Annotated in this window: 52 protein-coding genes and 1 tRNA gene (2 of these 53 cut by a window edge); 26 read left to right on the forward strand and 27 right to left on the reverse strand. The window is 64.0% G+C overall.

From position 1 onward, the window contains the following. Nucleotides 1-91, forward strand: partial view of a winged helix-turn-helix domain-containing protein gene (locus RFM98_RS21890; RefSeq protein WP_320310784.1) — the final stretch only. It extends 611 nt beyond the left edge of the window; only the last 91 of its 702 coding nucleotides appear in the window; the start codon falls outside the window, past its left edge; it ends in the stop codon at nt 89-91. Between the two features lie 71 nt (nt 92-162). On the opposite strand, the gene RFM98_RS21895 is transcribed toward RFM98_RS21890, so the two are convergent. Both RFM98_RS21895 and RFM98_RS21900 read right to left on the reverse strand, forming a co-directional pair. After that, a complete protein-coding gene (locus tag RFM98_RS21895) occupies nt 163-327 on the reverse strand; it encodes a hypothetical protein (RefSeq protein WP_320310785.1) in 165 nt (54 codons plus the stop codon). A gap of 136 nt (nt 328-463) precedes the next feature. Then, a complete protein-coding gene (locus tag RFM98_RS21900) occupies nt 464-796 on the reverse strand; it encodes a hypothetical protein (RefSeq protein WP_320310786.1) in 333 nt (110 codons plus the stop codon). A gap of 350 nt (nt 797-1,146) precedes the next feature. Here RFM98_RS21900 and RFM98_RS21905 point away from each other — a divergent pair, with 350 nt between their 5' ends. After that, a complete protein-coding gene (locus RFM98_RS21905) occupies nt 1,147-1,602 on the forward strand; it encodes a L,D-transpeptidase (RefSeq protein ID WP_320310787.1) in 456 nt (151 codons plus the stop codon). A 141-nt stretch (nt 1,603-1,743) separates the two neighbouring features. Here RFM98_RS21905 and RFM98_RS21910 read toward each other — a convergent pair whose 3' ends face one another. Together RFM98_RS21910 and RFM98_RS21915 are read right to left on the reverse strand one after the other, a co-directional pair. After that, nucleotides 1,744-4,827, reverse strand: a complete 3,084-nt coding sequence (locus tag RFM98_RS21910) for an efflux RND transporter permease subunit (protein WP_320310788.1) — start codon at nt 4,825-4,827, stop codon at nt 1,744-1,746. After that, nucleotides 4,824-6,128 carry an efflux RND transporter periplasmic adaptor subunit gene (locus tag RFM98_RS21915; RefSeq protein ID WP_320310789.1) on the reverse strand — a complete coding sequence of 435 codons (1,305 nt, stop codon included), beginning with the start codon at nt 6,126-6,128 and terminating at the stop codon, nt 4,824-4,826. Before RFM98_RS21915 ends, RFM98_RS21910 begins: the two co-directional genes overlap by 4 nt. Before the next feature lie 147 nt (nt 6,129-6,275). Between RFM98_RS21915 and RFM98_RS21920 the strand changes: the two genes are divergently transcribed. Next, nucleotides 6,276-6,809 carry a TetR/AcrR family transcriptional regulator gene (locus RFM98_RS21920; protein ID WP_320310790.1) on the forward strand — a complete coding sequence of 178 codons (534 nt, stop codon included), beginning with the start codon at nt 6,276-6,278 and terminating at the stop codon, nt 6,807-6,809. Nucleotides 6,810-6,899: 90 nt separating this feature from the next. After that, nucleotides 6,900-8,510: an inorganic phosphate transporter gene (locus tag RFM98_RS21925; protein WP_320310791.1), complete on the forward strand. Its 1,611-nt coding sequence runs from the start codon at nt 6,900-6,902 to the stop codon at nt 8,508-8,510. Nucleotides 8,511-8,522: 12 nt separating this feature from the next. Here the strand turns inward: RFM98_RS21925 and RFM98_RS21930 are convergent, their stop codons facing one another. The 3 genes from RFM98_RS21930 to RFM98_RS21940 form a co-directional block, all read right to left on the reverse strand. After that, nucleotides 8,523-9,404 carry a DUF8737 domain-containing protein gene (locus RFM98_RS21930; protein ID WP_320310792.1) on the reverse strand — a complete coding sequence of 294 codons (882 nt, stop codon included), beginning with the start codon at nt 9,402-9,404 and terminating at the stop codon, nt 8,523-8,525. Nucleotides 9,405-9,591: 187 nt separating this feature from the next. Beyond that, nucleotides 9,592-10,752, reverse strand: a complete 1,161-nt coding sequence (locus tag RFM98_RS21935) for a patatin-like phospholipase family protein (protein WP_320310793.1) — start codon at nt 10,750-10,752, stop codon at nt 9,592-9,594. Then, nucleotides 10,745-11,533 carry an acetoacetate decarboxylase gene (locus RFM98_RS21940; protein ID WP_320310794.1) on the reverse strand — a complete coding sequence of 263 codons (789 nt, stop codon included), beginning with the start codon at nt 11,531-11,533 and terminating at the stop codon, nt 10,745-10,747. Before RFM98_RS21940 ends, RFM98_RS21935 begins: the two co-directional genes overlap by 8 nt. 246 nt (nt 11,534-11,779) lie before the next feature. Here RFM98_RS21940 and RFM98_RS21945 point away from each other — a divergent pair, with 246 nt between their 5' ends. The 3 genes from RFM98_RS21945 (at nt 11,780) to chrA (ending at nt 15,053) form a co-directional block, all read left to right on the forward strand. Next, entirely contained in the window at nt 11,780-12,568 is a 789-nt protein-coding gene (locus RFM98_RS21945; protein ID WP_320310795.1) for a 3-hydroxybutyrate dehydrogenase, read from the forward strand. A gap of 281 nt (nt 12,569-12,849) precedes the next feature. After that, nucleotides 12,850-13,668 carry a chromate resistance protein ChrB domain-containing protein gene (locus RFM98_RS21950; RefSeq protein WP_320310796.1) on the forward strand — a complete coding sequence of 273 codons (819 nt, stop codon included), beginning with the start codon at nt 12,850-12,852 and terminating at the stop codon, nt 13,666-13,668. Then, nucleotides 13,665-15,053, forward strand: a complete 1,389-nt coding sequence (chrA, locus tag RFM98_RS21955; protein ID WP_320310797.1) for a chromate efflux transporter — start codon at nt 13,665-13,667, stop codon at nt 15,051-15,053. The genes RFM98_RS21950 and chrA overlap by 4 nt, the downstream gene beginning before the upstream one ends. An 18-nt stretch (nt 15,054-15,071) precedes the next feature. Here the strand turns inward: chrA and RFM98_RS21960 are convergent, their stop codons facing one another. Beyond that, nucleotides 15,072-15,488 (reverse strand): hypothetical protein, encoded by a 417-nt coding sequence (locus RFM98_RS21960; protein WP_320310798.1) that lies wholly within the window; start codon nt 15,486-15,488, stop codon nt 15,072-15,074. Nucleotides 15,489-15,564: 76 nt separating this feature from the next. On the opposite strand from RFM98_RS21960, the gene RFM98_RS21965 reads away from it, so the two are divergent. Together RFM98_RS21965 and RFM98_RS21970 are read left to right on the forward strand one after the other, a co-directional pair. Further along, nucleotides 15,565-16,104 (forward strand): sigma-70 family RNA polymerase sigma factor, encoded by a 540-nt coding sequence (locus tag RFM98_RS21965; protein ID WP_320214973.1) that lies wholly within the window; start codon nt 15,565-15,567, stop codon nt 16,102-16,104. Further along, on the forward strand, nt 16,091-17,011 hold the full coding sequence (locus RFM98_RS21970; RefSeq protein WP_320310799.1) for an anti-sigma factor: 921 nt from the start codon (nt 16,091-16,093) through the stop codon (nt 17,009-17,011). The genes RFM98_RS21965 and RFM98_RS21970 overlap by 14 nt, the downstream gene beginning before the upstream one ends. 14 nt (nt 17,012-17,025) lie before the next feature. On the opposite strand, the gene RFM98_RS21975 is transcribed toward RFM98_RS21970, so the two are convergent. The 6 genes from RFM98_RS21975 to RFM98_RS22000 all read right to left on the reverse strand — a co-directional run bounded on the left by RFM98_RS21975 (nt 17,026) and on the right by RFM98_RS22000 (nt 23,181). Continuing rightward, the gene (locus RFM98_RS21975; RefSeq protein ID WP_320310800.1) at nt 17,026-17,754 is read right to left on the reverse strand and encodes an SDR family oxidoreductase; all 729 of its coding nucleotides are present in this window, start codon (nt 17,752-17,754) and stop codon (nt 17,026-17,028) included. A gap of 33 nt (nt 17,755-17,787) precedes the next feature. Then, nucleotides 17,788-18,894, reverse strand: coding sequence for an ABC transporter ATP-binding protein (locus RFM98_RS21980; protein WP_320310801.1), 1,107 nt, complete (start codon nt 18,892-18,894; stop codon nt 17,788-17,790). 3 nt (nt 18,895-18,897) lie between these two features. Beyond that, nucleotides 18,898-19,734: a carbohydrate ABC transporter permease gene (locus RFM98_RS21985; RefSeq protein ID WP_320310802.1), complete on the reverse strand. Its 837-nt coding sequence runs from the start codon at nt 19,732-19,734 to the stop codon at nt 18,898-18,900. Next, a complete protein-coding gene (locus tag RFM98_RS21990) occupies nt 19,731-20,672 on the reverse strand; it encodes a carbohydrate ABC transporter permease (RefSeq protein WP_320310803.1) in 942 nt (313 codons plus the stop codon). Before RFM98_RS21990 ends, RFM98_RS21985 begins: the two co-directional genes overlap by 4 nt. Nucleotides 20,673-20,755: 83 nt before the next feature. After that, a complete protein-coding gene (locus RFM98_RS21995) occupies nt 20,756-22,042 on the reverse strand; it encodes an ABC transporter substrate-binding protein (RefSeq protein WP_320214980.1) in 1,287 nt (428 codons plus the stop codon). Nucleotides 22,043-22,164: 122 nt separating this feature from the next. After that, on the reverse strand, nt 22,165-23,181 hold the full coding sequence (locus RFM98_RS22000) for a hypothetical protein (RefSeq protein WP_320310804.1): 1,017 nt from the start codon (nt 23,179-23,181) through the stop codon (nt 22,165-22,167). A gap of 380 nt (nt 23,182-23,561) precedes the next feature. On the opposite strand from RFM98_RS22000, the gene RFM98_RS22005 reads away from it, so the two are divergent. The 3 genes from RFM98_RS22005 to RFM98_RS22015 are packed head-to-tail and all read left to right on the forward strand — an operon-like array spanning nt 23,562 to nt 26,511. Next, nucleotides 23,562-24,830, forward strand: coding sequence for an ADP-dependent glucokinase/phosphofructokinase (locus tag RFM98_RS22005; RefSeq protein ID WP_320310805.1), 1,269 nt, complete (start codon nt 23,562-23,564; stop codon nt 24,828-24,830). Between the two features lie 12 nt (nt 24,831-24,842). Beyond that, nucleotides 24,843-25,616 (forward strand): SDR family NAD(P)-dependent oxidoreductase, encoded by a 774-nt coding sequence (locus tag RFM98_RS22010; protein WP_320310806.1) that lies wholly within the window; start codon nt 24,843-24,845, stop codon nt 25,614-25,616. 49 nt (nt 25,617-25,665) lie between these two features. Further along, a complete protein-coding gene (locus RFM98_RS22015) occupies nt 25,666-26,511 on the forward strand; it encodes a DeoR/GlpR family DNA-binding transcription regulator (protein ID WP_320310807.1) in 846 nt (281 codons plus the stop codon). 3 nt (nt 26,512-26,514) lie between these two features. Here RFM98_RS22015 and RFM98_RS22020 read toward each other — a convergent pair whose 3' ends face one another. Together RFM98_RS22020 and RFM98_RS22025 are read right to left on the reverse strand one after the other, a co-directional pair. Then, nucleotides 26,515-27,618 carry an ROK family transcriptional regulator gene (locus RFM98_RS22020; protein WP_320310808.1) on the reverse strand — a complete coding sequence of 368 codons (1,104 nt, stop codon included), beginning with the start codon at nt 27,616-27,618 and terminating at the stop codon, nt 26,515-26,517. A gap of 41 nt (nt 27,619-27,659) precedes the next feature. Beyond that, complete coding sequence (locus tag RFM98_RS22025) at nt 27,660-28,310, reverse strand: SGNH/GDSL hydrolase family protein (protein WP_320310809.1); 651 nt, start codon at nt 28,308-28,310, stop codon at nt 27,660-27,662. Nucleotides 28,311-28,752: 442 nt separating this feature from the next. Here RFM98_RS22025 and RFM98_RS22030 point away from each other — a divergent pair, with 442 nt between their 5' ends. The 5 genes from RFM98_RS22030 (at nt 28,753) to RFM98_RS22050 (ending at nt 34,020) form a co-directional block, all read left to right on the forward strand. Next, nucleotides 28,753-29,778, forward strand: a complete 1,026-nt coding sequence (locus RFM98_RS22030; protein WP_430681776.1) for an ABC transporter substrate-binding protein — start codon at nt 28,753-28,755, stop codon at nt 29,776-29,778. Nucleotides 29,779-29,851: 73 nt separating this feature from the next. Next, nucleotides 29,852-31,378: a sugar ABC transporter ATP-binding protein gene (locus tag RFM98_RS22035; RefSeq protein ID WP_320310810.1), complete on the forward strand. Its 1,527-nt coding sequence runs from the start codon at nt 29,852-29,854 to the stop codon at nt 31,376-31,378. Next, a complete protein-coding gene (locus tag RFM98_RS22040) occupies nt 31,365-32,327 on the forward strand; it encodes an ABC transporter permease (protein WP_320310811.1) in 963 nt (320 codons plus the stop codon). The genes RFM98_RS22035 and RFM98_RS22040 overlap by 14 nt, the downstream gene beginning before the upstream one ends. Before the next feature lie 27 nt (nt 32,328-32,354). Then, the gene (locus tag RFM98_RS22045) at nt 32,355-33,281 is read left to right on the forward strand and encodes an ABC transporter permease (protein WP_320310898.1); all 927 of its coding nucleotides are present in this window, start codon (nt 32,355-32,357) and stop codon (nt 33,279-33,281) included. Between the two features lie 58 nt (nt 33,282-33,339). Beyond that, nucleotides 33,340-34,020 carry an SGNH/GDSL hydrolase family protein gene (locus RFM98_RS22050; RefSeq protein WP_320310812.1) on the forward strand — a complete coding sequence of 227 codons (681 nt, stop codon included), beginning with the start codon at nt 33,340-33,342 and terminating at the stop codon, nt 34,018-34,020. 105 nt (nt 34,021-34,125) lie between these two features. Here the strand turns inward: RFM98_RS22050 and RFM98_RS22055 are convergent. Then, nucleotides 34,126-34,202: transfer RNA gene (locus tag RFM98_RS22055), tRNA-Arg, on the reverse strand. Between the two features lie 142 nt (nt 34,203-34,344). Next, the gene (locus tag RFM98_RS22060) at nt 34,345-35,508 is read right to left on the reverse strand and encodes a M20 aminoacylase family protein (protein ID WP_320310813.1); all 1,164 of its coding nucleotides are present in this window, start codon (nt 35,506-35,508) and stop codon (nt 34,345-34,347) included. Nucleotides 35,509-35,724: 216 nt separating this feature from the next. On the opposite strand from RFM98_RS22060, the gene RFM98_RS22065 reads away from it, so the two are divergent. Together RFM98_RS22065 and RFM98_RS22070 are read left to right on the forward strand one after the other, a co-directional pair. Continuing rightward, nucleotides 35,725-36,897: a D-alanyl-D-alanine carboxypeptidase family protein gene (locus RFM98_RS22065; RefSeq protein WP_320310814.1), complete on the forward strand. Its 1,173-nt coding sequence runs from the start codon at nt 35,725-35,727 to the stop codon at nt 36,895-36,897. 8 nt (nt 36,898-36,905) lie between these two features. Further along, the gene (locus tag RFM98_RS22070) at nt 36,906-38,015 is read left to right on the forward strand and encodes a CobW family GTP-binding protein (RefSeq protein ID WP_320310815.1); all 1,110 of its coding nucleotides are present in this window, start codon (nt 36,906-36,908) and stop codon (nt 38,013-38,015) included. 2 nt (nt 38,016-38,017) lie between these two features. On the opposite strand, the gene RFM98_RS22075 is transcribed toward RFM98_RS22070, so the two are convergent. The 5 genes from RFM98_RS22075 to RFM98_RS22095 all read right to left on the reverse strand — a co-directional run bounded on the left by RFM98_RS22075 (nt 38,018) and on the right by RFM98_RS22095 (nt 42,001). Next, on the reverse strand, nt 38,018-38,269 hold the full coding sequence (locus tag RFM98_RS22075) for a sulfurtransferase TusA family protein (RefSeq protein WP_320310816.1): 252 nt from the start codon (nt 38,267-38,269) through the stop codon (nt 38,018-38,020). 50 nt (nt 38,270-38,319) lie between these two features. Further along, complete coding sequence (locus tag RFM98_RS22080) at nt 38,320-39,612, reverse strand: L,D-transpeptidase family protein (RefSeq protein WP_320310817.1); 1,293 nt, start codon at nt 39,610-39,612, stop codon at nt 38,320-38,322. Nucleotides 39,613-39,848: 236 nt separating this feature from the next. Further along, complete coding sequence (locus RFM98_RS22085; RefSeq protein WP_320214996.1) at nt 39,849-40,799, reverse strand: acetyl-CoA carboxylase carboxyltransferase subunit alpha; 951 nt, start codon at nt 40,797-40,799, stop codon at nt 39,849-39,851. A gap of 100 nt (nt 40,800-40,899) precedes the next feature. Next, nucleotides 40,900-41,814: a site-specific tyrosine recombinase XerD gene (locus RFM98_RS22090; RefSeq protein ID WP_320310818.1), complete on the reverse strand. Its 915-nt coding sequence runs from the start codon at nt 41,812-41,814 to the stop codon at nt 40,900-40,902. Between the two features lie 34 nt (nt 41,815-41,848). Continuing rightward, a complete protein-coding gene (locus RFM98_RS22095; protein ID WP_320310819.1) occupies nt 41,849-42,001 on the reverse strand; it encodes a histidine kinase in 153 nt (50 codons plus the stop codon). Nucleotides 42,002-42,189: 188 nt separating this feature from the next. On the opposite strand from RFM98_RS22095, the gene RFM98_RS22100 reads away from it, so the two are divergent. The 3 genes from RFM98_RS22100 to RFM98_RS22110 are packed head-to-tail and all read left to right on the forward strand — an operon-like array spanning nt 42,190 to nt 44,854. After that, nucleotides 42,190-42,819, forward strand: a complete 630-nt coding sequence (locus RFM98_RS22100) for a shikimate kinase (protein WP_320310820.1) — start codon at nt 42,190-42,192, stop codon at nt 42,817-42,819. After that, nucleotides 42,816-43,961, forward strand: coding sequence for a 3-dehydroquinate synthase (gene aroB, locus RFM98_RS22105; protein WP_320310821.1), 1,146 nt, complete (start codon nt 42,816-42,818; stop codon nt 43,959-43,961). The genes RFM98_RS22100 and aroB overlap by 4 nt, the downstream gene beginning before the upstream one ends. Continuing rightward, nucleotides 43,958-44,854, forward strand: a complete 897-nt coding sequence (locus RFM98_RS22110) for an HlyC/CorC family transporter (protein WP_320310822.1) — start codon at nt 43,958-43,960, stop codon at nt 44,852-44,854. The genes aroB and RFM98_RS22110 overlap by 4 nt, the downstream gene beginning before the upstream one ends. A 105-nt stretch (nt 44,855-44,959) precedes the next feature. On the opposite strand, the gene RFM98_RS22115 is transcribed toward RFM98_RS22110, so the two are convergent. Genes RFM98_RS22115 through RFM98_RS22125 form a run of 3 tightly spaced genes read right to left on the reverse strand, consistent with a single transcriptional unit; the run spans nt 44,960 to nt 49,798 of the window. Next, nucleotides 44,960-46,507 carry a SpoVR family protein gene (locus RFM98_RS22115; RefSeq protein WP_320310823.1) on the reverse strand — a complete coding sequence of 516 codons (1,548 nt, stop codon included), beginning with the start codon at nt 46,505-46,507 and terminating at the stop codon, nt 44,960-44,962. An 11-nt stretch (nt 46,508-46,518) separates the two neighbouring features. Beyond that, complete coding sequence (locus RFM98_RS22120) at nt 46,519-47,829, reverse strand: YeaH/YhbH family protein (RefSeq protein WP_320310824.1); 1,311 nt, start codon at nt 47,827-47,829, stop codon at nt 46,519-46,521. A gap of 19 nt (nt 47,830-47,848) precedes the next feature. After that, entirely contained in the window at nt 47,849-49,798 is a 1,950-nt protein-coding gene (locus RFM98_RS22125; RefSeq protein ID WP_320310825.1) for a PrkA family serine protein kinase, read from the reverse strand. A gap of 451 nt (nt 49,799-50,249) precedes the next feature. On the opposite strand from RFM98_RS22125, the gene RFM98_RS22130 reads away from it, so the two are divergent. Then, on the forward strand, nt 50,250-51,803 hold the full coding sequence (locus RFM98_RS22130) for an acetolactate synthase large subunit (protein ID WP_320310826.1): 1,554 nt from the start codon (nt 50,250-50,252) through the stop codon (nt 51,801-51,803). Between the two features lie 13 nt (nt 51,804-51,816). Here RFM98_RS22130 and RFM98_RS22135 read toward each other — a convergent pair whose 3' ends face one another. Then, nucleotides 51,817-52,119, reverse strand: coding sequence for a BolA family protein (locus RFM98_RS22135; protein ID WP_320215007.1), 303 nt, complete (start codon nt 52,117-52,119; stop codon nt 51,817-51,819). 158 nt (nt 52,120-52,277) lie between these two features. On the opposite strand from RFM98_RS22135, the gene RFM98_RS22140 reads away from it, so the two are divergent. The 3 genes from RFM98_RS22140 to cobT form a co-directional block, all read left to right on the forward strand. Beyond that, entirely contained in the window at nt 52,278-52,901 is a 624-nt protein-coding gene (locus tag RFM98_RS22140; protein WP_320310827.1) for a J domain-containing protein, read from the forward strand. A 124-nt stretch (nt 52,902-53,025) separates the two neighbouring features. Beyond that, on the forward strand, nt 53,026-54,012 hold the full coding sequence (cobS, locus tag RFM98_RS22145; protein WP_320215009.1) for a cobaltochelatase subunit CobS: 987 nt from the start codon (nt 53,026-53,028) through the stop codon (nt 54,010-54,012). Between the two features lie 55 nt (nt 54,013-54,067). Continuing rightward, a protein-coding gene (gene cobT / locus RFM98_RS22150; RefSeq protein ID WP_320310828.1) for a cobaltochelatase subunit CobT crosses the window boundary here: on the forward strand, nt 54,068-55,325 show its 5' portion. 641 nt of this gene lie beyond the right edge of the window; only the first 1,258 of its 1,899 coding nucleotides appear in the window; the start codon lies at nt 54,068-54,070; the stop codon falls past the right edge of the window.

Raw genomic sequence — 55,325 nt, forward strand, 5'->3', positions numbered from 1 at the left:
GCGGCTGCGCCGCAAGCTCGACACCGAGACCATCACCACCATCAGGGGCGCCGGCTACCGTTTCGATCCGCCGGTCCCGCGCAATGAATGACTTCGAGTCGGCGAGGCGTTTGAGCATCGGATTCCCCACAGCGGTGGTCTTTTGGGTCCGACGCCTTGCGCTCAGCGCACCACGATGACCGAGGGGCCGGATGGAACGTCAGCACTGGCGGTTATCTCGGCCCGGGCGCGCTCCTTGAGCAGTACCGTCGCAAGCGCGGCAAAGCCGAGCAAACCTTGCGCGTAAAGCAGTGCCGAAAGCACCGAGGCAGCAAATTTCGTCTTCATCTCTTTAAATCCCCAATCTCGAAATCCTAGAGCGCTTCACCGTTTCACGGAAACGGCGAACCGCTCTATCCCTTTGTTTTTACTCAATTCCGGGCGGAAAACCGCCCACACTTTTCCTGGAATTGCTCTAGGTGCTTCAGGAAACTCCCGAAGCGCCCGCGCCGCTGACGGAGCCCCCCGCTGCGGCGCGGGCCTTCGGTCCTCTCGGCAGCAAGTAGCCGGAGGGGCCGCGTGTCCTCATCAGCCGAAGGCCGACCCGCCAGAGGGCCCTCAGCCGGTGGACGCGCAGGCTGGAAACAATCCAGACCGTGGCGATGAACAGAGCCATGTGCAGCGTCGAAACCTCGCCGGAATTCATCGCCGCCAGCGCCGTCACCGGGTTGCCGGCCACTGAGCCGGCGCCGCCGAGCACGATCGCCGCGACGCTGATCCTGAGAAGCCAGGAGCGGAGTTTCGATTTCCTGTCCATTTTCGTTTGCAGATGTCTGTTCCCGTTGCGTCTAATCTGCCGCCGGCCTGTATCCGCATCATGCCGCCGGCGACGCACTTTGTTGCAGATTGGTTTCGAAATTGGCTGCGTGCCTTTCATATTTGCCCGAAATGAACTTTCGTTTCCGGTCTTGGCTCATTGTGCGACAGTGGCCGCCTCTGCCGGAAAAGAAATCCGCAGTACCTCGTGGTGGGCCTGCAGTTAACTTTTGGAAACGAATTCGAAACAGAAACGAGCATCAAGCGAAATAGGTCTGAAACGGACGAGCCCGATAAGAGCCCCATCGAAATTGAAGCCGGACACAACGGCAAAAACAGAGAGGGATCGTCATGCATACCGCCATTTCCGCCAAGCTCATCCACATCACCGCCGCCGCTCTCACCGGTGCGGCGCTGCTCTTCGGGGCCGGCAACGCCGCCCACGCCAACCAGATCGTCGCCAAGGTTTCGCTGTCGCAGCAGGTGATGGAAGTCACGGTCGATGGCCGGCCGACCTTCACCTGGAAGGTTTCGACAGGCGACAGGGCGCACATCACGCCGACCGGTTCGTTCAAGCCGACCCGCATGCATGAGATGTGGTACTCGAAGAAATACGACAACGCGCCAATGCCGCATTCGGTGTTCTTCAGCGGCGGCTACGCCGTTCACGCCACCTATGCCGTCAGCCGCCTCGGCCATCCTGCCTCGCATGGCTGCGTGCGGCTGCATCCGGATGCCGCGGCCGATTTCTATCAGCTGGTCGAGGCCTTCGGCCCCGGCAACACCAGTATCGTCATTGTCAAGTAACGGGCTGGGTTAAGCAGCGAACTGGATCAAGTAGCAGGCAGGTTGCCGCCTTCAGCGATTTTAAGCCGAAGCCGTGAGGCCACCGCCAAAAAAAGAGGCCGGAAATTCCGGCCTCTTTTGTTTTTCAGCTCTCGATGCCGGTCAGCTCGGCAGCGCCGGCATCAGCGTCGGATCGGGCTTCTCGGCAAGGTGCGGCAGATCCTTGCTGGCGATGAAGGTGTAGAACATCGGCACGACGAAGAGCGTGAACATGGTGCCGACCAGGATGCCGGTGAAGATGACCAGGCCCATCGAGTAGCGCGCGGCGGCACCCGCGCCGCTGGAGACGATCAGCGGCACGACGCCGAGCGCCATGGCCGCCGTCGTCATCAGGATCGGCCGCAGGCGCACCTTGGCCGAAGCGATGATGGCGTCGCGCCGGCGCATGCCATGCATCTCGCGCTGCTGGTTGGCGAACTCCACCAGCAGAATGCCGTGCTTGGTGATCAGGCCGATCAGCGTGATCAGGCCGACCTGGGTGTAGATGTTGAGCGTTCCCAGGCCGATGTTGAGCGGCACGATCGCGCCAAAGATCGACAGCGGCACCGCCATCATGATGATCAGCGGGTCGCGGAAGCTCTCGAACTGGGCTGCCAGCACCAGATAGATCACGATCACTGCGGCTGCGAAGGCGATCAGGATGGTATTGCCCTGTTCCTTCTCCTGCCGCGACTGGCCGGAATAGTCGATGAAGAAGGTGTCGGGCAGCGTCTCCTTGGCAAGGTTCTCCAGCACCTGCAAGCCATCGCCGGTGGTCACGCCAGGCAGAGGCAAGGCCGAGATCGTCGAGGAGTTCAGCTGGTTGAACTGCTCGATGGCAGCCGGCGAGGCATTGGTCGAAATCTTCACCACCGCCGACAGCGGCACCATCTTGCCGTCGACGCTGCGAACGAAATACTCGCCGAGCTTCTCGGGATTGTCGCGGAACTCCTGCGGCACCTGCGGGATGATGTCGTAGCTGTTGGAATCACGGTCGAACTGTGCCACCTCGGCGCCACCGACCAGCAGCGTCAACGTATTGCCGATATCGGCAATCGGCAGGTTCAACGCCGCCGCGCGCTCGCGGTCGATGGTGACGGTCACCTGCGGCGCATCGTAGGCCATCGAGTTCTGCACGACGATGAAGCGGCCCGAGGACTGCGCCTTGCTCTTGATCTTTTCCGCCTGTTCGAAGACCTCCGAGGGGCCGCCGGTGGAGCGCACGACCATGGAAATCGGCAAGCCGCCGCCGGAACCGGGCAGCGTCGGCGGCGCAAAGACAAAGGCCTCGACGCCCGCCACCTTGGCGAGGCGGCCCTGGATGTCGGCCTGAAGCTCCTTCGAGCTGCGCTTGCGCTCAGCCCAGTCCTTGAAGGCGAAACCGACGAAGGCGCCGTTGGTCGCGCCGCCGAAGGCGACGGCCGAGAACTGGGCCCTGGTCTCCGGGATATCCCTCACCAGGCCGAGCATCTGGTTGACGTAGGTCTCGGTGTAGTCCGATGTCGCGTAGCGCGGCGCGGTCACGATCGAGAGCAGGAAGCCCTGATCTTCTTCCGGCGCCAGCTCGGACGAGGTCTTGGTGAACATGAAGCCGGTAAGCGCAACAAGCGCCACGACGATGATCAGCGTCACGGGCCGGTTTCTCAGCGAAGCGGTGACCGCGCGCTCGTAGACATGCTCGACGCGGCCGAAGATGCCATCGACGATGCGCTGGAAGCGGCTGTGCGCGCCGGCCTTCAGGAGGCGCGCCGACATCATTGGCGTGATGGTCACCGCGATCAAGCCGGACAGCACCACGGAGCCGGCAAGCGTGACCGCGAATTCGCGGAACAGCGCGCCCGTCAGGCCGCCGGTGAAGGCAAGCGGCGCGAACACCGCGGCCAGTGTGATGGTCATGGCGACGATGGCCGAGAAGATCTCGCGCATGCCGTTGAAGGCCGCCTGCATCGGCGACATGTGGTCTTCTTCCATGTGGCGGTGGATGTTTTCCACCACCACGATGGCGTCGTCGACGACGAGGCCGATCGCCAGCACCATGGCGAGCAGCGACAGAAGGTTGATCGAGTAGCCGACCGCAAACAGGATGAAGCAGACGCCGATCAGCGACAGCGGGATGGTCACGATGGGCATCATGACCGAGCGGAACGAGCCGAGGAACAGAAGGATGACCACGATGACGATGGCGACCGCCTCGCCGATGGTCTTGAACACTTCCTCGATCGAGGCGCTGATCTGCCCGGTGGCGTCGTAGACGACCTCGATCGTCATGCCTTTCGGCAGCGTCTCCTGAATCACCGGCACGAGCTTGGTGACCGCCGCAGCCGTCGTCAACGGGTTGGCCGCGGGCGTCGGGAATATGGCGAGGAAGGTTCCCGGCTTGCCGTTGAAGCTCACCCTGGTGTCGGTGCTGGCCGCGCCAAGCTCCACGTGCGCCACGTCGCGCAGGCGCACCACCTGGCCATCCGTCGAGCGTATCGGCAGTTGAGCGAAGGCCTCGGGTGTCTGCAACGTCGAATGCACGGCGATCGAGGAGACCACATACTCGTTCTGGGTGTTGCCGGGCGCCGACAGGAAGTTCGAGTTGTTGATCGCGGTCAGCACATCGGTGGCCGTGGCGCCACGGGCGGCGAGCCGGATCGGGTCGATCCAGACGCGCATGGAATATTCCTGGGCGCCGAAGACCTGAACGTCGGCGACGCCTTCCACGGTCGAGATGCGCGGACGAATGACGCGCTCGATATACTCGGTGAGCTGCTCCTTCGTCATGTTCGGATTCTGCATCGAGATATACATCATCGCGAACTGCTGGCCGGTGCCCTTGACGATCACCGGGTCCTTGGAGGCATCCGGCAAGGTCCCGCGCACGCCCTGAACCTTGGACAGCACTTCGGCGAGCGCGACGTCCGGATTGGAGCCGAGCTTCATTTGCACCGTCACCGTGCTCGACGACGGACGGCTCGACGAGGTCACGTAGTCGATGTTTTCGGTGGAGGCGACGGCGCGTGCGATCGGCGCCGATATGAAGCCCTGGATCAGATCGGCGCTGGCGCCCGGATAGGCTGTGGTGACGGTGATCGCGGTCTCGTCAACCTTGGGATACTGGCGGATCGACAGGTTGAAGATGCCCTGGAATCCCAGGAGCAGGATCATGCAGGCCAGCACTGTCGAAAGGACAGGCCGGCGAATGAAGAGGTCGGAGAAGCTCATTGCTGGACCTGCTTGTTCGCCGATTTGCTGGGGTCGATGGTATTGTCGACGGCGACCGACATGCCGTTGAAGAGCCGGTTCTGGCCGGCAGTGACGACCTGGTCGCCATCCTTCAGGCCCTCGGTGATCTCGACCATGCCGTTGTTGCGGCGGCCGAGCTTCACGAACACCTGCGAAATGACGAGCGCCGGCTGTTGCGCGGCATCGGCCGGCTTGGCGCCATCGGCGTTCGGCTTGGCGCTGTCGGCCGGCTTCATCGCGTTGTCAGCGGGCTTGGTCGCGTCGGTCGCGGGTTTGGCAGCATCGGCCTGCGGCTTGGCGGCATCGCCGGCGGGCTTTTGGTCTTCAGGCTTTGCCGGCGCAGCAGCGGCACCCTCGGCAGGCTTTGCCGGCTCGACGACGAAAGCATAATCGCCGTAGAGGCTCGTCGTCACCGCCGTCTGCGGCACGGAGATGACATTGTTTTCGCGCGGCAGCTCGACGCGGATCTGCACGAACTGGCCCGGGGTCAGCTTGCCTTCCGGATTGGCGACCTCGCCACGGATCGAAACCAGCCGGCTTGCCGGGTCGATCTTGGGGTCGATGCCGCGAATGGAGCCGGCAAAGGACATGTCGGCCGGATTGCTGCCAAGCTTCACGGTCTGGCCGATCTTCAGCAGCGGCAGCTGTTGTTCGGGAATGGTGAAGTCGACCCGCATCGTGTCCAGATCCTGGATCGTCACCACCGAGTTGCCTGGGGCCAGGTACTGGCCGACGTCGATCTTCGGAATACCCACCGTGCCGCCGAAGGGCGCGGACAATTGCTTCTGGTCAAGCACGGCCTGCATCTTGTTCACCTGCGCGGCGGAGGCATCCGCCGCGGCGCGCGCGGCGTCAAGCGTTGCGTCGGTGCCAACACCACGCCGTTGCAGCTCGATCGCGCGGGTCAGCGCCGCCTGGTCCGAGGCGGCCTGCGCCTTCTGCGCCACCAGATCGGCTTTCTCGACCGCGTCGTCCAACTGCAAGAGCACGGCGTCGGCGGCAACTTTCTGGTTGGCGTGGAAGAGGATGTCCTTGACGATGCCGCTCGTTTCGACGGTAAGGTCGACGCCGCGCACGGCATTGACGGTGCCGATGGCCTCGACGCCGGGCGTCCACTCCGAAGGCTTGACGGTCACTGTCGAAACCGTGGCGGCCGGCGGCTTCATGGTGGCGAAATACTGCTTGATGCCGGCATCGCGCATGAAGTTGAAGCCAACGATGCCGACGCACACCAGGACGAGCAGCAGCAAGAAACCGACGATGATGAAAAAACGTTTCACGGACAGTCCCCTCGAGCCGGCAACCGGCAAAACAATCGATGCCGGGACACATATCGACGATAGGTCCCGATTTCAAATGGCGGGCGCCTTACTGTACCGGCTGGACGGTCTTGTCAATTCCGCCTAGGCTAATGTAGGGGAGGCGCGATGAGAGTACGCAGGGCAAACTCACGCGAGAAGATACTTGCCGCGGCCGCCGACGTGGCGCGCGAGGCGGGCCCGGGAAGCCTGTCGCTCGAGGCGGTCGCCAGCCGCGCCGGCGTGTCGAAAGGCGGCCTGCTCTACAACTTCCCCACCAAGGCCAAGCTCATGCAGGGGCTTGTCGAGAGCTATCTCAGCGACTTCCAGAAGGCGCTGGAAGCACGCGCCGCCGAAGCCGGCCACGAAAGCGTGCTCTCGGCCTATATCAAACTATCGGCCGACGACTGTGAGCAACCCAAACCCTCGGCTTCCTGGATGTTCTCGGCGATCGCCGAGGATCCCGAGTTCCTGACGCCGATAAAAGCGTTCAAACGACAGCTGTTCGAACGGCTGAAGGAGGAGACGGACGACCTCGGCTCGCTGCTGGTTTGCTTTCTCGCCATCGAGGGGATGCGCAGCATGAATCTCTTTGATTCAGACGTGCTGTCGCAGGACGAGCGCGAGTTGCTGGTCGCCTCGCTTCTCAAGATAGCCGGGTAGTCACCAACGGTTAAGAGCGTCACACCAGCTTCATCCTGGAGACATAGCGTTCCACGCGGTTCTTTGCTGCAATGCAAAAGGAGTGGGACAATGGTGGACGTCGTTTCCAGTGAGGCGGGGATCCCGAGACCGGATCATCCGCTGGAACAATCGGGCGGTGCCAAATGGTTCCTGCCGGCTTTCGGCGTGCTGGTGCTCGTCGGCATCATCTATGTCGGCTACGCGCTCAGCCAGGACCTGGCTGTCGCCAAGACGGTGCCCTGGATCCTGCTCGGCATCGCGCTTTTGATTGCGCTGGGCTTCGAATTCGTCAACGGCTTCCACGACACCGCCAACGCGGTCGCCACCGTCATCTACACGCGTTCCCTGCCGGCCGAGTTCGCCGTCATGTGGTCGGGCGTCTTCAACTTCCTCGGCGTGCTGACCTCCAGCGGCGCGGTGGCCTTCGGCATCCTGTCGCTGCTGCCGGTCGAGCTTATCCTTCAGGTCGGCTCGTCATCCGGCTTCGCCATGGTGTTCGCGCTGCTGGTCGCCGCAATCCTGTGGAACCTGGGCACCTGGTTCCTCGGCCTGCCGGCTTCGAGCTCGCACACGATGGTCGGTTCGATCATCGGCGTCGGTCTTGCCAACCAGTTCATGGCTCCGGCCGGCAGCGCCACCAGCGGCGTCGATTGGGGGCAGGCGACCAATGTCGGCACCACCTTGCTGGTCTCGCCGATCGTCGGTTTCTTCGCCGCCGCCATCCTGCTCTATGCGATGAAGCTCCTGGTGCGCAACCCGGCGCTCTACGAAGCGCCGAAGGGCAACACGCCGCCGCCATGGTGGATCCGCGCGCTGCTCATCTTCACCTGCACCGGCGTCAGCTTCGCGCATGGCTCCAATGACGGCCAGAAGGGCATGGGCCTGATCATGCTGATCCTGATCGGCGTGGTGCCGACCGCCTATGCGCTCAACCGCACGCCCGATATCAACTATCTCGAAGCCTACAAGTCGGCCTCGGTCGCCGTCGAGCAGGCGCTCGGCAAGTATGTCAAGCCGGGCGTTACGGTCGCCGATGCCAATGCCGCCAAGGCAGCGGTGCAGGATGCCGTGCGCAGCAAGACCTGGAACGACCAGACGACCGTCGCGCTGCAGACCTATATCCACAACACCACCGCCGAGCTGCAGCCCTACGCCTCCGTCGACAAGGTGCCGACCGATCTGGTCAGCAACGCGCGTAACGACATCTACCTGATCGGCGAGGCGCTGAAACTGATCGACAAGAAGAAGCTCCTGCCGATGCAGGATGCCGACCTCAAGGCGGTCACCGACTATCACAAGGCGGTCGACAACGCGACGAAGTTCATCCCGCTGTGGGTGAAGATCGCCGTGGCGCTGGCGCTCGGGCTCGGCACCATGGTCGGCTGGAAGCGCATCGTCGTCACTGTCGGCGAGAAGATCGGCAAGAGCCACCTGACCTATGGCCAGGGCGCCGCCGCCGAGCTGGTCGCGATGATCACCATCGGCATGGCGGATCGCCTCGGCCTGCCGGTGTCGACCACCCACGTGCTGTCGTCGGGCGTCGCCGGCACCATGGCGGCCAACGGCTCCGGCCTGCAATGGTCGACCGTGCGCAACCTTTTGCTTGCCTGGGTGCTGACGCTGCCCTGCTCGATCGCGCTGGCCTTCGTGCTGTTCGTGATCTTCCGCCAGGTTTTCTGAGCGGGAAGACCCTCAAAGAAACGGCGCGGCTCGCGGCGCCGTTTCTGTCTGCGGCCGCGCAGCCTCCGCCCGGCTGCGGCGGCGCAACTGGCGCAGCGACAACATGTGCAGCAGGATCGAGCTTGGCACCACGAAAGCAGGGGTCAGCACACCCGGATAGGCGCCGGCGCCGATGCTCTGCACATCCGGAACGATCAGTTGCAACGGGCCGGGCGAGGTGATCACGCCCATGGTAATAGCGACCGCGAAATCGGCAAGGCCGAGGATGTTCCAGAGCGTTGCCGCTCTTCGGCCCTCGACTGTGCCGGTCGCCACTGCTAACGCCGCGGGCAACGCCAACAGCCCAGTCAGCACATCGCCAATGCCTGCGGGCACTGCGAAGGCGCCTGGCAGGGCGCTATGCAGCCAGGCCGCGAGAGCCCAGCCGCCGAATATGCGGTAGAGCTGAAGCGCGACAAGCCAGCTTGCCGGCATCGCATCGAGCACCTGCCCGATCCGCTTCGAGAACAGCAGCGGCGGCGCGCCAATGATCACCGGCAGGAAGATCGCCGATGGCAACCCTGGTAAGGACGAGGTGTCCGTGTGGAAGACACCATTGATCGCGGCGCTCCAGGCGATGGCGAGCCAGAGCGTATCCGGGATCATGACCGCCAGCCAGGTCACGCTGCGTTGATCTGGCGTCAGACTCGTCTGTTCGAGACCGAGCCACAATCCCAGCGCGATAAGCCCGTGGGCAGCGAGCTGGTGAGCCGTGGTCGGAACGCCGCTGGCCTGGATCGCCGGCAAGGCGAAGATCAGCAGTAGCCAGAGCGCCGTGAGCGGCGCAAGCCAAAGCAGGCCGCGCCATGCGTCACCAGATGAAACGATAGCAGGGCGAACGGCTTCGGTGGTCACCGGCGGTACTCCATTGAGGCCAGCGCTTTTGCGCCGCTGTCTGGATGTACGCCTGCTTTACGCGAGCGGCTATTCGAGACAATGTTGATAGGCTATTAAGTATAGCTTCACAGTCAGGCGAGCGTTTCTAAGCCCCGCAGCGCAATTCTCGCTGCCTTTCTTGCTCCGCCTGTACTGGACGCAAGTATCAAGTCGGGTCTTCGCGATGCAGGTCGTGGATGGCGACGCCCTCGACATTGGTGGGCAGCATCAGCCACTTTTTGTGGCGCAGCGTGCGCTCGGTGTCCTCCAGGCCCATCTCCCAGTGATCGCGCATTGAGGTGCCCGAGAACTCGTAGTCCTTGGCGTGGCCTTCATAGCCCTTGTGCTGGTAGATCAAGTGGACGATGTTGACGACGCCGGCGTTGGAGTAGTCGGCGATCAGTTCCTTCTCGCCGTCCTTGAGCTGTTCCGGCGGCACACGCTTCAGCGCATCGAGAAGCTTCATCTTCAAGGCATGGATGCGCTCGAAATTGTCGGTGTTCTGGCGCGTGCGGCTCGAATACATGATGTCCTTGTGGCGCGACAGGACATCGGCCATGCCGCGCGGCAGCACGCCACGGGCGCTGAACAGGTCGACCTGGAACACCAGTGAGGAGCGATCCTCTTCCTGGTCGAGCAGATATTGCAGCGGCGTGTTGGAGACGATGCCGCCATCCCAGTAATACTCGCCCTCGATGCGGATCGATGGGAAGGCCGGCGGCAGAGCGCCGCTCGCCATGATGTGCTCCGGCTCGATGCGTACTTTGTCGGTGTCGAAATAGACGAAATTGCCGGTCCGGACATTGACCGCGCCGACGCTCAGCCGCTTCTTGCCGTTGTTCAGCACGTCGAAGTCGATCAGGCTCTCCAGCGTGTCCTTGAGCTCGGCGGTGTCGTAGAAGCTGGTGGCGCCTTCCGCCCCCGTGAGCTGGAACCAGGGGTTGGGACTGCGCGGCTTGAAGAAGCCGGGCTGGCCCATGGCCATGGTCATCCATGACGAGGTCTGGTTGCGGATATCGCGATAGATGTCGCCTTCGGGCGTATAGGCCCAGATCTTGCGGCCCGAGATCGTCTGCCAGAACTGCTCCAGCCGCTGCAGGCGGCGGCTCGGCTCGTTGCCGGCGATGATCGAGGCGTTGATGGCGCCGATCGAGACGCCGGAAAGCCAGGTCGGTTCGCAGCCGGCATCGGCAAGCGCCTGGTAGACGCCGGCCTGATAGGCGCCGAGCGCGCCGCCGCCCTGGAAGACCAGCGCGACACGGTCATATTGCGCGGTGATTTCCTGGATCGTGGCGGCGGCCGTCTTGTTGCGGGTGCGCTCAAGCACTGACTTTCTCCAGCTCGTTCGCGCCGGCAGCGGACTGGCCGCGGTCGGCGAGGTAATCATGCACGACTTCGCCGAGACCCAGCGTCAGATCGGCGGTGAAGTGGACGGCCGAGACGATGTCGAGCACAGGCAGCTTGGCGACGTCGGCCATGACATGCGGCCGCAGGTCGAGCGCGGCGGGCGCCGTCCAGGCTTCCTTCAACGTGATGTCGGTGAGGTAGTAGCGGACCAGCTCGCAGATGCGCGGGCTGCCGTCGACATGCGGGATGATCTTGATCAGGAAATTGGGCGCGGCGAGCGAGGCCAGCACCTGGTCGTGATCGGCTTCGCGGTGCTTGTAGCCCATTGTGCCGGTGGCGCACAGAACGCTGCCATAGTGCAGCGTGCCGACCACCACTTCGCCTTCATGCACGATCTTGGGGCTGGCGAGCTTCTTTGGGAACCCCCAGAGCTCGCGGCCCCCGGCGATCGGCGCGTCGTCGTCGAGATACATGGAATGCACGTAGCCGCCGTGCTGGCCCTTGTAGCGCACCGGGATGACCTGGCCGGTCTCGGTGTAGTCGCCGAAGCCGGTCGAGTCCGGCATGCGGATGAACTCATACTTGACCAGTGGCTCGTCGATCTCCAGCGGCGCGGGCAGGACCGCCTCAAGTGCTTCGCGCGTGGTGCGGTAGGTGATGATGATGTATTCGCGGTCGAAGAAACGATAAGGGCCGGGCGGGAAGGACGGGTTGGTGAGCGGCATGGCATAGGCGCGCTTCACGACATCGGCGATTTCCATGGCTGGTGCCCCAACGGGTTCGAGATGACCCCGCGCGAATGCGCTGGCAAATATGTTGCACGGCAGCATGACAATGCCGTGTCACCGCCAGGACGGTGCTTCCTGCAGCCGGCAAACGCGGCCGCGGACTTGTAATAGCGCCGACATATGGGTGTGGCATTGTGATGCTGCAGCGCACAAATCATGTGCCTTCCCGGCTGTCTGTCTTCATACTCTTCCCTTCAGTCCTCCTGTCGCGAGATCTCCATGGGTTCCCTGTCTTCGAAGAATGCGCTCGTCACCGGCTCGACCAGCGGCATCGGCCTGGCAATCGCCCGCGCCTTTGCCGCCGAGGGCGCCAACGTCACCATCAACGGTCTGGGCGATGCCGCGGCGATCGAGCAGGAGCGCGCCGGCATCGAGAAGGATTTCGGCGTGAAGTGCCGTTACTCGGACGCCAACATGATGGACGGCGCCGCCGTCGCCGCCATGATCCACGAGGCCGAGGAAGCGTTCGGCAGCCTCGACATCCTGGTCAACAATGCCGGCATCCAGCACGTCGCGCCGATCGAGGAATTTCCCGACGACAAATGGGAAGCCATCATCCGCATCAATTTGCTTGCCGCCTTCTATGCCATCAAGGCGGTGGTGCCTGGCATGAAGAGCCGCAAATGGGGCCGCATCATCAACACCGCCTCGGCGCATGCGCTGGTCGCCTCGCCGTTCAAGTCGGCCTATGTCTCGGCCAAGCACGGCATTGCCGGCCTGACCAAGACGGTGGCGCTGGAAGTGGCTCAAGAAGGCATCACCGTCAACGCGATCGCGCCCGGCTATGTCTGGACGCCGCTGGTCGAGAAGCAGATACCCGACACGATGAAGGCGCGCGGCATGACGGAAGAGCAGGTCAAGCACGACGTGCTGCTGGCGGCGCAGCCGACCAAGGAGTTCGTCACAGTCGAGGAACTGGCGGCACTTGCGCTGTTCCTGTGCACCGACGCGGCCAAGCAGATCACCGGCACGACCCTGCCGATGGATGGCGGCTGGACCGCGCAGTAAGGCAACGGCGGTTCCAGGGAAAGGGTGGCGCGGAGCTCCCGTCTTCCTAATGCATCGCCCAGAAGTGTGCAGCGGTTCTGGGACAACGACATGCATCAAAACAAAGACTTAAAGCGCGTCGCCTGGATCCGGTTCAGCGCGACGCGCTTTAGGCAATTTGAATTCTTGACAATCGCAGGGGAGCGTTCCAGCATCCTCGCCAAGGGGTTCCCCGCGACGACCCCGTGAGGCGTCAGCCCAACGATCGCGTCCAAACTCTCTTTGTTCTGGAGGTGGACGCCATGCCGTCAACAACCGCAATTACCGTTCCGCAGCTTTCCCGCCTCGTCGGTCTGCCCGACGCGCCTTGCCTGGTCGATGTGCGCATCGATGAGGATTATGAAGCCGATCCGCGCCTGTTGCCGGCGTCATGCCGGCGCGATTTCAGGACTGTCTCGGTGTGGGCGGCGGAATTTTCCGGACGCAAAGTCGTCGTGATCTGCCAGAGGGGGCAGAAGCTGTCGCAAGGCGTTGCCGCATGGCTGCGCCATGAAGGCATTCCGGCGGAGTCGCTGGAAGGCGGCTTCGAGGCCTGGGCCGCCGCCAGGGCGCCGTTGGTCGCGGCCGGCGCGATCCCGCCCCGCGACGAGAACGGCCGCACCGTATGGGTCACGCGCTCCCGGCCGAAGGTCGACCGCATTGCCTGCCCCTGGCTGATCCGCCGCTTCGTCGATCCCGATGCGGTGTTCCTGTTCGTCGATCCGGCCGAGGTGCCTCTGGTGGCCGATCGCTTCGCCGCGGTTCCCTTCGACATCGAAGGCGTGTTCTGGAGCCATCGTGGCGATCGCTGCAGCTTCGACACGATGATCGAGGAATTCGGCCTGCGCGTCGATGCGCTTGATCGCCTGGCGCTGATCGTGCGCGCAGCCGATACGGCGCGCCTCGACCTTGCTCCGCAGGCGGCCGGGTTCCTCGCCGCCTCGCTCGGCCTGTCGCGCATGTTCCGCGACGATCTCGAGCAGCTCGAAGCCGGCATGCTGCTCTACGACGCCTTCTTCCGCTGGTGCCGCGACGCGGCGGAAGAGACGCACAACTGGCCCGTCGGAGGCAAGGCGCAATGACGGCGCTCGCCAAAGACGGCGCCGCGCGGCCGGTCGAGACCCCGGCCGTGCCGAGCTTTCGCGAAGCGACGCGGCTGTGGGCCAAGATCGGCCTGCTGTCCTTCGGCGGGCCGGCGGGACAGATCGCGCTGATGCACAAGGAGCTGGTCGAGGAGCGCCGCTGGATCGGCGAGGAGCGCTTCCTGCATGCGCTCAACTACTGCATGCTTCTGCCTGGGCCAGAGGCGCAGCAGCTTGCCATCTATGTAGGCTGGCTATTGCACCGGACGGCTGGCGGCCTCGTCGCCGGCATCCTGTTCGTGCTGCCCGGCGCGTTGGTCATGCTGGGCTTGAGCAGCTTCTACATGCTCTACAATGACGCTCCGGTCGTCGAGGCGCTGTTCTTCGGCGTCAAGGCGGCGGTGCTTGCCGTCGTCGTCGAGGCTGTCATTCGCATCGGCAAGCGGGCGCTGAAGAACCGTGCCATGGTCGCGATCGCGGTGGCGGCCTTTCTCGCCATCTATGTCGCCAGGCTGCCGTTCCCGCTGATCGTGCTTGCGGCGGGTTTCACTGGCTGGATCGGCAATCGTTTTGCACCAGGGCTGTTTTCCGGCTCGGCGCACGGCAAGGGCAGCGCCGCCGCCGACAGAATCGCCGTGGTCGACCTGATGTTCGAGCGCGGCGAGCTTGGCCACACGGTGCCGAGGCGATGGCATGCGGTCCGAACCATCGCCATCTGGCTGCCGCTCTGGCTCGGACCGGTGGCTCTGGTCGCCGCGCTGGCAGGGCCGGGCAGCGTGTGGGCGCAGATCGGCGGCTTCTTCAGCCTGATGGCCGTCGTCACCTTCGGCGGCGCCTATGCGGTTCTGGCCTATGTCGCGCAGGCGGCGGTGACCTCGTTCGGCTGGCTTTCGCCCGGAGAAATGGTCGACGGGCTCGGGCTTGCGGAAACGACGCCCGGGCCGCTGATCCTGGTGCTGCAATTCGTCGGCTTCACTGCCGCCTATCGCCATGCAGGGGCGATCAGCCCGTTGCTTGCCGGATCGCTCGGGTCGGTGCTGACGCTCTGGGCCACCTTCGCGCCGTGCTTCTTCTGGATCTTCCTCGGCGCGCCCTACATCGAGCAATTGCGCCGGAACAAGGCACTGTCGGCGGCGCTCGGCGCGATCACCGCGGCGGTGGTCGGCGTGATCATGAACCTTGCGCTGTGGTTCGCGCTGCATGTCGTCTTCGGCAAGGTCGAGAGCGTCGGCTGGGGCGTGGAGGCGCCAGTTCTGTCCTCGCTCGACTGGCGCGCCGCGCTGCTGTCGGCGGCGGCGATGGTCGCCATGTTCAGGCTGAAACTCGGCATGCTGCCGACGCTGGCAGGATCGGCGCTGGCGGGGCTTGCATTGCTGGCGCTGTGAGGCGGCTGAACAAACCGATCACATCGGCGTGAACGAAAAAAGCCGGCCGCCGGGAATAAACGGCTCAGTCCGCTGGTCTTCAGGGCGTGCGCCATTTGTGCGCAACAGCAGGAGGCCATCATGAAGCGGCAGGAAGATAAAGGCGCGAGGGCCGAAGAAAGCGAAGGTATCAGCCGCTGTCGTCCTTTGGAGCGTTGGAGCTGGGCGCATCCGTTCTGGGCGATACCGCCCCGTCGCCGGCTCTGATCCGTGCCGATCGCAACCATCGAGATCCACGGTCATGACGGCGACGTCCAGCATCTCATTGCAGCCAGCGATGCGCCGTCCTCTTCCGAGGCGCCGTTCTCTTTCAATACGCTTGACTCCGGTGACACCAATGCCTTTTCCTCCCCCAAAGCAGGCGCCGTCGCATGCAGCCGCGATCTTCACCCGCATGAGCACGGACAGTTCCGCGTCACCCGCCGGGGGTTGCCGCAAGCCCCTGGCGGGAGCGCCTGACGGTGGAAAGGTGTTGAGCGAAAAGATACTGGCCGCGCGTTTTGCCGAAGTGGTGCTGCCGCATCTCGGCGATGCGCTGTCGCTCGCCCGCTGGCTGACCGGCAATCAAGCCGATGCCGAGGATGTGGTGCAGGAGGCCTGCCTCAAGGCGCATGCCGGCATTGCCGGCTTTGCCGGCGGCAACGCCCGCGCCTGGCTGCTCACCATCGTGCGCAACGCCTCCTACACGTGGATGGCGCGCAACCGTCCGCGCAGCGTGGTGGCCGTCGGCGACCTCGCCGATCTCGACGACGTCTCGCCGCCGCCCGACAACGATGCCGACAGTCCTGAGGCGGCGCTGATCGCCAAGGCGAATTCGGCGGCGGTGGAAGCGGCGATCGCAAGGCTGCCGCAAGCCTTCCGCGAAACGCTGGTGCTGCGCGACATCAACGGTCTCAGCTACCGCGAGATCGCCGCCATGCTCGGTGTGCCGCAAGGCACGGTGATGTCGCGGCTGGCACGGGCCCGCGGCCTCTTGATGACGGAACTTGGAGGGCGCCATGAGCCCGCATGAAAATCGCCCGCGTGAGGATGGATTGCCGGAAGACCCGCAGGATATGAAGCTGATGATCCACGCTCTTGTCGATGGCGAGCTCGATGCCGCGGCTGCCCTGGCGGTCGAGCGCCGCATGGCCGCCGATCCGGACCTTGCCGCCGAACATGCTCGCCTCGTGGCGCTGCGCGGCGCTGTCGCCAACGTGCCGCGCCCGACCGTCAGCGACGATTTCCTGGCGCGTATCGCGGCCATCGCCGAAGTCAAAGGCGCCGAGCAGGCTGAGCTTGTCCAACCCGCAGCCGCGAAGGCGGCGCCGCAGCCTTCCGTGCAGCCGCAAGGCCAAGTCATTGCGATGCGGCCGCGCGCGGCACGCTGGTTCAACTCCTTCGACTGGCGCCAGATGGCGGCCTCGATCGCGCTGACCGCGTTTCTCGCCAGCGGCGCGACGCAATGGCTGATGGTGGACAACACGCCCGACAGTTTCGCGGTCGCCGTCGCCAACGGCCATCGCCGCAGCCTGCTCGCGGCGACGCCGGTCGACATCGTCTCGTCCGACCGGCATACGGTGAAGCCATGGCTCGACGGCCGCATCGGCGTCTCGCCGGCGGCGCCGGACATGGCCAAGGACGGCTATGCGCTGCTTGGCGGACGTGTCGAGGTGATCGGCGACAGGCCGATGCCGGCGCTGGTCTACCGCCATCACGAGCACCTGATCACGCTGGTGGCCGCACCCCGGCAGAACGAGGCCAAATCGGTGCCGGTGGCGGACGATCTGTCGGCGGGCGGGTTCCTTCTGGTCCATTGGACCGACGACGCCTTCTCCTACTGGGCGATCTCGGATGCCGAACGCCCGGCGCTCGACGATTTCGTCGCCCGCTTCCGGGCAGCGATCATCGCCAATCCGGCGACCGGCAGCCCGGGCTAGCGGTCACTCAGGCATCACCGGCAGGTGTAGCCGCCATCGATCGGCAGGTGGATGCCGGTGATCATCGAGGCGGCGTCGCTGAGCAGGAAGACGATCGGGCCGGCGACTTCGTCTTCGGTTGCCCATCGGCCGAGCGGCATCTGTTTCAGGAAGGGCTCGGCGACATGCGGCTGGCTCCAGTGGCCGGACGAGATCGGCGTCATCACCACGGTCGGGTTCACGCTGTTGACGCGGATGTTGTATTTGCCGAGTTCCAGCGCCGAGCAGCGGGTGATGTTTTCGAGCGCCGCCTTGGACGAGCCGTAGGAAATATGCCCGTCGAGCGCGACAAGCGCCGCCTGGCTGGAGACGTTGACGATCGCGCCGCCCTTGCCGATCGCCACCATCTGGCGCGTCGCGTATTTGGTGACCAGCAGCGCGCCGCGCGCATTGATGGTAATGACCTTGTCGAAGATGGCGATGTCGGTGTCCATCGGGGTCGCTATCTCGCCTCCGAAGCCGCCGCAATTGACCACGCCCCAGAGGTCGAGGCCCTCGAGCGCATCGCGGATCTCGTCCTCGGAAGCGAGGTCGAAAGCGACCGTATGGCAGCCCGTCTCCCTGGCGATGGCATCGAGCGCCGCCTGCGAGCGTCCGGCCGCGATCACATTAGCGTTGGCTCGCACCAGATGCCGTACGGTGGCGCCGCCGATGCCGCCGCTGCCGCCCGTCACCAGAATGTTCCGTCCCTGAAAATCCGTCATGGCTCCCTCTCTGCGATGTCTTTCGGGTCCGTGTCAGGCGGACTCGGTGGCAGCCGCCACATCGGAAATTCTCTGGCCGGCCTTGTTGAAGAGGTGGCAGGCGTTGGGCGGCAAGGAGATCGCGAGGCGATCGCCCGCGCGCACGATCCGGCCGCGGCTGTCGCGGATGACCAGGCTTTCGCCATGCTGGCCCGCGTGGACGAAAGTGTCGCTGCCGAGCAACTCGACCATCGCAGCCTGCACGACAAAGCTGTCGGAGCGCCGTTCGTCGGCAAGCACGACATGTTCGGGGCGGATGCCGAGGGTGACCGCATCGCCGGGCTCGACGCGTTGCGCGATCGGAATTCTCAGCGTCGGCCCCATCGAAAGCGCGATTGTCGCGACGACGTCGCGGACGGCCTCGACCTTGCCGTTCAGAAAATTCATCGCCGGCGAGCCGATGAAGCCCGCGACGAACAGGTTTGCCGGCCGGTGATAGAGGTCGAGCGGCGCGCCGACCTGTTCTATGCGGCCGCCATTCATGACGACGATGCGGTCGGCCAGCGTCATCGCCTCGACCTGGTCATGCGTGACATAGACCATGGTGGAGGCGAGCTCGGCCTTCAGCCGCGCGATCTCGACGCGCATGCCGACGCGGAGCGCTGCATCGAGGTTGGAGAGCGGCTCGTCGAGCAGGAACAGCTTCGGCTTGCGCGTCATGGCGCGGCCGATCGCGACGCGCTGGCGCTGGCCGCCGGAAAGCTCGCGTGGCTTGCGCTTGAGATAGGAGCCGAGGCGCAATTTCTCGGCGGCGCGGCCGACGCGCTCGGCGATCTCGGAAACCGGTGTGCGAGCGATCTTGAGGCCGAAGCCGATATTGCGGCCGACATCCATATGCGGATAGAGCGCGTAGGACTGGAACACCATGGCGACGCCCCGTTCCGGTGGCTCGGCGTCGCTCATGTCGACGCCGTCGACCAGGATGCGGCCGGAGCTGATCGGCTCCAGCCCGGCGATGATCCGAAGCAGCGTGGACTTGCCGCAACCTGATGGTCCGACCAGGACGCAGAACTCGCCGTCCTCGATAGTCAGCGACAGCTCGGGGATGACGGTGGTGTGGCCGAATGCCTTGGTGATCTTGTCGATGCTCAGTGTGGCCATGGCCTAACCTTTCACCGCGCCGGCTAGCAGGCCACGCACGAAGGCGCGCTGCACCAGCACATAAAGCAGGATCAAGGGGAGCGCGATCAGCGTCAGGATCGCGAAGAGCGCGCCCGGGTTGGCCATATAGAGGCCGGAGTACTGCATCGGCACGATGGTCAGCGTCTTCATCTCGCTCTTGGTCAGCACGATGAGGGCGAGGAAGAACTCGTTCCAGGTGACGATGAACTGCCAGATGGTGACGAAGACGAGCGCCGGCCGCACCAGCGGCAGGGCCACATGCCAATAGGTCTGCCATGCGTTGCAGCCGTCGACCCTCGCCGCCTCGAAGAGCTCGCGCGGCGCATCCTCCATGAAAGCCTTGAGGATGACCATGGCGAAAGGCACGCCGAGCGCGGCATAGGGCAGGATGAGGCCGATATAAGTGTTCACCCAGCCGAAGGTCTTGAGCAGGATCGCCAAGGGCAGGACCATGGAGGCGAGAGGTACCATCAGCGTGGTGAGAAGCGTCGTGTAGAGCAGCATCGAGCCCTTCAGCCTGAGAATCGCGCAGGCGAAGGCAAAGAGCGAGGAGACCGCGACGACGATCGCCACCGTGGCTACGGTGATGATCAGGCTATTGAGGAAGATGCCGCCCAGCGGATTGCCGCGGATCACGGTGACGAAATTGTCGAAGGTCACCGGCCAGGTAAATAAGGCGGCATCGAAGGCCTGCGCCGGGGTGCGCAGTCCGATCGACAGCATGTAGACTTGCGGCACCATCCAGAAGCCGAGCACGATGAAGAGCACCGCATGAATGAGCAGGCCGCGGATGCGGTTGCGGGAAAGAAACGGCGTCATGGCTGCTCCTTCCCGGCGGGCGACAGGCGGGCGCCGAGCAGCGCGATCTGGACCAGCGACAGCACCAGCGCGATGACCAGCACGATGACGGAAAGCGCAGCGCCGCTGGCGGTGTCGCCGAGCACGAAGCTCTGTTTGAAGATGAAGGTGCCGAAGACCTCGCTCGCCCGGTTCGGACCGCCGCCGGTCATCAGATGCACGATCGGGAAGGTCTGCAGCGTGCCGATGACGCCGAGCAAAAGCAGCGACTTGGTCGCCGGCGAAAGCATCGGCACGATGATGTGGACGGCAAGCCGCCAGCCCCTGGCGCCGTCGATGCGGGCGGCGTCGAGCACTTCGCTCGGCAGGTTGGCGATGCCGGCGATGTACATCAGCATCGAGAAGCCGGTCCATTGCCAGATGTTGACGATGATCAGCGCGTAGATCGCGGTCTTTGGGTCGCCGATCGGCGACGTCATCATGACGATGCCGACATGTTTCAGATATTCCTGGGCGATGCCGTAATAGGGCGCGTAGATCTGCACCCAGACCAGGCTGATGACCGAGACCGACGTCACCACCGGCAGGAAGAACATGGTGCGGAAGAAGCCACGCAGGGCATGCGTGTGGCGCTCGATGAAATAGGCGAGCAGCCCGCCGATCAGCATCTGCACGGGTATCGTGATGACGCCCCACAGCACCATGTTGCGCACCACGGTCCAGAAGGTCGGATCGCTTAGGATGGTCGTGTAGTTGGCGAAGCCGGCAAAGACGGCTCGGCCGTCCGCTGTGCCGGTGTAAAGGCTTTGGCCTGCGACCCACATGATCGGATAGGCGATGAAGACGACGAAGAGCAGGGTGGCCGGCAGGGCAAAGAGATAGAGCGTCGAGGCTCTCGATGCCGATCGCCGTTTCGCCGCCGCAGCGGCGGCTTCGGCTCGCATGGCCTGCGCGCTCATGATGCTCGCCATCTTACCTGAAAAAGGACCCGGCACTGAAAAAAGAGCCGGGCGCGTTTCCACGCCCGGCAGTTAGTCTTGGGTTATTTCGCCGCGAGCGCTTTCTCGCTCGCCGCCTGGACGGCGGCCAAGGCCGCCTCCGGCTCGGTGCTGCCGGCGGCGACGCCGGCCAACGCATTGTCGAGCGCCTCGGCGACCGCGGGCGAGGCGAAGCGCTGGTTCTCGGCCTTCGGCAGGTCGGCCATGAAGCGAGCCGACATCTGCTTGACATGGTCGGTGATGTCGCCCTTCGGCGCATTGCCGTCGAAGGCCGGCAGGTCGTTGAGGTCGTTCAGGGCTTCCTGCAGGCCGACGCCGTTGGTGAGCTCGGCAAGGAAGGTCCAGGCCTCCGGGTTCTTGCCGCCGTTCTTGGTCAGCCCATAGCCGATGTCGATGCCGCCGACCGGCGGGCTAGCGGAATTGCCGTCCTTGACCGGGGGCATATAGAAGAAATCGAAGCCCTCCATGTTCTGAACATATTCCGACAGCGGCGGCGGGAACTTGCTCTCTTGCATCCACCAGGAGCCCAGCGCCATCATACCGACCTTGCCCTGCGCGAAGAGCTGCGCGCCGGTCGGATAGGCATGGGCGCCCAGCGCGCCCTGTTGGAAAATGCCATCGTCGAAGAGGCCTTTCCAGGCCTTCATCGCGGCGACCAGCTCGGGCGCCGTCCATGGCGTCTCGCCGGCCTGCGCCTTGTCGACGATGCCGGGCGAGAACTGGTTGGCCAGCATCAGGAAGACGTTCTCGTTCTGCCAGCCGTCGGCAGCGCCCTGGAACATCGGGATATAGCCGTTCTCCGTAAGCGCCTTGGCAGCCGTCTTGAGGTCGGCATAGGTCTTAGGAACGGACAGGTTGAGCTTTTCGAAGATCTTGCGATTGTACCAGATGCAGAGCACCTGGGATTCCTGCGGGATGATGTAATAATTCTCATCGCCCTTGGGATTGCCCATCAGCATCTGCTTGCGATTGACGGGAAAAATCTTCTCCGCCCATTTGTCGCCCCACTGCTTGGCGGCGCGTTCGTTCACCGCCTCGAGGTTTTCACGATATTGCTGGGTGAGCGAGCCGGGCTGCAGGCCGATCACATCGGGCAGACTGCCCGAAGCTGCCGCGGCTTTGAGCGCGGTGATGTATTCGGGCGAATAGTTGTAATAAGTGTATTTGACCTTGATGTCTGGATGGGCCTTCTCGAAGGCGGCGATCGATTTTTCCATCGTGCTCTGGACGAACCAGGACCAGACGGTCACCTCCTTCTGCTCGGCGTTGGCGGTAGCGGAATAAAGCGCGGCGGCGAGCATCGTCGTCGCAAGAAACAGCATCTTTCTCATCATATTCCTCCCTTTTCAGTTCCCAGATGATGCGCGCCGCGAGCCTCCATCTCGCGGATAGCTGCACGCGACGGCGGCGAAGCCGCCACGCTTGGATGACGGCGAAAGCCGCCACGCTTGCGTCAGGCCGCCTTGGCGGCCGCTTCGGTCAGCACTTCTTCGGTGATCGCGCGGTCGTCGGCGAGCAGCCGGTTCGGCGTCAGCCCGAGCTTCTGCAATTCGCCGTGATAGGCCCGTACCGCCTCTTCCGGCGCGATCGTGCCGTCGGCTACGGCGCGCATCAGGACGATGAGCTGCAGCGGCGCTTCGGCGAGGTTGATCTTGCGGCCGAACAGCGCGAGGCGGGCGCCGTGACGCTCCGACTGGGCGACCAGCTCGAACGTGTCGCGCGTCGTGCCGGCGCCACCGCCGAGCACGCCGACGATCAGCTCGCTGTCGAAGCTGGCGAGCTCCTCCAATGCCCTTGGTCCGTTATAGGGGGTCTTCAGGAACAGCGGACGCTCGGCCTTCGGCACGCTCGCCAGCGACTTGATGATGTTGTCGTTGACGAATTCGCCGGTCTGCTCGCGGCTGAAGCCGAGATCGATGCTCGGATTGAAGACCTCGTAGAAATATTTAAAGCCGACCCGGGCCGCCTCGGCGCGGAATTCCGCAAAAGCGTTCAGGGCGCGGACGTCGAGATCGACATCGTTGCTGAACGAAACCGAATAGAGGGCGAGGTCGGTGCCGTGCGCGGGATAATGGGCGACGGCGCGCGCCAGATTGGTGTCGCGGAAGGGCACCGACGGGGTCTGCACATATGTGCCGTGGCGCACGGCGCCCCAGCACATCGTCTCCAGATTGCCGCGGATGGCGGGCTTCACTTCGCTGCCGAAGAAGGCGCCGCGCTCGTCGAGAAGCTCGAGATTCGACTGCGACACCAGCATGATGTCGACCACGTCCTGTTTGATGATCTCCTCGATCTGGGCAATGAATTCCTGACGGCTGCGGCGGCGCGGCGGCTTGACCGAATAGTCGAAGCCCGTGGCGGTCACGCCGGCGCCGACATCGCTGTCCTTGGCATCGGCGATAACGAAATCGGACCGCGTGTAAAGGCCGGCTCGAATGTTCGCCAATTTCCTGTCCAGTCTCGTGACCATAATCTTCCTCGGTAAAATCTGCTGTGCACCGCCGCGGGTGTCGCGATCCAAGCGTGCCTCACTATGGCGAAAATTCTCATAATCTGTCAATAGCTATCTAACTCTCTCTAATTTGGAAAGCGCTTGGTTTAGCGACATGACAATTCCCGGGCAGAAGGTCGGTGAAAAGGGGAACTTAGTGAAATATTTGATTTTGCCGCATTTTATGCCCTGAGCGAGTGCGGGTTGCATCTTCGATCGGAGTTCGAGCCGCTGTTGGCGCAGTTCGTGGGCCCTTTCACGTGACGCTCCTTTGCGATATGCGGGCAAAAATCGCGTTGACGATTTGGAAGATAATGATAGCAATTGACAAGCTGCCGGTTGAGGAGGAAAGGCGCGGCATGAGCGATATCGCCTCCGGGTCGTTCGCGGAACGCTATGCGGCTCTGACCGATCCGAAATCGGGTCCGTTGGGCAGCGGGCAGCTGTCGGCGGCGGGGCTTTTCCTGTGCGGGATCAGCGCATGCGTCGATGCGCGGGTCGAGATGAACGACATCCAGCCGCTGCTGGAAGCGCCGGCCGACACGCAAGTGGCGCGACTTGCGGCGCTGCTGCTTTCGCGCGCCGCGCGCGGCGTGGGTGGCGAGGTGCGCTTCGACTGGCCGGAAGGCCCGGCATGGCTGCGCGAGCGCCTGCGGCCGCGCTATGCACTGGGCGGAACCGGACCGCAGGCGGCGTGGGTGCTCGGGCAACTCGGCGTTCGCTCCCTGGTGGCGCTGGAAGATCGCCATGACCTGATGCTGCGGCAGATACCGCCTGGCGTTCTCCTGGCGGAAAGCGGGGCACTCAAAACCGCGGACGAAGTGCCGGCCTCCGGGCCGCATATCCCGGAGATCTTCATCTTCGAATTCACCGCCGGCCGGGCGATCGGTCCGTTGGTGCCGCCGCGCTCCTCGCGGGTCATCATCCGCTTCGGCGATCGCGGCATCCAACATGATGCCGGCTTCGAAAGCCTGTCGCGTAAACTGGCGCCGTCCGCCGCGGCCGGGCTGCTTTCCGGCCTCAACGACGAAGCGACTGACAATGTCGGCACCGCCAGTCGGCATGTCTTCGCGCTCAGCCGCGACTGGAAGGGCGCCGGCCTGCGCACCATTCATTTCGAGCTCGCCGGCTATGCCTCGCAGCAGGCGGTCGACGAGCTTCTCTCGCATGCGCGCGGGGCGATCACCTCGCTCGGCATGAGCCATTCCGAATTGCTTGCCATGAGCCCGTCCGCCCATCATCCGATGGAGGCGCTTGTCGGGCTCGGCGAACGGCTCGGCATCGAGCGCGTCTGCGTGCATGCCGATACCTGGGCGGCCGCCGCGACGCTCAACGATCCAAAGGAAGAAGAGCTGGCGCTGATGGCGGGCTGCGCCATCGCCAGCGCCAGGGCCGCGAACGGCGCGCCGGCACGGTATATATCGATCTCGCCGGCCGCCGAGTTCCATCCGCTTCCGTTCGAGGCGCCCGTGCGCAAAGGGCGCTGGACCTTCGTCGCCTGCGCGTCGCCCTATCTGGACAAGCCGGCAACGACGCTCGGCCTCGGCGACAGTTTCACTGCCGGCTGCCTGCTGATCCTGGGGCGGGCACGCCACGCCAACGCCGGCCAAGACCTCCAACACGCCTGAAGGACAATTTCGATGTTTCTCGAACGATTCCGCCTCGACGGCAAGACCGCTTTCATCACCGGCGGCGGCCGCGGTATCGGCCTGTCGACCGCCGAGGCACTGGCGGAGGCCGGCGCGAAAGTCATCATCTCCGACTTCGATCCAAAGGTGCTGGCGGCCGGGCGCGATGAGCTGAAGCAGAAGGGCTACGCGGTCGAGGCGGTTGAGCTCGACGTCACCGATTCAAAGGCGGTCGCCGCGGCCGCAAGGGTTACCAATGAGCGCCACGGCGCGGTCGACATATTGATCGCCAACGCCGGCATCGCCTGGCCCGACACGGGCGGCGAGGAGATGAGCGACGAGGTCTGGCTGAAGGTGGTGGATGTCGATCTCAACGGCGCCTACTGGTCCTGCCGCGAGTTCGCCAGACCAATGCTCGAACGCGGCCGCGGCTCGATCGTGACCCTGGGCTCGATGTCCGGGCTGATCTCCAACAAGCCGCAGCGCCAAGCCCACTACAACGCGGCCAAGGCCGCTGTCCATCACATGACACGCTCGCTCGCCGGCGAATGGGCCGCGCGCGGTGTGCGGGTCAACTGCGTGGCGCCGACCTATGTCGATACGGTGATGTCGCGCGGCGGCTTCAGCGACGACAAGCTGATGCCGGTGTGGATGGAGATGACCCCGATGCGGCGCGTCGCGCAGCCGGATGAGATTGCGGCGCCCATCCTCTTCCTCGCCTCGGACGCGGCCAGCGCCATGACCGGCGCGGTGGTGGTTGTGGATTGCGGTTATACGATTTGGTAGGGATTGCCGATTTGGCGCCGGGTCTTCCGGCGGTGAGGCGGGTTCGAACATGGACACACCCAGCAAACGCGTCGAAATGGTTCCCGCCAAGCGGCAGGCGCTCATCCTGGAGCATCTGCGTGTCAACGGCGCGGCGAGCATCCAGGAACTGGCCGACACGATCGGAGGCTCGCAGTCGACGGTGCGGCGCGACCTCGAGCACCTGGTGGAGAAAGGCTATCTCGAACGCACGCATGGCGGTGCCCATCTGCTGCAGCCGATGCGAGCCACTTTCGAGCGCGAGACTACCGTCAACGCCGAATTGCAGCACGCCGAAAAGCTCGCCATCGGCCGCGAGGCGGCCGGACGGCTCAGCGCCCGCGACAGCGTCATCTTCGACAGTTCCTCGACCGTGATGGAGGCGGTGCGCGCAGCGGCCGAACGCGACCTGCCGCTCACCGTGGTGACCAACAGCCTGGAGATCGCCGACTTCGCCGCCGGCATCAAATCCTGGCGCATCATCCTGCCCGGCGGCACCGTGCGTCCGGGCTACCGGCACCTCGCCGGCGAGCCCGGCGAGAGCTTCATCAAGACGCTGCATGCCGATCTCTGCATGACCGGCGCCTCGGCCGTCACCGGCACGCTGCTCACGGAAACGTCGCTGGAGGTGGCCTCGCTCAAGCGCGCCATGATTTCGTCGGCGCGCAAGACGATCCTGCTCGTCGACTCTTCGAAATTCACCGCCCCCGGCTTCTGCACGCTTTCGGACATTTCGGAGATCGATGAAGTGATCACCGACGAAGGCGTCTCGCAGGATGCGCTGTCGTCGCTCCACGCCGCGGAGCGGAAGGTGACGGTGGTGCGCGTGGGACTGGCGGGAGCGCATCGCCCCCTCGGCAGCCTTCGACCGCTGTGAACTTCACTCCACCATGAACCGCGAGCTGAAAGGAAGGCCGGCCGCTCCCACTGCCTTGGGCGACCGCTCGATGTTGCCGGCTATGGCGCTTATGCCGGGCATGGCCTGTTCCAGCTCCCGGCAAATCGCCTTGCAGACCGCCTGGGGCGCGTAGGAAGACAGGACGACCGAGGTGAGCGGAACGAACTGCTTCAGAGCCGCGATCGATGATTTCATTTGGCCGACCAGGTCGCGCTGCCACGCGGTCTCGGCATCGCCGAACGAAGGCCAGTCCGCGCCTCGTTCCCAGAACTCGGAAGGAGAACGGCCTGCCTTCCTGATCTGCTCCTCCAGGCGCAGTATGCCGACATCGAAGCTCACCGCGGCTGCTGCGTTGTAGATCTGGTGGTTGAGGACCAGGCGGCTGTGCAGGCGGGCGCCGAGATAGAAGAAAAGATAATCTGAAAGGTGCTTCGCGACGCCGAACATGCTTTCGCCACTGGCCGCCGCGGTGATGTCGTTCTGGACATACACGGGGTAGCCGATCTCCCTTTCGACCTCCTCCTGCAAAGCGTCGAACCGCTCTCGGGTCGCCCTGGGGGTCAGCTCAAGCTCGGCCTGGTCGCCGGGCAAGGCCAGGCCGATGCCGGCGATGCGCGAGTGGAGATGCTGAGGCAGATCGGCGATGGCCTTGGCGATGGCGCCCATGAATTGCGGATGATTGGTGTCCTGCGTGGTGGCCGAGAACGGCAAGACCGTGCGGGAGCGGATCGAGCCGACGAAGTCGACGAGCACGACCTCCACCTGCCGGTGGCCGACGCTGATGCCGACGGAGTAGGCGCCCTCCGGATTGAGCGAAAGCGGCACTGTCGGCGGGCCGACGCGGCCGCGCTGAGCCACGCCCTTGGCGATCAGCCCCTCCTGTTCGAGCGAGCGGACGATGACGGACACCGTCTGCGCCGACAGGCCCGTCCGCTCGCCGATTTCGAGACGAGTGATGTCCTTGCTCTGGAGCAGCAGCGACAGCACGAGGCGCTCGTTGTAGCCGCGCACGCTGACGGCGTTGAGGCCGCTGGCGCGGTCCGCGATGCGCAGCGGATTGGGAGGTGCAAAGCGCATGTCAGGCATGATGCGCCCTTTCGCAATCGGTCGTGCGGTATATGCCGCGGTCACTTCTCATTCGGCCACCCGATTGCTTCGATTTCGCGGGCCAGCGCGCGGCCAAGCAGCGCATGCGCCCGCCCGTTGATGTGGAACCCGTCGAGCGGGTCGCAGGTGACGACCGAACCTGCGTCGAAGAAATGCACCTCGAGCGAATCGGCGATGATCTCGAATTCGAGCGCCAACTGCCGAGACTTCTCCGGCGCGCCCGCAAAGATCGATCGCCATTCCTTGATGTCGTCCAGCATCGGCGGTGGCGAGACGATCATGATCTCGGGCACGCTGCCGGCCGGGCCAGGCTTCAGCTCCTTGATGTCGTAGACGAGGCAGCCCATGGCCATCGCCACTTCCGAGGCCGGCTGGTTGAAGCGTGCCTTGAGGTCGTTGGTACCCAGCATGATGATGACGAGATCGAGAACGGCATGGCTCTGCAGGCATGGCCTGAGGTAAGTACGCCCGTTCTTGTGGGCCCCCTCGATGGGATCGTCGCGCACCGTCGTGCGGCCGCTGAGGCCTTCCTCGATGACATGCCAGCCAACGCCCAGCTCCCTTGCCATGACACCGGGCCAGCGCTCGGCCGGGCCGTAGCGGTCAAGCGGCGTGCCGCCGGGTACCTGCCCATGCGTGTTGGAATCGCCGTAGCACAAGACCGATCGCATGCTCCTCCCCGATCCAGCCAAAGGTTCTGATTTGCAGAAATTATCGGACGAGAGTCGGCCGTCCGCGTCCAGCGACCCTGCCATCCGGCGGAAAGATAGCGCAAGCTGAAAAGATAATCCATCACTCTGAATAATTATTGACAGCCCACCGCATCGATGGTTGAACTGAGCCTGGGAGGAATGCCCGAACCTTTTGCGCCGACCGGCTGCCATGATCCATGGCGGCAACGCTGGAGCTTTGTCTCCAGCGGCCATGCGCGCGGGTTGAGCAATGAACCGAAGCAGTGCCGGGCTCGGACCGGCAGGTGCGGCGTTCGGCCATGGCCGACCGCCGATGGGGAAGTCGTGACCCTGGCATCCAGGGTCCGTGGAGCTCGAGAAGGAGGATGGCTCAGTGAGACGGATTATCCAATCAATCGCTGCGGTGGTGATCGCGACGACGATGTTATGCGGTCCCTCGTTTGCCGGTGACGTATCCTTGCTTGACGGGGTTACCGCCCGTGCCGGCGACAATCCGACGGTCGAGGCGGGGAAATTCAAGAAGGATCCGCCCTGGGTCATCGGCATGAGCCATTTCGGCGTCAACGCGAACACTTGGACGGTGCAGGTCGCGCATGAAGCCGAGGCCGCCGCCGCCAAGGACAAGCGCATAGCCAAATTCATCCTGCTCGATGCCGGCTTCGATCAGAAGAAGCAGGTCGCCGACATCGAGGACCTGATCGCCCAGAAGGTCGACGCCATCATCGTCCAGCCGGTCACGTCCACTTCGGCGGACGCCAGCATCGCCAAGGCCGTCGCGGCGGGCATCCCCGTCATCGTGCACACCGGCCGCATCGAGTCCGACGCCTTCACCACCGAAATCCAGGGCGGTGCCGAGCATTTCGGCAAGGTGATGGGAGACTTCCTGGTCAAGGAACTCGGCGGCAAGGGCAATATCTGGGTGCTGCGCGGGCTCGCCGGCCATCCGGAAGACACCAACCGCTACAACGGCCTGCTGCAGGCACTGAAGGGGACCGACGTCAAGATCATCGCCGAGGAGCATGGCGACTGGCAATACGACAAGGCCAAGAAGCTCTGCGAGACGCTCTATCTGAACAATCCCGAGGTCGATGGCATCTGGTCTTCCGGCGCCGACATGACGCGCGCCTGCGTCGACGTCTTCAAGCAGTTCGGCGCCAAGATTCCGCCGATCTCCGGCGAGGGTAACAACGGCTTCTTCGGCCAGTGGATAGCCGATGGCTTCAAGTCGATCTCGGCCGAATACAGCCCTGCCCAGGGCGCTGCCGGCATCCGCGCCGCGGTAGCCCTGCTCGAAGGCAAGGAGCTGAAGAAGCACTATGACTACAACCCGCCCGGCTGGGATCTCGATAAGGTCAAGAAGTACTATCGCGACGATCTCTCTGCCAATGTCTGGTGGCCGTCGGACCTCCCGGAAGACAAGCTCAAGGAGTTCTACGCCAAGAAGTAAGGCGTGGCGCCATCGGCGGGCGGCCTTAAGCCGCCCGCCGTCGATTTTTCCTGGATGCAGCGGTGCTTGTTTCGTGAAAGCCCTCGTCGAAATGTCCGATATCCGGAAGGCGTTCGCCGGCACGGCGGCGCTGAAGGGCGTCTCGATCGCGCTCCAATCCGGCTCCGTCCATGCGCTGATGGGCGAGAACGGCGCCGGCAAATCGACGCTGATGAAGATACTCGCCGGCGTCCACCAGCCGGACGGCGGCGCCATCGTTCGCGACGGGCGGCAGGTCATGTTCCACAGGCCGAAGGATGCGCTGGAAGCCGGCATCTCGACCGTGTTCCAGGAATTGTCGCTGCTGCCCAATCTGACGATCGCCGAAAACATGTTTCTCGGCCGCGAGCCGACCATGGCCTTTGGCCGCGTCGACCATCGCCGCATGCGGCGCGAGGCCGGCAAGGCGCTGGCCGAGCTCGGCCTCACGCTTGACCCCGGCACGCTCGTCTCCAGGCTCAGCATTGCCGAACGGCAGTTCGTCGAGATCGCGCACGGCATCATGACCGACGCCAGCGTGTTCATCCTCGACGAGCCGACGGCGGCGCTCAATGCCGCCGATGTCGAAGTGTTGAACCGCCACATCCGCAGGTTGAAGGATGAGGGCAAGGCGGTGGTCTATATCTCGCACCGCATGGACGAGATATTCGCCATCTGCGACACCGTCACGGTCCTCAAGGATGGTGAGCTCGTCGGCACCAGGGCAATTGCCGAAATGACACCGGCGACGCTGATCGCGATGATGGTCGGCCGCGAGCTGGCCGACCTCTTCCCCCAGCGCGGCGATGTTCCCGGCCCCGCTATGCTTTCGGTCGAGGAGTTCCGCATCACCGAGCGCTCCAGACCGTTCTCGCTGTCGCTGCGCCGCGGCGAGATCGTCGCGCTGGCCGGCCTGGAGGGGCAGGGCCAGCGGCGTTTCCTGCGCTCGCTGGTCGGCCAACACCATCCTTTCGCCGGCCGTGTGACGATCAAGAACAAACCGTTGCCGTTGCCGGTGTCGCCTGGCGGCGGCGTCCGCCGGCTGCAGGCGATGGGCGTCGGCTTCGTGCCGGAGGACCGCAAAGAGGACGGGCTTTTCCTCGGCCTTTCCATTGCGCACAACATTGCCGCCGCGCTCCATTCGAAACGCCCGGAACTGGCGCTGGCCGCGGGCTATCAGCGGCGGATCGCCGACACGATGTCGAGCCTTGCCGTGAAGGCCAGTGGTCCCGGCGCCGTCGTCGGCACGCTGTCCGGCGGCAACCAGCAGAAGGTGCTGCTCGGCCGCTACCTCGCCGCCGACATCGACATCCTGCTCGTCGAGGAGCCAACGCGCGGCGTCGACATCGGCGCAAAGTCCGAAATCTACCGGCTGCTGCGCGATTTCGCACGCAAGGGCGGCGCGGTGCTGGTGCTGTCGCGCGAGACGGTCGAGCTGATCGGGCTCTGCGACCGCATCTGCGTCGTCCACAACGACACGATCGTGAAAGAAATGCCGGCGGCCGACGCTACGGAGCACAACATCCTCGACGCGGCGCTCGGCGCCAACGGGACGGCAAGGACCATCAATGACAGCCATTAGCAGACGCCTGACAGGCGCGAGGGGATCCAGACAGGGCATGTGGTTGCTGCCCTTGCTGATCGCCCTGGCGATCGCGCTTTGGCTAAGCCTCCAGACCAAGCAGTTCCTCTATGGGGAAAACCTGCTCAATCTGGTGCCGCAGGCGATGCCGCTCGTCATCACGGCGGTCGGCCAGATGTTCGTCATCCTGCTCGGCGGGCTAGACCTTTCGGTCGGGTCGATGATCAGCTTCACGACGGCGGTGCTCGCCCTCGGCGGACCCGGCTGGGTGCTGATTCCGGCGGTGTTCGTGCTGGCCGGGCTGGTCGGCTTCACCAACGGCTTCATCATTACCCGCTTCAACGTCCATCCGATCATCGCGACGTTGTCGATGCAGTATATTCTGCTCGGTATCACGCGGGTGCTACGGCCGGTTTCGGGAGGCACGGTGCCGGATGTCGTCATCAGCGCCGTCGCCGGTTCCTTCCTTGGGGTGCCCATGCCGGTGTTCTGGGGGATATTCACCCTCCTGGTCGCCTGGAAGCTTGTCTACGGTTCCCGTTTCGGGCTGCACCTTTTCGCGATCGGTGGCGGCGTGTCGTCCGGCCTGGAGGATGCGGCGCATAATTTCGGCATCGACGATCGGCGCAACATCGTGCTTGCCTATGTGATCTGCGCCTGCTTCGCGGCCCTTGCCGGCATTTTCCTCGCCGGGCGCATCGTCTCGGGCGACCCGAATGTCGGACTGCTCTTCGAGCTCGACGCGATCACGGCCGTCGCCATCGGCGGCACCCAGCTTTCCGGCGGCATCGGCAGCCTGCATGGAACCGTCATCGGCGCCCTCGTCATGGCGCTGCTCGCCAACGGCATGAACCTGACGAATGTGTCGCCATTCGTCCAGACCACCATCAAGGGGGCGATCCTGCTTCTGGTGGTCGCCCTGCAGTCACGCAAGAAAATGGGGTTGTAGGTGGCTACCGCGCTCGCCAACCCCGTCATGCGCCGCCTGCTTCGCATCCCGCCGGCCTATTACGTCTTTGCCGTGCTGCTCCTGGTTCTGTGGGTCGCGCGGCCGAACATGCTCAATCTCAACATCATGGGCATATTCGTGCGCCAGATCGTGCCGCTCGGCATATTGGTGCTCGGCCAGCTTCTGGTGATGCGAGTACGAAGCATCGACCTGTCGGGCGGCGGGGTTATCCTGCTCATCAACTACACCATCTCGTCCGGCGTCTTTCCCGGCGCCTCCATGGCTTTCTTCATTGTCCTGGCGCTGGCCATCGGGCTGGCCGTCGGGTTCTTCAACGGACTGATGGTCGGGGTGAGGCGGGTCTCGGCGGTCATCGTCACGCTCGCGGTCGGCATCGTCCTGGTCGGGATCGTGCAATATCTGTCGAGCGGCAAGCCGCCTGGCGATGTGCCCGGCATGTTCGGCAACATTTACAACACCAAGCTCGGCCCGGTGCCGACGCCTGTGATCTTCTGGGTGGCGGTTTCGGCCGCGCTGTCTTTGTTCCTGTCCCGCGCGGTCTTCGGCCGTTACGTGACGTCGGTCGGCGAGAACGTGCAGGCGGCGCATTTCTCCGGCGTCCCGGTTGCCCGCACCGTCGTGCTTGCGCACACGCTGGCGGGTCTGTTCGCAGGTGTCGCGGCGCTCGTCCAGACGGCCTCGATCGCCGTCGGCAGCGTCAGGGTCGGTCTCGACCTGCCGATCCTGGCGGTCGCCGCGACCATCCTTGGCGGCGTCGTTTTCGGCCGCGGGGAAGGCGGCGTCTGGGGGCCGTTCTTCGGCGTGCTCTCGTTCGCGCTGCTGTTCGTGGTGATGACAACCTTCGGCATCGACGAGCCAGGCAAGCTGATTGCGCAGGGCCTCATCATCCTGCTTGCGGCGATCCTCTACGGTATCAGGAGCAGGTCGGCCTGAGGGCGGGGCAAGTTCGGAGCGGCCAATAATCAATCGCATAGGGAAATGGATTGGAGACATGACCAGAAGATCGATTTTGTGTTTTGGAGATTCGCTGACCTGGGGCTGGATTCCGGTCATCGAGGGATCGCCGACGCATCGCTACGCCTATCAGGATCGCTGGACGGGCGCGATGGCCTTGCATCTTGGCGATGGGTATCATGTGATCGAGGAAGGTTTGAGTGCCCGCACCACCAGCCTCGACGACCCCAACGATCCGCGCCTCAACGGCAGCGCCTATCTGCCCTCGGCCATTGCCAGCCACCTGCCGCTCGATCTCGTCATCGTGATGCTCGGCACCAACGACACCAAGTCGTTCTTCCGCCGCACGCCCTATGAGATCGCCAACGGCATGGCCAAGCTCGTCGGCCAGATACTCACCAGCGCCGGCGGTGTCGGCACCCCCTATCCGGCCCCCCAGGCGTTGGTGATCGCGCCGCCGCCGCTGACCCCGATGCCGCATCCCTTCTTCCAGGGCATGTTCGCCGGCGGCCATGAGAAGACGGCCGCGCTCGCGGCTGAATATCGCGCCATGGCCGACTTCACGAAGGTCGATTTCCTCAATGCCGGGGATTTCATCACCACCGACGGCTGCGACGGCATTCACTTCACCGCCGAGAACAACCGCGACCTCGGCAAGGCGGTCGCGGCCAAGGTCCAGGAGATCTTCGCGCGCCGGCCCGATCGCAAGGTTGCCTGAGGGTTCGGGGTTTGCCGCGCATCGGCCGCCTCCAGACCGATGCGCCGATTGCGGGACCGGCGCGGCACCGTCGGCCCGCACTTTTTCACCGGCCTGCTGGAAGAGTGGTGATCCCGACAGGAATCGAACCTGTGACCTACAGATTAGGAATCTGCCGCTCTATCCTACTGAGCTACGGGACCACGCGGCCCGACACATAAACGCTTCGGGCCGGTTCGCCAAGGGGCATGCGAGGTGCTTTCCCGAAGGCGGCGGGCGTCCGTCCAGGTCAGGCCGCGTGGCCTGACCTGCATGGCGGCGAAATGATCGCCGCCTTCGCGCCGCTCAAGCCGCGAGCGCCGTCTCCGCCAGCCTCACCCAATAGCTCATGCCGTGCGGGATGACCTCGTCGTTGAAGTCATAGGCCGGGTGGTGCAGGCCGGCGGTATCGCCGTTGCCGATGAAGATGAAGGCGCCGGGCCGGGCTTCCAGCATGTAGGAGAAGTCCTCGCCGCCCATCACCGGCTGGATGGCGCGGTGGACGTGGCTGTCGCCGGCGACGTTGGCGGCGATATCGCCGGCAAACACGGTTTCCTCGGCATGGTTGAAGGTGACGGGGTAGTTGGCGTCGTAATCGACATCGATGGTGGCGCCGAAGGCGGTCGCGATGCCGGCGCAGATGGCGCGGATGCGCTCTTCCGATTTCTTGGCCACTTCCTTCTTCAGCGTGCGCACGGTGCCGGCGATCTCGGCGCTTTCGGGGATAACGTTATAGGCGTCGCCGGCATGGAACTTCGTCACCGACACCACCACGGCCTCGACCGGATCGGTGCTGCGCGAGGCGATGGTCTGCAGCGCGCCGACCAGCTGGCTGGTGATGACGATCGGGTCGATCGTGCCGTGCGGCATCGCGGCATGGCCGCCGCGGCCCTTGACGGTGATGGTGAACTCGGCGGTCGCGGCCATGATCGGGCCGGGCTTGATGGCGAACTGGCCGACCGGCAGGCCCGGCATATTGTGCATGCCGAACACTTTCTCGATGCCGAAGCGCTCCATCATGCCGTCCTTGACCATTTCGTTGCCGCCGCCGCCGCCTTCCTCGGCCGGCTGGAAGATCACCGCCACGCTGCCGGCGAAATTGCGCGTCTCGGCGAGATATTTGGCGGCGCCCAGCAGCATTGCGGTATGGCCGTCATGGCCGCAGGCATGCATCTTGCCGCGCACGGTCGAGGCCCATGGCTTGCCGGTGATCTCGTCGATCGGCAGCGCGTCCATGTCGGCGCGCAGCCCGATGGTCGCGCCATCGCCCTTGCGGCCGCGGATGATGCCGACGACGCCGGTCTTGCCCAGCCCCGTGACCACTTCGTCGCAGCCAAAGGCTTTCAGCTTTTCGGTGACGAAGTCGGCAGTCTGGTGGACGTCGAAATTCAGTTCCGGTGTCTGGTGCAGATGTCGTCGCCAGCCGGCAACTTCTTCTTGCATTTCCGCGGCGCGGTTCAGAATCGGCATGATCGGTCCTTGGTTGATTGGCGGCAGTCGGTTCAGAGCCGCAACTCAGCAATTGTGAATGTCTTGCACTTTGCCATTTTGGCGTCACATAGGGTAAATAGCACCGCAACAATGCGTTCCGGATCGAGGGGTCGGGCCGCATTTATGCTGGCGATGGGTAACGAAATCTTACGGACCCGGCGGCGACTACGGCAAGAGGCGATTTCGGATTTGATCATGCGGCAAAGGCATTTCCTCAACCTGTTGCTGGCAGGCGCGCTGGCGCTTCCGGTGTTTATCGGCGCGGCCCGTGCCAATCCGGTCGTCCTTTTCGACCTGAAGAGCGGCTCCATTCTGGAGCATCAGGACGCGTTCAAGCGCTGGTATCCGGCCTCGCTCAGCAAGCTGATGACGGCCTATGTCACCTTCCGAGCCATCCAGGCCGGCGAGGTGGCGCTCGATTCGCCGATCAAGGTAACGAAACATTCGGCCGGTGAGCCGCCGAGCAAGATGGGCTTCAAGCCCGGCTCGGTAATGCGGCTCGACAATGCGCTGAAGATGATGCTGGTCAAGTCGGCCAACGACATCGCCATGGCCGTCGGCGAGAATATCGGCGGGTCGCAAGCCGCCTTCGCCGACCGCATGAACGCCGAGGCGGCCCGGCTCGGCATGGTCGGAACGCATTTCGTCAACCCGAACGGACTTTATTCGCCGGAACAGTACACGACCGCGCGCGACCTCGCCGTCCTGGTAACGGCGATCCGCAACGATTTCCCGCAATATGCGCCGTGGTTCTCGATCGAGGGACTTGCCGTCGGCAAGAAGGCGCTTCCCAACTACAATCTGCTGATCGGTCGCTATCCCGGCGCCGACGGCATGAAGACCGGCTTCGTCTGCCCTTCCGGATTCAACATGATCGGCTCGGCGACGCGCAACGGCCGCACGCTGGTGGCCGTGGTGCTTGGCGAGAAATCGGCGGTCAGCCGCGCCGAGGCGGCGGCAAAGCTGCTCGACCAGGGTTTTGACTCGACGGCGGCGGGTTCGACCACGCTGGCCGCTCTCAAGCCGTATGGCGACACGCTGTCGCCCAACGACATGCATGACGAGATCTGCAAGAAGAAGCCGAAGGACGAGCAATCCGAGGCCGCCCCCACCGTCGACGCCAAGGACAAGCCGAAATCGCCTTATCAGGTGAAACTCGACCACCCGACGCTGATCGCGGTAGGCCTCGGCGGCGCCACCGGGCCGGCGCCGAAGGCTTTCGTCGACCAGGTCGATCAGAACTATGCCGACGTGCCGCTGCCGAGCTGGCGGCCCGACAGGCCGGCGCCGGCCGGTGCCGAGCCGCTGGCGACCGGAACGGCTGCCGCTGCCGCGCAGGGCGACCAGCCCGCCAAGGCGGCGAACTGACCCCTGCCATGGCTAGCGGCTTTCCCATTCCCGTTTCGGTGCTCACCGGCTTTCTCGGCGCCGGCAAGACGACACTGCTCAACCGGCTGCTCAAGGATCCGGGGCTTGCCGACACGGCGGTCATCATCAACGAGTTCGGTGAGGTGGCGATCGACCATCTTCTGGTCGAACAGGCTTCCGACGGCATCATCCAGCTTTCCGACGGCTGCCTCTGCTGCACGGTGCGCGGCGACCTGGTCGACACACTTGCCGACCTCGTCGACCGGTTGCAGACCGGCCATATCGCGAAACTGGCCCGTGTCGTCGTCGAGACGACGGGTCTGGCCGATCCGGCACCCGTGCTGCAGTCGATCATGGCGCATCCGGCGCTGGTGCAGGCCTTCCGGCTCGACGGCGTCATCACGCTGGTCGACGCCGTCAACGGCGAGGCGACGCTCGACAGCCATGTCGAGGCAGTCAAGCAGGCGGCGGTGGCCGACCGCATCGTGCTGACCAAGACCGACCTTGCCGGGACGGCCGAGATCGAGATATTGCGGGCGAGGCTCAAGCAGATCAATCCGGGCGCTGTCGTGCTCGATGTCAACGAGGCCGGCACGGGTGCTGCGGCGCTGATCAATTGCGGGCTCTACAACCCCGAAACCAAGTCCGCCGATGTGCGGCGCTGGCTCGGTGACGAGGCGGCGCATGATCACCACCATCACGATGGCGATGAAGATCACCACCATCACCATGATCATGGCCATCGCCACGACACGCGCGTGCGCTCGCACTCGCTTGTCCACGACGGCCCGGTGCCGTTCTCGGTAATCGAGATGTTCCTCGATCTTGTGCGCTCGACGCATGGCGAGAAACTGCTGCGCATGAAGGGCGTCATCGAGCTGATGGAGGACCCGTCGCGGCCGCTGGTCATCCATGGCGTGCAGAAGATCCTGCATCCGCCGGCACGGCTGCCGGCCTGGCCCGACGGCCAGCGCGGCACCAGGTTGGTGCTGATCACGCTCGACATGCCCAATGACTATATCGAGCGGCTGTTTGCAGCCTTCACCAACAAGCCGTCGGTCGACACGCCGGACCGTGCGGCGCTCGAAGCCAATCCGCTGGCCATCGCCGGGCTATAAGATCAGGCCGCGTTGCCGCGCTCGACAAGGAAACGATGACCGCCGGTGATCGCGGCCGTTTCGACAAGCTGGTGGCCGGCATCGGCGCAGAAGGCCGGGATGTCGATCACCGCCAGCGGATCGGTGGTCTCGAGCCACAGCCTGCTGCCGGGCCGCATCGCGGCCAGCCGCTTGCGGGCTTTCAGCACCGGCAATGGACAGTTCAGTCCCTTGAGATCGTAAATGGCTGCCTGTCTCGCCTTTTGTTCATGCATGTCGTTATCCCAAAACCGCCTTCCGCTTTTGGGCGACATGCATGGAAATCTCAGCCGCCGAACATGCCGAGCAGCTTCTTCTTCAGCTTCGACACGGTGCCCTGGTCGGCGTCTGCGGCCTGCTCCGGCGCCGGCTGCGCGGGCGTGGCCTCGACGCCCGCGGTGACGACCTGCTGCTGCGCCGCCTGCTTGGCGGCTTCCTTCTCGGCCAGCGCCTGCGCCTTTGCCTGTTCCTTGGCGGCCTTGGCCGCTTCGATCGCCGCCAGGCGCTGCTCTTCGGCCTTGCGCTTGGCTTCCTTCTCCGCGTCGGCTGCTGCCATCTTGCGGCCGGCCGGGGAATCGATGCGGCCCATGCGGGTCGTTTCCGTCACCGAGCCGTCTGAATTCATCGACGGCGGGTCGATCGGCACGCGCTCGCCGCGGGCTCGGCGCTTCGACCAGTCGGAAACGATGCTGGCTTCCTTGATGCCGGAAATCGTCGGCTTCGGTGCCACCGCGCTCGAATTCGCAGCCGAATTGAAGGCCGCGTCGTAGCTCTTCTCGTAATTGGCATAGGCCGCCTTCAGCGAATCCGGCTGCGTCGTCTCGGGGCAGGGGCCGGTCGGATCGAAGGTCGTGCCTTCGGGCGCGACCTGGTTGAAGACGTAGCGCTTCTCGCAGACGTCGACCTTCGGCGGCACCTTGGTGATTTCGAAATTGTCGTAGCCGACCTTCAGCATCTTCCAGAAGTCGTAGTTCGGGTCGTTGCGGTAGCGCGCCATGTTGGCGGCGGTCATGCGGAACGGAAAGGCCTGGATCTGGAACTCGGTCTGCCCGCCCTGGAAAGCGTCGCGGCCGAAGGCATAAATCTGCTCGATCTGCGCATCGGTCATCGAATAGCAGCCGGACGACGAGCAGGCGCCATGAACCATCAGGTTCTGGCCCGTGCGGCCGTTGGCCCGATCATAGGCGTTGGGGAAGCCGATGTTGAAGGACAGATGGTAATTCGATCGCGGGTTCATCTGCGACGGACGCACCGTGTAGAAGCCTTCCGGTGCCTGGCGGTCGCCCTCGGTGTATTTGGGGCCGAGCTTGCCCGACCATTTGCAGATGTCGTAGCTGGCGACCATCTCGTAGCGGCCGTTGGTCTTGGCCTTCCAGATCTCCAGCTTGCCTTCTTCCTTGAAGATGCGCGCCATCACCGAGGAGGTGCGCACCATGCCCTTGGCCCGCATATCGGCGAGGATCTTGTCCGGCAGCGGCTTGTTGGCCTCCGGCGCGAAATTCTTCATCGACGAATCATTGCAGCCGGCAACGCCGATGGCGGCGATCAGGACTCCGGTGCGGGCAAGCTTGGCAAACATCGGTACGGCTACGTCTCTTCTCTCGGGCCAACGACTTTCGGCATGGCCGGGCCCTCAGGCTGAACACCAGTGGACCGTAAGCCCGTTAACCTTGAAAATTCCTTACCGCAAGTCTCGCCAGCAAATCTTGGCCAACCCCTCGCGACATTTTCATTGAGCCCAATGCGGCGGCATTTTTGTGGCGAAATTGCTCATTGCGGCCACAATTGAACCTGTTGCCGCTCTCAGAAGAGAGATCAGAGGCTGCGGCCCATCGCCAGGTATTTCTCGCGGCGCTGCTCGCGGAAATCGATGTTGGCGCCGGTAAAATCCTTCATCGTCCTGGCGATGAGGTCGCCGGTCGAGGCGATCACGGTTTCCGGCGCGCGCTGCGCGCCGCCCATCGGCTCGGCAATGATGGCGTCGATAATCTTCATCTCGAGAAGATCCTGCGCGGTGATCTTCATGTTGGTCGCCGCGTCCTTCGAGCGGGTGGTGTCGCGCCACAGGATCGACGCGGCGCCTTCGGGCGAGATCACCGAATAGATGGCGTGCTCCAGCATGTAGACCCGGTTCGCGGTGGCAATCGCGATGGCGCCGCCGGAGCCGCCCTCGCCGATGACCACCGAGATCGACGGCACTTTCAGCGCCAGGCAGGCCGAGGTCGAGCGGGCAATCGCTTCGGCCTGGCCGCGCTCCTCGGCGCCGACGCCGGGATAGGCGCCGGCGGTGTCGACCAGCGTCAAAAGCGGGATCTTGAAACGGTCGGCCAGTTCCATCAGGCGCACCGCCTTGCGGTAGCCCTCGGGCCGCACCGAACCGAAATTGTGCTTGATGCGGCTTGCCGTGTCCGAACCCTTTTCCTGGCCGATAACCGCCACCGGCTCGCCACGGAATCGGGCGAAGCCGCCGACGATCGCCTGATCGTCGCCGAAATTGCGGTCGCCGGCCAAGGGCGTGAAATCGGTGAACAACGCCTTGATGTAGTCGACGCAATGCGGGCGGTCGGGATGGCGAGCGACCTGCACCTTCTGCCAGGGCGTGAGCGCCTTGTAGAGGTCGCGCAATGCGTCGCGCGAGCGTTTTTCCAACCTGCTGATCTCTTCGGCGACATCGACCGCCTCGCCGTTCTCGGCAAGCTTCTTCAGCTCAAGGATCTTGAGCTCCAGATCCTGCACCGGCTTTTCGAAGTCGAGGTAGTTGTACATGCTTGGGCGGACCGATCCGTCGGAAGGCAAATGGCTGGCGGAACCGCTGAAATGCCGGCTCCGGGCGGTGGAACGTCGCCCTCACATAACGATATGAGGCCTAGTCGGCAAGCGGATGATGATCGTTGACCAGCCGCACCAGCCGCTCCTCCAGCACATGGGTGTAGATCTGCGTGGTCGAGATATCGGCATGGCCCAGGAGTTGCTGAACGGCTCTGAGATCGGCGCCGTTCTGGAGCAGGTGGCTGGCAAAAGCATGGCGAAGCACGTGCGGCGAGATTTTGGCTGCAGCTATCCCCGACCGCGCGGCCAACCCCTTGAGATCGCGGGCGAAAACCTGCCGGGAGAGATGGCCGCTGTCGGAGGAGGCCGGAAACAGGAAAGGGCTCTCGGCAAAGGCCGGCCGCTCGGCCCTTGCGGCGAGCCAGGCGCGCATGGCGGAGCGTGCCTTGGTCGACAACGGCACCATGCGTTCCTTGTCGCCCTTGCCGCGCACCATGAAGAAGCGGTCGTCGCGCAGCGCCACCGTGACCGGCAGGCCGACCAGCTCCGACACGCGCAAGCCCGTTGCGTAGAGCACCTCGACCAGCGCGTGCAGGCGCAATGCGGCCAGCCGGTCGCCGTCCGGTCCGGCTTCGCCCGCTTCCTGCGCCGCCCGGTCGAGCAGGCGGCCGGTCTCGGCCTCGCTCATCGTCTTCGGCAGCGGCCGGCCCTTGCGCGGGCTGTCCAGCGTGCCGGTCGGGTCGTCGCCGCGCAGGCCTTCGGCGTAGAGGAATTTGAAGAACTGGCGGATCGCCGACAATTTGCGCGCCTGCGAGGTCGGCGCGAAGCCGCGCGCGGCAATATCGTCGAGATAGGCGCGGATGTCGGCCGATCCCGCGCGCGCAAGCCCACCCTTGATCGCTTCCGAAGCGTCTTCCAGGTCGTGGCGGTAGGAGGAAAGCGTGTTCTCGGCCGCGCCTCGCTCGGCGCTCATCATTTCGAGGAAGGCTTCGATGCGGGCGGCGCTGTTCATCGGGCCGGATCAGCTCTTTGTCAGTTCTCTTGGGTCAATTCTTCTTGGGGTTGAGCTTTTCGGCTGGAATGCGGATGCTCATTTCCGCCTTTTTCGGCTCCACGAACATCGCCAGCGCGAACATCGCGCCGTAGACAATGCCTGCAAGAACCGCCAGCGTCACGACGAAGCGAAACAAAGTCGGCATTCAATTTTCGCCCGTCTTGTTGTTCTGCGTTTCCAAAGCCCTGTGCCCTTATGGGACGCCAATCCGGCCAATTCAAGGGCGAAGGATTCCGGTGGGCAGAGGTTTTGCCGGAAGGCTTCCGGCCCGTTTGTCCGGCCGTGCTTGACGCAAACAGGCTTTTGATGTCGATACGGCGCAAAGAGGCCCCGATGAACGCTCTGCCAGCAAATCCGACGGACGAAGGCCACGCCGCGCTGATCGAACGGCTCGGCAGCCGCTCGATCGTCTTCGTCGGGCTGATGGGCGCCGGCAAGACGGCGATCGGCCGCAAGGTGGCGACGATGCTGTCGTTGCCCTTCATGGATAGCGACCAGGAGATCGAAAGCGTCTCGCGCATGACGGTGCCGGAACTGTTCGAGCGCTATGGCGAGCCGGAATTCCGCGCGCTGGAGCAGCGGGTGATCCTGCGCCTGTTGGAGAATGGTCCGCAAGTGCTGTCGACCGGCGGTGGCGCCTTCATGAACGCGCAGACGCGCGAGGCGATCGCGGCGCATGGCGTGTCGGTCTGGCTGAAGGCCGACCTAGACCTCTTGATGGAGCGGGTTTCCAAGAAACAGAACCGGCCGCTGTTGAAGAATCCCGATCCGCGCGCAGTGCTGGAGCGGCTGATGGACGAGCGCCACCCGCTCTACGCCACCGCCGACCTGACGGTGCCGACGCGCGACGACCGCAAGGAGATCATCGCCAGCGAAGTCGTCGCGGCGCTCTGCGCCCATCTCGGCGTCGACACGATCGCGACAGGCGCTACAAGCGCCACAACTGACGAGGTGCGGTCGTGAGCCATGCCGAACCGGTGAAGGTCGAGGTCGGGCTCGGCGACCGCGCCTATGACATCCTGATCGGCTCCGGGCTGCTGTCGCGTTCCGGCGAAGAGATCGCGCGCCGGCTTCCCGGCACCCGCGCGGCCATCGTCACCGACGAGAACGTTGCCGCCGCGCATCTCGACACGCTCAAGGCGGGATTGGAGAAAGACGGCATCCAGTCCGCCGTCATTACGCTGCCCGCCGGCGAGAAGACAAAGAGTTTTGCCCATCTGGAAGAGGTGGTCGACGGCGTGCTCGCGGCAAAACTCGAACGCCGCGACGTGGTGATAGCACTTGGCGGCGGCGTCATCGGCGATCTTGCCGGCTTTGCTTCCGGCATCGTGCGCCGCGGCATGAATTTCGTGCAGATTCCCACCTCGCTGCTGGCGCAGGTCGATTCTTCCGTCGGCGGCAAGACCGGCATCAACAGCGCGCGCGGCAAGAACCTGGTCGGCGTCTTCCACCAGCCCAAGCTGGTGCTTGCCGACACCGGGGTGCTCGACACGCTGCCGATCCGCGAATTCCGCGCCGGCTATGCCGAGCTTGCCAAATACGGGCTGATCGACCGTCCGGCCTTCTTCGCCTGGCTTGAACAGAACTGGCGGGACGTGTTCGCCGGCGGCCCGGCGCGCGTCGAGGCGATTGCCGAGGCCTGCCGCGCCAAGGCCGATGTCGTTGCCCGCGACGAGTTCGAGACCGGCGACCGCGCCCTACTCAATCTCGGGCACACTTTCGGCCATGCGCTCGAAGCAGCCACGCAATATGACGGGGCGCGCCTCGTCCATGGCGAGGGCGTCGCCGTCGGCATGGCGCTGGCGTACCGCTTCTCGGCGCGGCTCAACCTGGCCAGCCCCGATGACGCGGACCGCGTCGAAGCGCATCTTCGCGCCGTCGGCCTGCCCTGGCGGATGGCCGATATTCCGGGCGAACTGCCGGACGCCGAGGCGCTGCTCGGCTTCATAACCCAGGACAAGAAGGTCTCGCGCGGCGCGCTGACCTTCATCCTGACGCATGGTATCGGCGAGGCTTTCATCGCCAAGGACGTGCCGCCCTCGGAAGTGTTGACGTTCCTCGAGACGAGCCATCCCGAACGACTCAAGATGAGCCGTCCCGGATGACCGACGCCGGCTGGATTGTTGCCGCCGTCCTTGCCGCCATCGTGCTCTTGGCGCTTCTGTTCCGCGCCCGATTGCTTGCCGCCTTCGGCTACGCGCTGCGGCCGATCGAGCCGCAGCAGCGATCCGAGCGCAACGGCAAGGATCAAGACAGCGACGATCTCCGTCGTGATCGCGAGGCTGTCCGCGAGGAACGCAATCGGCTTGAGGGCCTCTTCGACCTCGAAGAGCTCGAAGTGTCGGATATTATGGTCCACCGCACCAATATGCGCTCGGTCAATGCCGACAATGCGCCGGAAGCGGTGGTGCGCGAAATCCTGCAGAGCCCGCACACCCGCATGCCGTTGTGGAAGGGCTCGCTCGACAACATCGTCGGCGTGCTGCATGCGAAAGATCTGCTCAGAGCCCTCAACGAGGTCGGCAACGACTTTTCGCAGATCGATGTGATGAAGATCGCGGCAAAGCCGTGGTTCGTGCCGGACACCACCACCTTGCAGGAACAGCTCAATGCCTTCCTGCGCCGCAAGGCGCATTTCGCCATCGTCGTCGACGAATATGGCGAGGTCGAAGGGCTGGTGACGCTGGAAGACATCATCGAGGAGATCGTCGGCGAGATCGCCGACGAGCACGATGTCGACATGCAGGGTGTGAAGAAGGAGGCGGACGGCTCGGTCGTCGTCGAGGGCACAGTGCCGATCCGCGATCTGAACCGCGCGCTCGACTGGGACCTGCCCGACGAGGAGGCGACGACCATCGCCGGCCTCGTCATCCATGAGACGCAGTCGATCCCGGAGGAGAAGCAGGCTTTTACGTTCCACGGCAAGCGCTTCGTGGTGATGAAGCGCGACAAGAACCGCATCGCGAGGTTGAGGATCCGGCCCGCCGGCGAAGGCTAAGATGTGTTGATATTCAGGTGATGCCGGCCTGCAAATGTTGTCGGGTCCCTGCGCTTCCGGCCTTCGCCGGCCGAAGCCTTCCTAGGCGGAGTTGCGGGCCCGATCTCAAATTTCCTTCGTCGAGCGCTCACTAAGCATTGCGCCGGTTCCAGCATCGATTGCTGCCAGGCTGACGTCGTAACCCCAAAGCTTGCGGATATGGCGCAGGGTTGCGTCGCGGCTTTCGCCCTCGAGCATGATGCCATCCTTCACCGTGTGTTGAAGTCGCAGATGCCGGTCGCCCAGGAGGTCGACGTCGGTCACCTGGATGTCGGGGCGGCGCGCCGAGACATCGTGGCTTTGAGCGAGCGCAGACCGTATCTTGCGATAGCCACGCTCATTGTGGATCGAGGCGACTTCATAGTGCGGCTCGTCGGCACCGTCGGCCAGCACGAAGAGCCGCCACTTCCGGATCAGCGCCGGGCTCAGATACTGACGGATGAAGGATTCGTCGCGGTGGTTGGCCCAGGCATCGAGGAGGGTGTCGCGCCAATCGCCGCGGCCGGCGATGTCGGGGAACCAGTCGCGGTCCTCCGCGGTAGGCGCGGTCGAGATGCGCTTGATATCCTGCATCATGTCGAGACCCAGCGCATAGGGATTGATGCCGGAAAAGCGCGGGTCGTCATAGCCCGGCTGGAAGACGACGTTCGAGTGGTTGCGCAAGATCTCGAGCATGGCGCCTTCGTTGATGCGGCCACGGTCGAAAAGCGTGTTCATGAGCGTGTAGTGCACGAAGGTCGCGCAGCCTTCGTTCATCACCTGGGTTTGCCGCTGCGGATAAAAATATTGCGCGATGACGCGCACGATCCTGACGATCTCGCGCTGCCAGGGCTCCAGAACGAGGCTGTTCTTCTCGAGGAAATAGAGCAGGTTTTCCTCCGGCAAATTAAGCGATCTCTTCCGCTCGGCAAGGATTTTGTCCTCCTCCGCTTCCAGCTTGTCTCTTCCCTGCGAGGGCGGCAGTGTGCGCCAGAGATCGTTGAAGGAACGCTCCTCATAGTCCAGGCGCTCGCGCAGTCCCTCGCGCTGCTGCTCCGAGGACAGTTTCGGCGGCCGATGGTAGCGGAACACGCCCTGTTCCATCAGCGCGTGCGCGGAATCGAGCACCGCCTCCACGGCCGCCAGGCCATGCCGTTCCTCGCAGCGCGCGATGTAGCTCTTGGCAAAATCCAGATAGCTCAGGATCCCGCCGGCGTCTGTCCACTGCCGGAAGAGATGATTGTTCTTGAAGAAGTGGTTGTGCCCAAGCGCGGCATGGGCGGTCACCAGAGCCTGGAGGGCCATGGTGTTTTCTTCCATCAGGTAGACGATGCAGGGATTGGAGTTGATGACCAGTTCATAGGCCAGCCCACGCGCGCCCTTGCGGTAGAGAAGTTCGTCATAGAGGAAATGCTTGCCGAACGACCAATGGCGATACATCAGCGGCATGCCGACCGACGAATAGGCATCGAGCATCTGCTCGGAGGAGATGACCTCCATCTGCACCGGATAGATGTCGAGGCGAAGCTCTTCGATGCCGATCGCCTCGATCTCGTCGTAGACCCGCGACAGTTTTCCGAAATCCCAGTCCGATCCGGAAAACAGCAGTGCGGATTTGCGCGCCGGACTGACCATCGCCGATTTCCTCACGCACTCTTGCGCAGAGCAGGCTGCCTCGCGAAGAGCTCGCGGAAGACCGGGTAGATATCGGCCGGAGCAGCGATGCGCCTCATCTGGAAATTCGGCCATTTCCCATCGACGGCGTTGTAGGCGCGCCAGAGTGATGTCCCATTCTCGGTCGAGCCGAAAATGTGGCTTTCCCGCTCGTCGATGATCTCCACATAGGCGAAATACTGGCAAAGCCGCATGAGCTTGCGGTCGAGCAGTTCTATGCAGCGCTCGGAGTCGGTCGCGAAGTTGTCGCCGTCGGAAGCCTGGGCGGCGTAGATGTTCCATTCAGAGGCCGGATATCGCTCCTCGATGATGCGATGCATCTCCTCGAGCGCAGTGGAAACGACGGTGCCGCCGCTTTGAGTGTGGTAGAAAAACGTGTGCTCGTCCACCTCCTTGGCCTCGTGGGTGTGGCGAATGAAGACGACCTCGGTGCGTTCATAGCGGCGTGTCAGGAAGAGGTGCAGCAGCACGAAGAAGCGTTTGGCCAGATCCTTCTCGCGCTCGCCCATCGATCCGGATACGTCCATCAGGCAGAACATGACGGCACTGGCATTCGGCTGCGGCTGAGGGTCGAAGCGATTGAAGCGGATGTCGACCGGATCGACATAGGCAATGCGCCTGCGCCGGCGCTCCAGCCGATCGAGCTCTTCGCGCAGAGCCTCGATGCGTTCGCGCGTCTTTGCAGCCGATGGCTTGGATTCCAGCTCGGCGATCTGCCGGGCGATGGCCTCCACCTCGGCCTGCTTCGGACGCCTGAGCGCGATGCGGCGCCCGTGGCTGTTTCGCATCGTGCGCCCGACATTGATGTTGGTCGGCGCGCCGCTTGCCGCGAAGCCCGCCCGCCTCGGCTTGAAGCTGAGCATCTGCTTCAGACTGAGCTTAACCAGATCGGGCAGTTCGAGATCCTCGAAGAAGAGGTCGAGCACTTCCTCGCGCGACAGCACGAAGCGAAAATCGTCTTCGGAGTCCGAGGTTCCAGGGGCCGAGGCACCTGCACCTCCGCCGCTTGGCTTGGGGACCAGGTCACCGGGGTTGAACGTCTTGTTGCCGGGAAGGATATGCTGGCGCCGGCCGCTGTCCTTTGCGTCGCTGAAGGTCGGTTCGCTCGTGCCTGTGCGCGGCATCGGCACGGCATGCTCGCGATCCAACTCGGCGATTCCGCCGGTGCGGACGCGGTCGCGGATGCTCCGCTTGAGGTCTTCGCGCGCACGCCTCAGGAAGCGTTGGCGATTGCCAAGGCTCTTGTCCTTCGGGTTCAGGCGGCGGTCGATGAAGATCGGCATGGAACCGTCCAGGCTTTGCTCAACCCGCCTTGTTCACGCGCATGTACCAGTCGACCAGCCGGCGCACTTGCCGCTCGGTGTAGCCGCGCTCCACCATGCGCTGCACGAATTCATTGTGCCGCTTCTCGGTGACGCTGTCCTGCTTGGAGCCGAAGCTGATCACCGGCAGCAAATCCTCGACCTGGCCGAACATGCGCTTCTCGATGACCTCGCGAAGCTTTTCATAACTCGCCCATGATGGGTTGCGGCCATGATTGCGCGCCCGGGCGCGCAAGGTGAACTTGACCACTTCGTTGCGGAAGTCCTTGGGATTGGCGATGCCGGCCGGCTTCTCGACCTGCGACAATTCCTTGTCCAGAACCTCGCGGTTGAGGATCTGCCCTGTATCGGGGTCCTTGTAGTCCTGATCCTCGATCCAGGCATCGGCGTAGGCGATATAGCGGTCGAAGAGGTTCTGGCCGTATTCGCTGTAGGATTCCAGATAGGCCTTCTGGATCTCATGACCGATGAACTCGGCATAGCGTGTTGCGAGCTCCGACTTGATGAATTCGAGGTAGGCGGCTTCCGTCTCCTTGCGGAACTGCTCGCGCTTGATCGCCTCCTCGAGGATGTACATCAGGTGCACCGGATCGGCGGCGACCTCCTTGGTGTCGTAGTTGAAAGTCTGGGACAGGATCTTGAAGGCGAAACGCGTGCTGACCCCGGTCATGCCTTCGTCAACGCCGGCGGCGTCGCGATATTCCTGGACCGACTTGGCCTTCGGGTCGATCTCCTTGAGGCTCTCGCCGTCATAGGCGCGCATCTTGGTGTAGAGCGGCGAATTGTCGTGCTCGGCAAGGCGGGTCGAGACGGTGAAGCGGCTGAGAATGTCCAGCACCTCGGGCGCGCATGGGCTGTTTGCCAGGTCGCTTTCGCGTAGCAGCTTCTCGTAGATATGCCTTTCCTCGGTGATGCGCAGGCAATAGGGAACCTTGACCACCAGGATGCGGTCGAGAAAGGCCTCGTTGTTCTTGTTGTTCTTGAACTGTTGCCATTCCGATTCGTTGGAATGGGCAACGACGATGCCCTGATAGGGGAAGGAGCCGAAATTCTCGGTGCCGTTGTAGCTGCCTTCCTGGGTTGCCGTCAGCAACGGGTGCAGGACCTTGATCGGCGCCTTGAACATCTCGACGAACTCGAGCAATCCTTGCGTGGTCCGGTTCAGGCCGCCGCTGTAGGAATAGGCATCCGGATCGGACTGGCTGAAGTGTTCCAACTGCCTGATATCGACCTTGCCGACCAGCGCGGAGACATCCTGATTGTTCTCGTCGCCGGGCTCGGTCTTGGCGATGGCGATCTGGCGCAGCCGTGATGGCGACAGCTTGACGACGCTGAATTTGGAGATGTCGCCCGACAGTTCGTCGAGACGCTTGGCTGCCCAGGGCGAAATCAGCCCGTTCAAGCGACGGCGGGCTATGCCGTACTTGTCTTCCAGCAGATCGCCCATGCGATCGGGTTGGAAAAGGCCGAGCGGCGATTCGAAGACCGGGCTGATCCGGTTGCCGACTTTGAGCGTGTAGATCGGGCGCTGCTCCATCAGCTTCTTCAGCCGTTCGGCGAGCGAGGATTTGCCGCCGCCGACCGGGCCGAGCAGATAGAGGATCTGCTTGCGCTCCTCGAGACCTTGCGAGGCGTAGCGGAAATATCCGGCAATGCGCTCGATCGTATCCTCCATCCCGTAGAAGTCGGAGAAGGAGGGATAAATCTTGATGGTGCGGTTCGAGAAAATCCGCCCGAGCCGCTCGTCCTTGCTGGTGTCGACCAGATTCGGCTCGCCGATTGCCTCGACCATACGCTCCGGCGCCGAAGCATACATGGATTTGTCCTCGCGGCAGGCGAGCAGATACTGTTGGAGGCTGATCTCTTCCTGGGCCGCGTTCGCATAAATCTCCGAAAACAGGTCGAAGACGTCGGATTGATTCTCGCGCATGATGTTTTGCTCTCAGAGCCCGTTCTGGCAGACAGTCGGCTCATCATACCTTCAACTGCCGGAGGGCATTGTGGTTCCCTTCACATGAAGGACAGCAAATGCGATCCGGCGTTGGCCTGCGGGAGGCACCCGATTCGGCCGAGAATGTCTGCCTAAGAAAATACGTGGTGATTGCCGGCGGACCTTCAAGAGCGGATTTGGTTTCACGTCCGGATATCCCCAATATTGATCACCAACCAGACGCGCGCGGCGCGTATACGCACCCCTGTGGCCGCAAAGCGACCGGAGAGGGGTGATGATCGAGCGACACAGTCTCATCATCGCATCCATGACGACAATGCTGCCGGCAGGCGTATCGGCGACTGGATCACGTCAAAGTCCGCGCCGGGTCATTGCGGGGTGAGAGCTCGTCGGCTCAACTGCCCCGGGTCGTGAAACAGGAGCGAACGCGATGAACGGAGCCGACGTCCTTTGCGACGTGCTTTTGGCGAATGACGTGAATGTCTGCTTCGCCAATCCCGGCACCTCGGAAATGCACTTCGTCGCCGCGCTCGACCGCAAGCCGCAAATGCGCTGCGTGCTCGGCCTTTTCGAAGGCGTGGTGACGGGTGCCGCCGACGGCTACGCGCGGATGACCGATCGGCCGGCGGCGACGCTGCTGCACACCGGGCCGGGGCTCGCCAATGGCCTGGCCAACATGCACAACGCCCGGCGCGCCCGTGTGCCGATGATCAACATCGTCGGCGATCACGCCTCCTACCACCTGCCGCTCGACGCGCCGCTCACCAGCGATATCGAGGGCCTGGCGGCGCCGATGTCGAACTGGGTCCATCGCATTGCGGGGCCAGCCGATATCGCGCCGGCCGCGCAAGCGGCGTTCCGCGCTTCGCTGAGGCCGCCCGGCGTCACCACGCTGATCCTGCCCGCGGACGCCGCGTGGGGCGATGCCAGCCCCGTGCGGTCGGCCAAGGCGGTGCTTGCACCCACGCCGGCGATCGACATGGATGGTGTGCGCAGGATTGCCGAAGCCGTACGCGCCGCGCCCGGCCGCGTCGGCATGGTCCTGCGCGGGCTTGCGGCACGCGAGGGCGCCTTGGAGATCGCCGGCCAGATATCGGCGGCCTCGGGCGGGCGGCTGTTCAGCGAGGTTCTGATCGCCAGGATGCAGCGCGGACGAGGGCGTGTCGCGCCGACCCGCATTCCCTATCCGATCGATGCGGCACGGACGCTGCTCGACGACATCGATGTCCTGATCCTTGTCGGCGCCAAGGAGCCGGTGGCCTTCTTCGCCTATCCCGGCAAGCCGGGGCGGCTTGTGCGCGATGGCTGCGCGGTGGTGACACTGGCCGCTCACGGCGAGGATCTGAAGGCGGCACTGGCCGCGCTTCGCGACGAGCTCGGCATCAAGCCTTCGCAGCCCGTATCCGTGGCCTCGGCCTTCCCGGACGAACCGACCCCGCGCGGCAGGCTGACGGATGATGCCGTCGCCCTTTCGGTGGCGCGGAAACTTCCGGAGAACGCGATTGTCTGCGACGAAGCGGTGACCTCGGCGCGGCGCTATTTCGCGCTCTCGGCCTTTGCCGCCCCGCACGATTACATGATGGGCACGGGCGGATCGATCGGGGGCGGCATTCCGATGGCGACCGGTGCTGCAATCGCCTGTCCCGGCCGCAAGGTGGTGAACCTGGAGGCCGACGGCAGCGGCATGTACACGGTCCAGGGCCTTTGGACGCAGGCCCGCGAAAAGCTCGATGTGGTCACCATCGTCTTTTCCAACCGCAGCTACGCCATCCTGCATGGCGAAATGCGCAATGTCGGGGTGAACGCAATCGGCGAGAATGCCAGGCGCATGCTCGACCTCGATCAGCCGGCGCTGGACTGGGTTTCGCTGGCAAACGGCATGGGCGTGGAAGCGGCCCGCGCCGACACCTGCGAGCGCTTCGACGCGCTGCTCGAAAGCGCGCTGTCGCGCCCCAGGCCGTTCCTGATCGAAGCGGTGCTCTAGGCCGGGCGGGAACTTACCAGCGCGTCTTCTCGCCAGGTGCGGCCGGCTCGATCGCAAGCGCGTGCACGCCGGCCTTCAGTTCGTCGGCAAGCAGGTCGTTGACGGCGCGGTGGCGCTCGATGCGGCCCATGCCAGCAAAGGCGGCTGAGACGACACGGACGCGGAAATGCGTCTCGCCGGTGCCGTCGAATGTCGCATGGTGGCCGGACTCCGCATGGTGATGGCCGGCGTGAAGGTGGCTTTCGTTGATGACGGTGAGCCTTTCGGGCGAAAATGCCGCTTTCAGCTTGTTTTCCATCGTCGACTGTATGGACATCCTGGGTTCCCTTCCCCACTTGACGGCATAGCCGCAAGCTATCTGCGGCACAGCCGCAAAATCTTGAGTTTTCGACCGCTTTTAAGCCGCGATTCAGCGGTTAGGGCGATCATCGGCGAAATGTCAATTCTTGTTTCGCACGTGCGAACAGCCCATAAATGGGTGAGATGAAAGCGTATCCCAAATATTTCGAGAAAATTCGTATCCGGCCGGAAAAGGACGCCGAGCTGAAGTCGCGCGCGCCGATCTGCCAGTGGGACGGCTGCAACGAGGCAGGCACGCATCGCGCGCCGGTCGGACGCCTCAAGGAGGGGGAGTATTTCCGCTTCTGCTTCGATCATGTGCGCGAATACAACAAGGGCTTCAACTACTTCTCCGGCGTGTCGGACGGCGAGATCGCCCGTTTCCAGAAAGAGGCGCTGACCGGCCATCGGCCGACATGGCGCATGGGCGCCAATGGCGGCGGGACGCGCTCGGCGCCGGATTTCGCGCAGCAGCGTTCGGGGCGCGCCGGCTACTACAACCGCATGCGCGACCCCTTCAACCTGTTCGGCGGCGGAGCGCGGGAACCGCGCGAGCGCAAGGCAAAGCCGCTTGAGGCCAAGGCGCTGGAAACGCTTGGCCTTGACACAAAGGCGACTGGTCAGGACATCAAGGCGCGCTATAAGGAACTCGTTAAGCGCCATCATCCGGATGCGAATGGCGGCGACAGAGGTTCGGAAGACCGGTTCCGCGATGTGCTGCAGGCCTATCGCGTGCTCAAGCAAGCAGGATTGTGCTGAGCGGCCCTACGGTCCCAAGTCGTTTTCCAACTTTCATAAGGTTGGAAAAGGCTCTAAGACCGCCCCCGGACAAAATCGATTGCCGGCGAAACGCGGCGTTTCGCCCGTGGAGACGTTGATAGTGATGAACAAGGTCGATCGCGACATCGCCAACCTGCCCGACACGACGGTGTCGGTGAAGGAGAAATTCGGCTTCGACTCCAAGATGATCGTTCCCGCCTATTCGGCAGCGACCGAGCACGTGCCGGACATCGACCCGGACTACCTCTTCGACCGCGCCACGACGCTCGCGATCCTCGCCGGCTTTGCCTACAACCGCCGCGTCATGGTGTCGGGCTATCACGGCACCGGCAAGTCGACGCATATCGAGCAGGTGGCGGCCCGGCTCAACTGGCCTTGCGTGCGCGTCAACCTCGACAGCCATGTCAGCCGTATCGACCTCGTCGGCAAGGACGCGATCGTCGTCAAGGAAGGCCTGCAGATCACCGAATTCCGCGACGGCATCCTGCCCTGGGCCTACCAGCACAATGTAGCGCTCTGCTTCGACGAATACGATGCCGGCCGCCCGGACGTGATGTTCGTCATCCAGCGCGTGCTGGAATCGTCGGGCCGGCTGACGCTGCTCGACCAGAGCCGGGTCATCCGCCCTCACCCGGCGTTCCGGCTTTTCGCCACCGCCAACACGGTCGGGCTGGGCGACACCACCGGCCTCTATCACGGCACGCAGCAGATCAACCAGGCGCAGATGGACCGCTGGTCGATCGTCACCACGCTCAACTACCTGCCGCACGACAATGAGGTGAACATCGTGCTGGCCAAGGCCAAGCACTATCGCGACAGCAAGGGCAAGGAGATCGTCAACAAGATGGTGCGTGTCGCCGACATGACGCGCTCGGCCTTCATCAACGGCGACCTGTCGACCGTGATGAGCCCGCGCACCGTCATCACCTGGGCCGAAAACGCCGAGATCTTCGGTGATATCGGCATGGCGTTCCGGCTAACCTTCCTCAACAAGTGCGACGAGCTGGAGCGTTCGGTGGTGGCCGAGTTCTACCAGCGCGCCTTCGGCGAGGATCTGCCGGAGAGCGCCGCCAACGTGGTGCTGGGCTAGGCGCGCAGCTGAAAGGCCTCCGGCCTTTCAGCATGAATCGCGCAGGGAATGATCAATGGCGGGTCCGGGCGACAACACGCGCAACAAGCCGAAGACGGGTTCTGAAGCCGACAGCTTCAAGCGCGCCGTCACCGTGTGCATGCGTGCCGTCGCCGGCGACAAGGACCTCGAGGTCGGTTTCGCCAAGGATCGGCCGGCGCTGGCCGGCAATCGGGCGCGCCTGCCCGAGCTGCCCAAGAAAGCCTCCCGCAACGATATCGCAATCACGCGCGGCCTGGGCGATTCCATGGCGCTGAAGCGCGCCTGCCATGATCAGCGCATCCATACGAAGCTGGCGCCGGAAGGCAAGCTGGCGCGTGCGATCTATGATGCGGTCGAGCAGGCTCGCGTCGAGGCGATCGGCAGCCGCGCCATGCAGGGCGTGGCCGACAATATCGGTTCGATGCTCGAGGACAAATACGCCAAGGCGAACCTCGTCGACGTCAAGGACAAGGCAGACGCGCCGATCGAGGAAGCGGTTGCGCTGATGGTGCGCGAAAAACTAACCGGACGTCCCGTGCCGAAGAGCGGCGAGCGGCTGGTCGATCTCTGGCGTCCCTGGGTCGAGGAGAAGGCCAGCGGCGACCTCGACGGCCTGTCGGCCAAGCTCGAGGACCAGCAGGCCTTTGCGCGCGTCGTGCGCGAGATGCTCGTTTCCATGGAAATGGCCGAGGAGCTCGGCGACGACCAGGAAACCGACGACTCGAAGGAAAACGACGAGAACGAACAGCAGGGCGAGGAACAGAGCGAGGAAGGCGGCGAGGAGGATTCCGGCTCCGAGCAGTCTCAGTCGGAAGATGCCGAGGCCTCCGCGGACGAGGAAGAGTCGGCCGAGACGGAGGCGACCGACGCCACCTCCGACGATCTCTCGGATGAAGACGATGCTGACGCCGAGACGCCCGGCGAAGCCAAGCGCAACGACAATCCGTTCCTCAACCTGCCGAAAGAAATCGACTACAAGGTCTTCACCACCGCCTTCGACGAGACGGTCGGCGCCGAGGATCTTTGCGAGGAGGAAGAACTCGACCGGCTGCGCGCCTTCCTCGACAAGCAGCTCGCCAACCTCTCGGGCGTCGTCGGGCGGCTCGCCAACCGGCTGCAGCGCCGGCTGATGGCGCAGCAGAACCGCTCCTGGGATTTCGACCTGGAGGAAGGCTATCTCGATCCGGCCCGCCTGGTGCGCGTCGTCATCGATCCGATGCAGCCGCTGTCCTTCAAGCAGGAGCGCGACACCAAGTTCCGCGACACTGTCGTGTCGCTGGTGCTCGACAATT

The organism is Mesorhizobium australafricanum, assembly GCF_033977265.1.
GTDB classification, from domain to species: Bacteria; Pseudomonadota; Alphaproteobacteria; order Rhizobiales; family Rhizobiaceae; genus Mesorhizobium; species Mesorhizobium australafricanum.

What these genes read in the sequence shown, in the direction of transcription:
- RFM98_RS22070 (WP_320310815.1), top strand. Translation starts at nt 36,906, where the DNA reads ATGGCTAGCGGCTTTCCCATTCCCGTTTCGGTGCTCACCGGCTTTCTC.
- RFM98_RS21970 (WP_320310799.1), top strand. Translation starts at nt 16,091, where the DNA reads ATGAGCCCGCATGAAAATCGCCCGCGTGAGGATGGATTGCCGGAAGAC.
- RFM98_RS21905 (WP_320310787.1), top strand. Translation starts at nt 1,147, where the DNA reads ATGCATACCGCCATTTCCGCCAAGCTCATCCACATCACCGCCGCCGCT.
- RFM98_RS22005 (WP_320310805.1), top strand. Translation starts at nt 23,562, where the DNA reads ATGAGCGATATCGCCTCCGGGTCGTTCGCGGAACGCTATGCGGCTCTG.
- RFM98_RS22140 (WP_320310827.1), top strand. Translation starts at nt 52,278, where the DNA reads ATGGGTGAGATGAAAGCGTATCCCAAATATTTCGAGAAAATTCGTATC.
- RFM98_RS22065 (WP_320310814.1), top strand. Translation starts at nt 35,725, where the DNA reads ATGCGGCAAAGGCATTTCCTCAACCTGTTGCTGGCAGGCGCGCTGGCG.
- chrA (WP_320310797.1), top strand. Translation starts at nt 13,665, where the DNA reads ATGACGGCGCTCGCCAAAGACGGCGCCGCGCGGCCGGTCGAGACCCCG.
- RFM98_RS21995 (WP_320214980.1), bottom strand. Translation starts at nt 22,042, where the DNA reads ATGAGAAAGATGCTGTTTCTTGCGACGACGATGCTCGCCGCCGCGCTT.
- RFM98_RS21940 (WP_320310794.1), bottom strand. Translation starts at nt 11,533, where the DNA reads ATGGAAATCGCCGATGTCGTGAAGCGCGCCTATGCCATGCCGCTCACC.
- RFM98_RS21895 (WP_320310785.1), bottom strand. Translation starts at nt 327, where the DNA reads ATGAAGACGAAATTTGCTGCCTCGGTGCTTTCGGCACTGCTTTACGCG.
- RFM98_RS22015 (WP_320310807.1), top strand. Translation starts at nt 25,666, where the DNA reads ATGGACACACCCAGCAAACGCGTCGAAATGGTTCCCGCCAAGCGGCAG.
- RFM98_RS21910 (WP_320310788.1), bottom strand. Translation starts at nt 4,827, where the DNA reads ATGAGCTTCTCCGACCTCTTCATTCGCCGGCCTGTCCTTTCGACAGTG.
- RFM98_RS22025 (WP_320310809.1), bottom strand. Translation starts at nt 28,310, where the DNA reads ATGCGATCGGTCTTGTGCTACGGCGATTCCAACACGCATGGGCAGGTA.
- RFM98_RS21975 (WP_320310800.1), bottom strand. Translation starts at nt 17,754, where the DNA reads ATGACGGATTTTCAGGGACGGAACATTCTGGTGACGGGCGGCAGCGGC.
- RFM98_RS22060 (WP_320310813.1), bottom strand. Translation starts at nt 35,508, where the DNA reads ATGCCGATTCTGAACCGCGCCGCGGAAATGCAAGAAGAAGTTGCCGGC.
- RFM98_RS21920 (WP_320310790.1), top strand. Translation starts at nt 6,276, where the DNA reads ATGAGAGTACGCAGGGCAAACTCACGCGAGAAGATACTTGCCGCGGCC.
- RFM98_RS21925 (WP_320310791.1), top strand. Translation starts at nt 6,900, where the DNA reads ATGGTGGACGTCGTTTCCAGTGAGGCGGGGATCCCGAGACCGGATCAT.
- RFM98_RS22075 (WP_320310816.1), bottom strand. Translation starts at nt 38,269, where the DNA reads ATGCATGAACAAAAGGCGAGACAGGCAGCCATTTACGATCTCAAGGGA.
- RFM98_RS22090 (WP_320310818.1), bottom strand. Translation starts at nt 41,814, where the DNA reads ATGAACAGCGCCGCCCGCATCGAAGCCTTCCTCGAAATGATGAGCGCC.
- RFM98_RS22095 (WP_320310819.1), bottom strand. Translation starts at nt 42,001, where the DNA reads ATGCCGACTTTGTTTCGCTTCGTCGTGACGCTGGCGGTTCTTGCAGGC.
- RFM98_RS21980 (WP_320310801.1), bottom strand. Translation starts at nt 18,894, where the DNA reads ATGGCCACACTGAGCATCGACAAGATCACCAAGGCATTCGGCCACACC.
- RFM98_RS22115 (WP_320310823.1), bottom strand. Translation starts at nt 46,507, where the DNA reads ATGGTCAGTCCGGCGCGCAAATCCGCACTGCTGTTTTCCGGATCGGAC.
- RFM98_RS21945 (WP_320310795.1), top strand. Translation starts at nt 11,780, where the DNA reads ATGGGTTCCCTGTCTTCGAAGAATGCGCTCGTCACCGGCTCGACCAGC.
- RFM98_RS21950 (WP_320310796.1), top strand. Translation starts at nt 12,850, where the DNA reads ATGCCGTCAACAACCGCAATTACCGTTCCGCAGCTTTCCCGCCTCGTC.
- RFM98_RS22135 (WP_320215007.1), bottom strand. Translation starts at nt 52,119, where the DNA reads ATGTCCATACAGTCGACGATGGAAAACAAGCTGAAAGCGGCATTTTCG.
- RFM98_RS22130 (WP_320310826.1), top strand. Translation starts at nt 50,250, where the DNA reads ATGAACGGAGCCGACGTCCTTTGCGACGTGCTTTTGGCGAATGACGTG.
- RFM98_RS22045 (WP_320310898.1), top strand. Translation starts at nt 32,355, where the DNA reads ATGCGCCGCCTGCTTCGCATCCCGCCGGCCTATTACGTCTTTGCCGTG.
- RFM98_RS22110 (WP_320310822.1), top strand. Translation starts at nt 43,958, where the DNA reads ATGACCGACGCCGGCTGGATTGTTGCCGCCGTCCTTGCCGCCATCGTG.
- RFM98_RS21900 (WP_320310786.1), bottom strand. Translation starts at nt 796, where the DNA reads ATGGACAGGAAATCGAAACTCCGCTCCTGGCTTCTCAGGATCAGCGTC.
- RFM98_RS22030 (WP_430681776.1), top strand. Translation starts at nt 28,753, where the DNA reads ATGTTATGCGGTCCCTCGTTTGCCGGTGACGTATCCTTGCTTGACGGG.
- RFM98_RS22080 (WP_320310817.1), bottom strand. Translation starts at nt 39,612, where the DNA reads ATGTTTGCCAAGCTTGCCCGCACCGGAGTCCTGATCGCCGCCATCGGC.
- cobS (WP_320215009.1), top strand. Translation starts at nt 53,026, where the DNA reads ATGAACAAGGTCGATCGCGACATCGCCAACCTGCCCGACACGACGGTG.
- RFM98_RS22120 (WP_320310824.1), bottom strand. Translation starts at nt 47,829, where the DNA reads ATGCCGATCTTCATCGACCGCCGCCTGAACCCGAAGGACAAGAGCCTT.
- RFM98_RS21990 (WP_320310803.1), bottom strand. Translation starts at nt 20,672, where the DNA reads ATGAGCGCGCAGGCCATGCGAGCCGAAGCCGCCGCTGCGGCGGCGAAA.
- RFM98_RS21960 (WP_320310798.1), bottom strand. Translation starts at nt 15,488, where the DNA reads ATGCGGGTGAAGATCGCGGCTGCATGCGACGGCGCCTGCTTTGGGGGA.
- RFM98_RS22010 (WP_320310806.1), top strand. Translation starts at nt 24,843, where the DNA reads ATGTTTCTCGAACGATTCCGCCTCGACGGCAAGACCGCTTTCATCACC.
- RFM98_RS22000 (WP_320310804.1), bottom strand. Translation starts at nt 23,181, where the DNA reads ATGGTCACGAGACTGGACAGGAAATTGGCGAACATTCGAGCCGGCCTT.
- RFM98_RS21985 (WP_320310802.1), bottom strand. Translation starts at nt 19,734, where the DNA reads ATGACGCCGTTTCTTTCCCGCAACCGCATCCGCGGCCTGCTCATTCAT.
- RFM98_RS22040 (WP_320310811.1), top strand. Translation starts at nt 31,365, where the DNA reads ATGACAGCCATTAGCAGACGCCTGACAGGCGCGAGGGGATCCAGACAG.
- RFM98_RS22020 (WP_320310808.1), bottom strand. Translation starts at nt 27,618, where the DNA reads ATGCCTGACATGCGCTTTGCACCTCCCAATCCGCTGCGCATCGCGGAC.
- RFM98_RS22100 (WP_320310820.1), top strand. Translation starts at nt 42,190, where the DNA reads ATGAACGCTCTGCCAGCAAATCCGACGGACGAAGGCCACGCCGCGCTG.
- RFM98_RS22085 (WP_320214996.1), bottom strand. Translation starts at nt 40,799, where the DNA reads ATGTACAACTACCTCGACTTCGAAAAGCCGGTGCAGGATCTGGAGCTC.
- RFM98_RS22050 (WP_320310812.1), top strand. Translation starts at nt 33,340, where the DNA reads ATGACCAGAAGATCGATTTTGTGTTTTGGAGATTCGCTGACCTGGGGC.
- RFM98_RS22125 (WP_320310825.1), bottom strand. Translation starts at nt 49,798, where the DNA reads ATGCGCGAGAATCAATCCGACGTCTTCGACCTGTTTTCGGAGATTTAT.